Raw genomic sequence first — 55611 nt, forward strand, 5'->3', positions numbered from 1 at the left:
AACCACACTCCTGTGGGCGCCACAGCCACGCACCCAGACTTCCTGCCCCACAGTTGCCGCGTCACAGGAAGACACCCACTCGCGTTGGGAGATCCCCACCGCCCTGCAACAGCCCCTGCCCCGCTGTTGCCACGTCTGTCACACGCAACCACACTCCTGTGGGCGCCACAGCCACGCACCCAGACTTCCTGCCCCACAGTTGCCGCGTCACAGGAAGACACCCACTCGCGTTGGGAGATCCCAAAAGGGCCGCCGCATCAAGAGGCCGGCTCTTCCCCGTCTCAGTTCTCGTCTCATTCACCCCCGTTCAGCTGGGTCCATCGCGGCTCCAGCAAGCACTCCCCATCCCAGGCCGACAGCCACCTAAACTTCACTGAACAGTCAGCCGGAGAATTGGAAAGCGTGTTGGGGGCAACCCCTCACGAGTTCGAATCTCGTATCCTCCGCCTTCGCCCACCAGGGCAGATGAAGGGCCCGGACCGCTCAGCGGTCCGGGCCTTCGTCGTCTCTGGTCTCAGTTGGAGTCTGGGGCGCTGCCACCACTCAGCGACCTCAGGACACTGGGCCGGGAAGGGTCAGGGCTTCACACTGACCAGCCGACCATGGTCAGCGAGCAGGTCCAGCCAAACCAGCCCAAATAGCAGACCACTGCTGGAGCGCCGGAGGGCGCGAGCTTTCCGGTCCTGTCGGTCCGACCGCCTACGCTTGGTGCCCTTGTACATCGCCGCGCTCCGGAGCACGTCGGATGGGGATGCTCTGGCACAATGTTCATTCCACCCACCTGGTCGACCGGTCCGGTGTATCCCGAGCCGCCTACCTGGTGTCCACGCAACTGGGCTGGCTCTTCCGGGCGCAGGAGACGAGCGACATCGGGGTCGACGCGCACCTTGAGGTGGTGGACAACGCAACCTTGAACCCCGGCAACGTCGGCCTTGGGACCGGTCGACTCCTTGCCGTTCAGCTCAAGTCGGGGGCCAGCCAGTTCACTTCTCCTGGGGAGGGCGGCTGGTGGTACTACTGCGACACGCGCCACGTCGTGTACTGGCACAAACACTCGCTCCCAGTCGTCATCATGCTGTTCAATCCCGTCACTGAGCAGATTTTTTGGCAGCACGTCAATGGCGAGACACTCGAACTCGCCGGCCAGAACTATAAGATCTTCGTCCCTAAGACCCAGCAGCTGAACGCATCCTGCGCCGAGGCACTCAGCGAACCCGCACGACGCCACACCGAAGCGAGCGACTCCCCGACGAATCCGGATCGGCCGGAGGGGGCCCGAAGGAAGTCCATCCGGCTCGCGGATTACGAACTGGCGGGCTCCATCGATCTACTCTCGGCAGGCACCGGGGAAGGCGTCGCCGGGGCGAGGCCGCGCGACTTCCGGGCGGCATTCGCGAACCGGCTCCGCTCCCTGCGTCGCCTTGCCGGTTCGCCGAGTGTGGAGTTCCTCTCGGCCAGAACCGGGTACGAGGAGGACAAGATCGCCGGCTACCTGGAAGGGAGCGCTCTTCCCGGGCGCGGCCGAATGGTCGCGATCGTCACTACCCTCATTGAGTACGCCCGCAGCCGGGGCGTCGAAGTGCCCGACCACTTCCAGGACCTCCAGGCCTGGGGACGGATGCAGCGGGTCGCGAGAAAGCCGGGAATGCAGAAGATCGTGAAGAACAAGGCAATCGCAGGATCTATCAAGAACAGCTAGTACTTCCAGAAGCGGTTCGCCACTTGAGGCTGATCAGGGCCACTTTATGCAGCGTCGCATCCTGATAGCACTGCGTACCCAGCGAGAGCCGGATCTTCCGCTGGAAGGTAGTGTCGAGAACGAACGCCACCTCCTCACAGGTACGCAGGTCCGGAAGAGCCACCAACTCATCTGGTCTGCCCCACCACCGATGGGGCAGACCACCAGCAGCACGTATCAGCCCTTGCTCACCGGCCGCAGTGACCACCCACACCGCGGCGATACGTCTGACTTGTGCAATTGCCCAGCGGCCACTGTTTCCCCTACGCCCGCCAGACCGGATCGGCCTTCCTCAACCCGCCCGTCACCGCCGCCCAGGCGATGACACCTCTGGTCTGCCGTTGGCTACCCCGTCCACGCCGACATCGATGGCGATGTGTCGGCGCTACCAGCAAGCGCCGAACTCGTAGTGCTCCACCCCGGCATACACGGTTACCGTGCCGTCGTCGCGTTCTTCGCCCCATGGGCGATTTGGTAGCGCGATGTCGAAAGAGCTCCCACCGCAGCCCTCACAGCAGTCAAAGTGGTCCTGCCAGGCTGTCACATCTACGTCGGTGCGGGGGTTTCGCATCACGTGGATATCGTGACCACTGCACTCATCGTTCGGACATGGTTCGCCATGTCCGCAGTCTGCGGTGCCGCACGGACAAGGACCTTCGCAATCCGCCGGCTCCCAATCCTGGGCGGCCATCGCGCGTTCTCGGAGTGTCTCATGATTTGAGGTCAGGACTGTTAGGGCTGCCACGACGTCACGCCGGGAATGTCCAGTTGCTGCTTGGACGGCATCGGTGAGCGCTACCACATCCGTCAGGTCAGGATTAATGCCCACTAGCCACACGGTCGGCGGGTCCGAGATATTGTCTCCGTTGCGGTAAAGCCGCGCGAAGAATGAACGAGTGCCTGTGTCATATCCCCAATCGCTGCCCTTGTCCCATCCGGGGAGCGGGAGAGGGAGGCTGAAATCGTCGACGATCCGTTGTCCTGGCTGGACATAAAGCGCCGTCATGCGATGCCAATCGCAATGCGCCAGGTCACCGCAGACGACAGTCGCGCACTCGTCATTCAGGGCCGGATTCCCTCGACAACGCCGCCTGGTCCGGTGATCCCGGCAATACGTCTCCGTGGCCGGGATCAGTTGATCGCACTGCCTTTCCCCCATGCCTCCTGGCGCCATGCAGCGCTGCCGATGCGCAGCTACTGGATGACGATTTACTGAAACGCCTTCTACTCTCTGCTGCTCGATCTCGCGGTGAATACGGGCAACAGTCTCGTTGCGAGCCATTCCCTCCTTCCTGTAGACCGTTCCTCTCGTCGTCAGCAGGTCCGTGAAGGCAGTTGGCGTAAGTTGCGGCTCAAGCATCAGCCGCAGATCCTCATCGCCAAGCACATGCTCCGCCGATTCACCCGACCTCTGGACAGTACGAAGACGCTGGCTGGTAACTAGCTCAAGCCAGAGGTCCAGCATCAGCTCGCAATCGTCAGAAACAGGCTGGAAAAACCAGTCCTTCTCCGCGTCATTGACTGTCCGGATACCACGATGAGCCTCAGTTCGGGGCTCTTTCTTCGCCCGATCGCGCAGCCTCTGCGCCCGAGCCAATTCGGTGAGACCAAGATTGGCCGCACGGGGAAATCCGCCGGTAACTACATGCCTAGCGGCGTACAGCGTGTCAACCGTCTTTGCAACCAGCTGGCCGACGTCGACCCGGTCGGAATAGGTGCGCAGGCATCGATAGTCTCCGTCGAAGAGGTTATGCCCGATGATCAGGTCTACTTCATCAGCCGCGGAATTGAGACCTGACAAGTTCCAGTCTCGAAACGTGTAAAACGCAACCTGCCGCCAGATCTCCCGCCCCGGCATGTCAGCAGCTTCCTGCCGCTCCACTACCAAAAATCCTACGACATCGACGTCCCAGCGTTCAGGAAGTTTCTGACCCGCTACCCGCGCATAGTCCACGTCAAGTACGCCAACCTTGCGAGGCCCTCCTGGGGGCAGCTGCTTTACCGGGGGCGTGCTATAGCCGGGCGCGAAACCTCCGTAGCGGTTTACGTCCACGATGCTCGGGTCCGGCGCCACGATGGGAGTCCAAGTCTCAATGACTTCCGCGCTCGCGTACTCGGAGTCCGCCTTTCCGTGCGTGCACACCGAATGTGCCACGCAATAGGCAAATCCTCTTCGACGCAGATCCAAACCCCCCGGATCGCCGGATAGTTGACTCTCAGAGAACACCCAGATGTAGATCGGAACTGCCTGGTCAGATCGCAGGTACCACCCCGCCTGGAGCGGCGCACGGGGAGAATCGACCTGCGGAGAGAAATCAGAGGAATACCCGTCGGGAGCTTGCGCCGTGAACTTCAGAATCGGCTGACCGGCTTCCAACGCAGCGTCGAGCAGCGCTTGGAAGCCCCAACCGCGCGAGGGCACACGCGGGCCCCCGAGCGTGATCGCCGAGGGTCGCTGCTCGTACGGGGGAACCACGCCTGTGCGCCGAGCGCGCGATTGAGGCGTCTTCTTCCGCTTCTTCGGCATACAGCGGACGCTAGCTGACCGCTCTGACAGCCTGGGGCGGCATGGCCGAAGAGTCGCCTGCCCCTGCCTCGTTGGCTCTCTCGCCGAACCCGTTCCGAGCACAGTGAGTTGGGAGCAAGACAGGCAGTCCGGACGGTTCACGCCCGCAGACTGAGGGCAGGCTCTGCCACGGTCCACTCGGAAGGAGAGTGCGTGAACAGGGACCCAGATCTCATCCGTCACGAGGACGGCATTGTCTGGACCGAGAGCATCGGCAACTTCGACTACGTGCGCGAATATCTAGAGGTAGCGGCTGGCACCCGTCGCGGCCCTGTCCGTTGGAACGGGCCTGGCCGACGGGTGGGGTACTCGGTGCTCAAGCCGGACACTCCGGCAGGCGAAGCGCCTTTTCGGTTCGCCCGTCGCGTCTTCTGGATCAAGGAGCATGACCGCTCAGAGCAACCAGATGGCGTGTACAAGGACTGCGCCCCATCCGAAGGCGTAGATCCCCGCACCGTCGCTGCCGGAGTGTGGGGTGAACTCACCGAGCGCGCTTGGGGAGGACCGCTGCCAACCGCCAGCACGCGATCGGCCGCCACCTCCAAGTCCGGACCTCAACAGAACGTGATCAAGGTCGGCGAGTCACTGACGAGCGGTACTGCGTCCATCGGGGTGGCGCCCACCAAGCGAGGTCTCGTCGACATCTACATCGACTGCGCAAGCGGGAGCCAGCTCGGCGACGGCAGCCATGTGATCTCGGAGCTACTCCCGCCCGACCAAGCACGCGAGCTCCTCGTCACGATCATCAAAACGACCCCCTGGCTCCAGGAAGCCCTTGCACTCTCAGTGGTGGACGGATGGCTCGCGGGCGACTTCCCGAAGTAGGCCCCTCGGCCGCCATGGGCTGTCCCAGCCGGTCGTCTGGTCTCAGTTTTGGTCTCATTGAGCCTTTTCAGGGCGGCCACCGATCGGGTGACGGCCGGGTACTCGGGACGGGGGCAGAACGAACGAGGCTCCCGGGCGGTTGAGCGAGATGTCTCACGTCTCAAGCAACCAGCCAGGAAGCCTCGTTGGTCACCTATCCTGCCGCACTGGACCTGCCGCACGCGCTCGTCGAGTGGGTCACCATGCTCATCGTCACCCGCGAGGGTGACCGCCGCTGCAAACTCCCTCCGTCCCAACGGGCCCTGGTCGCGTTGGTGTACCTGCGCAAGCACGACACCCTCGCCCAGATCGCGGCCGGCTTCCGGATCAGCGTCGGCACCGCCCACGCCTACGTCCACCAGGTCACCGACATCCTCGCCCGTCGTGCTCCCGGCCGCACACAGGCACTGCGCGAAGCCGACGTTGAGTACCTCCTGGTCGACGGCACCCTCGCCGAGTGCGACCGCGTCGGCGACGGCCGCGCCGACTACTCCGGCAAGCACCGCCGCCACGGCGTCAACCACCAGGTCATCACCGGCCCGACGGGCAAACTCGTGTGGATCTCCCGCGCCCTGCCCGGCCGCACCCACGACCTCACCGCAGCCCGCACCCACCGCATCGTGAAGACCTGCGTCCGACTCCGCATCCCGGCCCTGGCCGACATGGCGTACACCGGCGCCGGCGGCACCTTCGCCGTGCCGACCAGACGCCCCGCCCGCAAGGAACTCAGCCCCGGGCAGCGGTCGTTGAACCGAGCCCACGCCCGGCTCCGCCACCCCGTCGAACGCGGCGTCGCCACGCTCAAGCGCTGGAGAATCTTCCGCCGCGCCCGCTGCAGCCCGAACTGGCTGACGTCAGCAGCCAAGGCCGTCCTCACCCTTGAGCTTCAACGCTGAAAAGGCTCATTCACCCCCGTCCGGCCAGGTTCGGCCGCCGCCCAGCAGTTCACTCCGCTGCAGCTTCTACTTTCCTGGCCCCAGGGCGTCCGGCCGGGTCAGCCAGGGGCTGACTGGTCAGAAGAGCTTCGACGGAGCCAAGATGACCGAGACCAGGTGCTTCGTGAAGGGTTGCCGCTTCGTGGCGTCCGACTTCGAGATGCGGGAGCCCTGGGTGTACTTGTCCAGCTCTTCCTTGACGGTGGTCGAAGCGTCCTCCAGTTCGTTGTCGCTGAAGGTGCGGTGGGCCTCAGCCATCTTCGCGATATCCCCCCAGTGGGAGGGGTCCTTGTCCAGGACTTTCATTACCAGTGCGAAAGCCACGAAGGGGGCGAGGTGCCTCCGCTCCGAGTACCGGGTCTGCGACCGTGATGACTGGAGATACTCGTCCACCTGCCGCAGGACACTCGCCGCCCAGTAGAAGATGTTCGGGCCGGCCTTCGGGTCGAATGCCTGCCGGTAGCGGGCATCTTCGGCGAGGAGCGAGTTGGGCTTCCCACGGGCGACTTCCGGGCGGCCGTAGGCGATGGCGTACATGGCCTGGCCCAGGTACGGGATGCTGATGATCTTTGCTGGATCCTTCCCCAGGTTCCGGTAGTAGCCCTTGCGCCGGTCGTAGAACAGGCCCTTGGCCCCGAAATAGGCCTCAATCCTGCGCTGGATTTCGTCCGTCGCACGCAGCGACGCATCCGGCACTGGGGTCTGGCGATTGGTGGCACGGATGATCTTGTCCCGGACGGCGTCGTCACTCGCCTTGATCACGCGCACGAGGATCTTGCGGTCGTCAAGCTCCAGGGCGGCCTTGCCGGCTGCCCCGGCCTCCTTAATCCAGTTGTGGAGCGTGTGTGAGGTCTGCAAGCCGTTCACGATCTGAATGTTCTTCAGGGCAAACGTCTTGCCGACGCTGTGGGCCTCGTCGCACACAATCGTCACACCGTTGTTGAGCCACCAGAAGTCCGGACCGGCGGAGTCCCGCAGGGAAGCGAGGATCTCCTTGTTGACGGCGACCTGGCACTGGTAGTCCCGGACGTTGGCGTCGAACAGGTGGCGCCTAAGTCCCAAGCCCTCGTCGGAGATCAGCTTGATGAAACTCGACAGTCGTGCGAGTGCCACGTACGACTCCCCGCTGGTGAGCACCTCATCGCACTCGAGCGTCAGCGTCTCGGCTTCGCGCGTATCGTACATCCGCCAGAGTTCTTCGGCGCCCAGCATCGTCACGTTCACATCTGCCGAGGGCAGCTTGTGGAAGATCTCCTCGCGCAGTCGGTCGGCCCGACTGGAGACGTTGGCATTGATCTCGGTCGACAGGCCTCGGGTGCCGACGATCACATTGACCTGCACCTTCGGTCGCTTGGCCAGGAGATGCTTGTAGGCCGATCTGAAAACAAACAGCTTCTCCCGCACCTGTTCGTTCAGTTCGTCCGACAGTGAATCAAGGTCAGCACCCAGGTCGAGGGCCGAAGGCAGCACCGACTGGAGGGCCGAGATGGTGGTCTGGGCAAAACTCTTCGGAGAAGCAGCCAAGACAGGAAGACCTCCCAGGCGTCACTATCCGCCATGTGGCTGGCGTTTTGCTCCTTCCACTGCTCGTAGACGGTCGTGATCAACGTTTGCGCACCAGACATGAGGCGTCCTTGACTGCAGGGGCTGGTTGCTATCAGCATGAAGATCGTTGCATGGTGTTATGCCCCTGAGCCACTGACTTAGAGGAACTAGCTAAGCCCTGGTCTCAGTTTTGGTCTCATTCACCCCCGTCTAGCTGGGTTCAGCCGCCACCCAGCCAGAGGCTCCGCCGCAGGCCAGCACGCCTGTGAACCCCACCGAACATAGATCGAGAGAATTGGAAAGCGTGTTGGGGGCAACCCCTCACGAGTTCGAATCTCGTATCCTCCGCCTTCGCCCGCCAGGGCAAACGAAGGGCCCGACCGCACTGCGGTCGGGCCCTTCGTCGTCTCGCGGCCGCAGTTTCCATTGGCGCGAGGTCCGGATCGGGCGCCGTCAGTGACCGGCGGCGACGCGTCGTGTTCCTTGCTCGGCGTCCTCTCGCGCGGTGGGCAGCAGGACTCGCGTGGTGAGTCCGCCTGCGGGGTTGGGCGTGATGGTGAGTGTTCCCTGGTGTGTGGCGACGACGGCCCGGATGACGGACAGGCCGAGTCCTGCGCCGGGGGCACTGCCGCGGCCACGGCGGAACGGCTCCAGGAGGGAGGGGATGTCCGCCTCGTCGATCCGGGGCCCGCTGTTGGCGACCTCGATGTGCGAGCGTCCCGAATCCTGTCCGGTCGTGAGACGGACCGTGCCGCCGGGGTGGTTGTGGCGTACGGCGTTGGCGACCAGGTTGTGGACGAGCTGGGTCAGCAGGGACGGGTCGCCCGTGACCGGTGCGGGGCCGAGCCGTGTTTCCACGGTGATGGCGGCGTTCTCGGCTTCCGCGCGGGTGTCGGCGATGGCGGTGCGCGCGAGGTCGGTCAGGTCGGCGGGTCGGGGGGCGAGGATTCCACTTTCGCCGCGGGCGAGCGCGAGCAGGGAACCGATGAGGTTCTCGCTGCGGTGGACGGCGGCCAGGGCGCGGTGGACCGCGGGGCGGAGGTTGTCGGGTACGAGTCCCTGGGCGAGGGGGATCTCCAGGGCGGTGCGTTGCAGGGTGAGCGGTGTGCGCAGTTCGTGGGAGGCCTGCGCGGTGAACCGCCGCTGCTCGGCGAACGACTTCTCCAGCCGGTCGAGCATCGCGTCGAAGGTGTCGGCGAGCTCCCTGACCTCGTCGTCGGGGCCGACGAGTGCGAGCCGGTCGTGGAGGTTGGTGTCGTTGATGCGCCGGGCCGCGGTGGTGACGGCGCCGATCCTGGAGAGCGAGCGCCGCGCAACCCACCAGCCGGCGAGCAGGGCCAGTGCGAGGACGGCGAGCAGGGTGAAGGCGGACCGTGTCAGGAGGTCGTGCAGGACCGCGTCACGGAACTCGTCGAACTGGAGGGCCGGCGAGGCCGGCAATGCTCCGGAGAGGGAGCCGCTCGGCGCCGGGACGGTCGGCGCCGTCGCGACGGGTGCGAGTTCCGCGGTGACGCTCGGGGCGACCACCGTGGCGCTGTGGTCAGCCAGGGCCTCGCGCACCAGGAACCAGTTGATCGCGAGCAGGGCGGCGCCGCCGGTGGCGAGGACGGCGGTGTTGAGGAGCGCGAGGCGGGTGCGGATGGTCGGGCCGCGCCCGTGGCGGAGCGGGCTCACAGGCGGTATCCGAAGCCGGCCGCCGTTTCGATGAGCGGCGGTTCGCCGAGCTTGCGCCGCAGCTGGTGCACGGTGACCTTGACCGCGCTGCCGGATTCGGGCGGCGTCTCCCAGACGGTGTCGCGCAGCTCGGCGGCGGTGAGGAAACCGCCGTCGGCGGCGAGCAGTGATTCCAGGACGCCGAGTTCCTTGGGCGTGAGGCGGAGCAGGCGGCCGTCCCGTTCGGCGAGGCGGCGGACGGTGTCGACCCGTACGCCGCGCCGCTCCAGCACCGTTGGGGTGCCCGCAGGACCGCGTCGGGCCAGTGCGCGCAGCCGGGCGAGGAGCTCGATGTAGGAGAACGGCTTGGACAGGTAGTCGTCGGCGCCCTGAGCGAGGCCGTCGACGAGGTCGGAGAGGGTGCCCGCGGCGGTGAGCATCAGGATCCGCGCCGGGTAGCCGGACCTGTTGAGGGTGCGGCACACCGCGTCACCGCTCATGCCCGGCAGGTCACGGTCCAGGACCAGGACGTCGTACGCGCCGGCGGCGGTCAGCTCCAGGGCGCGCACCCCGTCGTGGGCGGTGTCCGTGGCGATGCCCTCGGCGCGCAGCCCGTCGGCGATCATCTCGGCGAGGGCCACCTCGTCCTCGACTACCAGCACCCGCATTCCCTGCTCCGTTCCGGCCTCCTCGGCCGCGTGGCGACGCGGTCGGGGGCCGATCTGTCCGTGGCGGCGGAGATCCGCGTTCCCAGCCGCGGCTCCGCCGTAGTCCAGTGTCTCCGAGCCGGGTTAGGTGCGGGTTGGCGTCGGCTGACCTGCGCACAACCGCCGTCCGCGTACCTCTTGTAGCTGTGTGCCGGCCCGGCACGCAGATGAGTTGACGCGTGGAGGCAGGGATGACCCGTTCGGCTGTGCGGTTGGCGGCGGTGGCGATGGCCATCGGCGGTGCGGTCGCGATGACCGCGTGCTCGTCGGACAAGGGCGGTGCTCCGAACGCCGCCGGGGCGGGTGGCGGGGGCAGCAGGCCGCAGGACGACGGCGCGATCAGGCAGGCGTGGGTGCAGTGCATGCACGAGGCGGGACAGACCAGCGTGCAGCTCACCAAGGAGGGGCAGGTCTCCGTGCCCGCCGCGGGAGCCGACGGCGGACAGTCCGCGGGCGCCGAGGAGCTCCAGCGGGCGATGACCGCCTGCGACGCCAAGGTCCCCGGCATGCAGCAGCTCAAGAACAAGGCCGTCCAGGGCATGGTCGAGGAGGCCCGCGGGCTGGCGGTCTGCCTGCGCAAGAACGGGCTGACGGCCGCACAGGTCCCCGACCCCGACCCGAAGTACGGCGGCAACCTGGCGATCTCGCCGGACATCGACTCCGCCCTGTTCCAGAAGGCCTTCGCGATCTGCGGCAAGGACCATCCCGGCGTCGGCGTGACCAGCCTCGGCCTGGACGGGAAGTGACCATGGCCGAGCACGAGTCCGCCTCCCCGCCTCCCGCAGACCCCGACACGACCGACCTCCGGCCTTCGGGACGGAGCCGCCGCAAAGGCCGGGCGCCCCGCCGCACGGCCGTCGTTCTCCTGGTGACCGCCGCGCTCGCCGCCGCAGCCGTGGTCGCCGTCCGCCAGCCGTGGCGCACCGACGACGCGGCCGCGGCACCGGCCGGCGGAAAGCCCAGCACCGTCGGCGTACAGCGGACGTCCCTGTCGTCGGGGGTGAACCTGAGCGGCCGGATCGGCTACGGCGCCGCCACCGAGCTGGGCGCCCAAGGCCAGGGCACGTTCACGAAACTCCCCGCGGCCGACGACGAGATCACGGCCGGCGGCACGGTCTACGAACTCGACGGCAAGCCCGTCGTGCTGTTCACCGGGACCCGTCCGTTCTGGCGCGAACTCGCCGGCGGCATGACCGACGGCGCCGACGTCCGGCAGCTCGAACAGAACCTGGTCGACCTCGGCTACGCCAAGGGGCTGGACCTCAGGGTGGACGACAAATTCACCGACGCGACCGCGGTCGCGGTCAAGCGCTGGCAGAAGGCACTGAAGCTGGAGGAGACCGGCAAGGTCGAACTCGGCCGCATCGCTGTCCTGCCGGACAGGACCGTGCGCGTCCAGGAGGTCGTTGCCAAGCTCGGCGGAGCCGCCGGCGGCTCCGGCGGCACGGTCGTCAAGGTCACCAGCACCGAGCTCGTCGCCACGGTCCAGCCCGAGGACGACCAGCTCCCGCAGTTCGCGCCCGGCAGCACCGTCGAGGTCGCGCTCGCAGGCGGCGGCAAGGTCCAGGGCAAGGTCCGCACCATCGCCCGCGCGCACTCCGGCACCGACGGCCCGGGCACCGGCGCCGGCGGTGGCGGTGGCGGCGGTGGGAAGGACAAGGCGACGGTGACGATCGCCCTCGCCGACCAGGCCGCCGCACGCAAGACGCTCGACAGTGCCCAACCGGCGGTGACGGTCACCGTGACCGACCACAGGGCGGACGACGTCCTCGTCGTCCCGGTCACGGCCCTGCTCGCCCTCGCCGAAGGCGGCTACGGCGTCCAGATCGTCCGCGACGGCGCCGCCCCCGTACTCGTCCCGGTCAAGCCGGGACTGATCGCGAACGCCCGCGCCGAAGTGTCCGGAGACCTTCGCGAAGGCGACCAGGTGGTGGTGCCCTCGTGACCGCCGAGCACACCCGGGAACCGGTGCTGCGGCTGGAGAACGTCGTCAAGGAGTACGACGGCACCCCGCCCCTGCGCATCCTCCACGGCATCGACCTGACCATCGAACACGGCGAACTCGTCGCCGTCGTCGGGCCGTCCGGCTCGGGAAAGTCCACCCTGCTCGCCCTGATCGGCACCCTCGACCGGCCCACCTCCGGGACCGTGGCCGTGGACGGGCACGACCTCGCCGCGCTGCGCCCCCGCCAGGTCGCCGCGCTGCGGGCCCGCCGCATCGGCTTCGTCTTCCAGCAGTTCTTCCTCCTCCCGGGCCTGACCTGCGTGGAGAACGTCGCGACCGGACTGCTGTACACCGGCGAGAACGCGAAGGCCCGCAGGGCCCGCGCCGTGGAGGTGCTGCGTCAGGTCGGGCTCGGCCACCGCCTCGACCACCACCCCGACCAGCTGTCCGGAGGCGAGAAGCAGCGGGTGGCGATCGCCCGTGCCCTGGCCGGCCGCCCGGCCCTGCTGCTGGCCGACGAACCCACCGGCGCCCTCGACACCGCATCGGGCGCCGGCGTCGTCGACCTGCTCCGCGAGCTCAACCGCGACGGCACCACCGTCGTGGTCATCACCCACGACCGAGAGCTCGCCGCCTCCTTCCCCCGCCGCATCGGCATCCAGGACGGACACATCGCCTTCGACGAACGGACCACGCCTGTCGAAGCCGCACCCGCGCCCACCACCACGGCGGGAGGCGACCTGTGAACCGCGCCCTCACCGGCCTCCGGCCCGCCCGGCTCCGCCCGCTCGACCTCCTGCGCGTGGGGCTGATCGGCCCCCGGACCCGCAAACTCCGCGCCGCGCTGTCGGCGCTCGGCATCGCCCTCGGCATCGCCGCCGTCGTCGCGGTCACCGGCATCTCCGCCTCGAACCAGCAGCACCTGCTCGACCGCCTCGACCGCCTCGGCAGCAATCTCATCACCGTTGGGCCGGGCACCGACGCCCGCCAGCAACCGGTGCCGCTGCCCAAGGAAGCCCCGACGATGCTCGGCAACATCGCCCCCGTCCAGCACGTCACCACCACCGGCGGCACCAAAGCCGCCGTCTACCGCAACGACCTCGTGCCGCCCGGGCAGACCAACAGCCTCACCGTCCTGTCCGCCCGCCTCGACCTCCTCGACGCACTGCGCGGGCGACTCCGCGCCGGACGCTGGCTCGACCAGGCCGCCGAACGCCTCCCCGTCACCGTCCTCGGCGACGCCGCCGCGAAACGCCTCGGCGTCACCTCCGCCGGCGAACGCGTCTGGATGACCGGCAAGGGCGTCGCCGGACAGTGGTACGAGGTCCTCGGCATCCTCCGGCCCAACGAACTCGTCCCCGAGATCGACGCCGCCGCCCTCGTCGGCGGCCCGCAGGCCGACGCCCACCTCGGCGGCGACGGCACCCCCGCGACCGTCTACCTGCGCGTCCACCCCGACCGCGTCGCCGCCGTACAAGCCGTCGCCGGTGCCACCGCCAACCCCGCCCAGCCCAGCACGGTCGCCGTCTCCCGGCCCTCCGACCTGCTCAAAGCACGCGCCGAGACCCAGGACACGCTCACCGGCCTGGTCCTCGCACTCGCCGGAGTCGCCCTGCTCGTCGGTGGCGTCGGCATCGCCAACACCATGGTCGTCGGAGTCATGGAACGCCGCGGCGAAGTCGGACTGCGCCGCGCCCTCGGCGCCCGCGAAGGCCAGATCGCCGCCCAGTTCCTCATCGAGGCCGTCCTCCTCGGGCTGCTTGGCGGCCTCGCCGGCGTCGCCATCGGAGCCGGCGCCGTCTACGGCTACGCCGCCGCCCAGGGCTGGCCCGCAGTCGTCCCCGTCGTCTGGGCCTCGGCCGGACCGGTCATGGCCGTCGCGGTCGGCACGATCGCGGGCCTCTACCCCGCACTCCGCGCCGCCCGCATGTCCCCGACCACCGCACTGCGGGCCGCCTGACGGCCGTCATCCTGGTTGCAGTTCTGGTTGCATTCACCCCCGTCCAGCGCCGTTCAGAGGTCAGCCGGCAGATCACTCCGCCACAGGTCAGGACGCCTGTGACCGTCCCCGGACGGTCGGACGAACATTTGGAAAGCGTGTTGGGGGCAACCCCTCACGAGTTCGAATCTCGTATCCTCCGCCTCCGCCCGCCAGGGCAAACGAAGGGCCCGACCGCACTGCGGTCGGGCCCTTCGTCGTGTCGTCATCTCAGTCAGGTGCGGGCCCGTTCGACCACAACGGGATGGCGGCGCGGACGGCGAAGGCCTCGGGATGGTCTGCCCGCGTTCCAGCCCAACGGGACTTCCCGAGGTCCTTCAAGGGCCTCGGGGGGTCTGCTGCCCGGGGCGGCAGTTCGACATCGCCTCGCGTGCCGAAACCCCGCACCCCGGACCGGCCGCATAGCGTGGTCCCACTCCAGCCTGGCGCATGGCATGTGCGCACTACGTCCGGAGGGGTACACGTCCCGGGTCAACCGCCACACCATCGTCCGGTCAGTGACGTTCTGGCTCCGACCGGCGTTCGCGCTGCGCGTCTACAACCGGTTCCAGCGTCTCGTCGGTTTCGACCGCTCGATGGCCCTGGCATCCGCCGCGCTGACAGCGCTGATCCCACTGGCCCTGCTGTGCGGCGGCCTGGCAGCCCGTTTCGGGGGCAAGGACATCGCCGAACGCATCGTCGACCGTTACGGCCTCATCGGCGAGGGTGCCGAGGCCGTGCGCCGGCTCCTTCCCGAGTCGAGCGAATGGACCACGCTGGGGTTGTTCGGTGGCGTCTTCCTGCTGATCTCGGTCCTGAGCTTCGCGCGCGCCGCACAGCGACTCTTCGAGCAGGGGTGGGACCTGCCACCACTGAGTGTCCGCAACACCGTCAACGGGCTCAGATGGATCCTGCTGCTCGCCGTGTACGTCGTCCTGATCGGCCTCGCCCACGCGACGTTCAGCCGCCGTCCGCTGGGGCTGGGAGCGGCTCTGGTCGAGACACCCCTGACTTTCGCCTTCCTCCTGTGGGGCGGCCGCCTGCTGTCCGCCGGCCGGATCCCCAGACGCGACTTGATGTCGTTCGCCGTCATCTGTGCCCTCGTGCTGTCCGGCTACTCGGTAGCCATGACCGTCTACCTGCCCCGCCTGTTCGACTCCTACGCGAACCGCTACGGCGCGGTCGGGGCGGTCTTCGCGATGCTCTCCGCCCTCTTCGGGGCCATGCTCGCGGTCGTCGCCTCGGCCGCGATCGGCAACGAAGTGCACACCGAGATCACCCGGATCGGACGTGGCGAACGCCCGCCGGACAACGAGGTGCGCGACCAATGGGCCGCGGTCCTGCACCAGGCCCGGTCACGCTGGCAGACGACCCGGGGAAAGACCGGCTTCCACCGGCGGAACAGAAAATCCTGAGAGGTGACCGCTGGCGGGCGCGCCACCTCGCCGACGAACCGGGGCGGACCGCCCATCTCGTCCACGCCTCGCCCCGGCACCCCAAGACACGGACAGCCGACCAGGCACGAGGGGCCCGGTCCGACTGTCGGGACCAGGCGGCGTGGTCTCAGTTCTGGTCTCGTTCGCTCCGGTCCAGCTGGGTTCTGTCTCTGCCTGACGGTCCACTCGATCGCAGGTCAGGACGGTCGTGAACCCTGCCGGACGGTACCGAAGAGAATTGGAAAGCGTGTTGGGGGCAACCCCTCACGAGTTCGAATCTCGTATCCTCCGCCTCCGCCCGCCAGGGCAAACGAGGGCCCCGACCGCTCAGCGGTCGGGGCCATCGTTCTGTTCGGGACGCGAGCCACAGTGGTGGCCCGAGACGTTCTCCGAGCATCATCCAGTCCTTCGTGCGACACGCGACCCTTTTCGTACGCCATCCTGGAGCCCTGGCCGGTCCCGCGACGGAACGGCGGTACTCCTGCGTGGCGAGGTGTTCCCCATAAGCAAGACGAACGGTTCGGCCATGGCGGCGTGGCTGCGCGGACTCGACGCACCCGAGTTGGAACGGGTCCTGGCGGCGCGCCCGGATGTGGCGGTGGCGCCGGAGCCGCGGTCGGTCGGTGAACTGGCAGACCGTCTTCAGCGCCCGGCGTCAGTGGCACTGGCCCTGCCCCGGCTCGCACTGCCGTGCCTGCAAGTGGCGGAGGCCATCGCCGCGCTGGGGTCCGTGTCCCGGGACGACCTGGCCCCCTTCCTGGACGCGGCGGACGGGGAACGCACCCGCGGGTTGGACGTGGCCCTGGAGGCACTGGCCGATCGTGCTCTGGTGTGGCCGGGCCACGACGGGGTGCTGCACATGGCAGCACCGCTGCGGCACGCATGGGACTCGCCCCTCGGGCTCGACGCACCGCTGGCGCGTCTGCTCGCAGGCACGAACTCCGACGAACTGGGCCGCGTACTGGCCAAACTGGGCGTCAAGCCGGCTGGCAACAACAAGTCACGGCGATTGGCGGCGCTGATCGACCATCACAGCGATCCGGAAAAGGTCGCCGCGCTGGTGGCCAAGGCTCCGGGGGCAACGAGGAAGCTCCTTGAGCAGCGTGCGAGCCGGCCTCCGAAGCAACCGGCGTTCATCATGTTCACAGGCTCGCAGTCCGGCTCCGAGCCAGGCGAACAGTGGGCGCTGGAGCGGGGGTTGCTGATCCGGGACCGCCATCGGTACGGGTCGGCCCGGATGCCGGCAGAGGTGGCACTCGCGGTGCGCGGGCCCGGCTGGTTCGCTCCGTTCACGCCCGTCCCGCCGGTCGTGCGATCGGTGTCCATCACTGCTTCGCAGATCGAACGGGAGGCCGCAGCCGCCTCGATGGCGTTCGCCGCCCATGCCGCGTTGGTTCTCAGGGTGTGCGCCGTCACTCCCCCGACTCGGCTCAAGGCTGGTGGGATCGGCGCACGCGAGTTGTCCCGGATCGGCAAGGCGGCGCAGTGCGACGAGATCGTGGTCCGCATCGCGCTGGAGGCGGCGAACGGGGCTGGGCTGCTCGCCCGGGACGGTGACCGGGTCGCGGCGACCGCCGGCTACGACGTCTGGGCCGAGAAGGAGCCGGCCGACCAACTCGCCGTGCTTCTCCAGGCGTGGTGGACACTCCCGCTGTCCCCCGGCGGCAGCCGCGACGAGGACGGGAAGGCTCTGCCTGCCCTCGCCGGCCCACCGGCCTGCGGGGGCTGCGTACAGGGTCGGCACGGACTGCTCTCGGCCGCGTCACAGCTCCCGGCCGGCGAAGGCGCGTCGAACCCAGCGGAGTTGGGGGCGCTGATCGTGTGGCACCGGCCGCTCGCCGACGAACTTCCCCAGGACGCCACGCCGTTCGCCACCCTGATCCGTGAAACGGAACTGCTCGGCGCACTCGCCCTCGGGGCGCTGTCCCCCATCGGGACCGCGCTGCTCGCCGGTGACACCGCCGCGCTGGCGGACGCCTGCCGGCAGCTACTGCCCGCCGCCAGCGGGACCGCCCGCTTCGGCAGCGATCTCACGGCCATGGTTGCCGGTACGCCGTCAGCAGCCATCGCCACGTTGCTGGACTCCGCCGCAGACCGGGAGACAGCCGGGACGGCGTCCGTGTGGCGGTTCAGCCCGGGAAGCGTCCGCCGTGCCCTCGACGCGGGCCTGACCCCCGACGCGATCACGGCCGACCTGGCCGCCGTCGCCATCGAACCGCTTCCCCAGCCGCTCTCGTACCTGATCCACGACACCGCGCGCAGCCACGGCCGGGTCCGTGTCGTCTCCGCAGCCAGTGTGATCCACGGCGGGGAGCCGGCCCTCCTGGCCGAACTCGCTGCCCACCGCAAGCTCACCCAGCTCGGTCTACGGCAATTGGCACCGACCGTCCTGATCAGCCGGACCCCGCCGGACAAGACACTCGCGGCACTGCGATCGGCGGGCTATGCCCCCGTCGCTGAGAAGCCCGACGGCACCGTCCGCGTCGAGCGGGCCGAGCGCCCCCGCGCAGCGCCCCCGGTCCCGTCCCCGCGCCTGCCCCGCGGCAGGTCCCGGCCGCAGCAACCGGGGAACCGCACCGTCGACTTGAGTGCCCTCGCCGCCCGGCTACTGGCCGGCCCGCAGGACATCCCGGAGCCCGACCCGTGGGACGGCCGCCCCTACGGCAGTGACACCGAGGAGATCATCGCCGGGTACGCGCGCAACCTGTCCTTCACCGACGTGCGCCAGCTGGCCCACGCGGTCAACAAGGGCCTGGCGGTCACCATCGAGTACATCGCCACCTCCGGCAACGAGACCATCCGCACCCTCAGCCGTCTGGATCTCGACCCGCCCTACCTTCAGGCCTGGTGCCATCTGCGAAACGACGAACGCGTGTTCACCATCTCCCGCATCCACGGGGTGATGCCCGGGTAGCCAACGCCGTCGTCGGCCTCCTGTCATCGGACCTCCGGTTGGGCGGCCGAAGTCGCCTACAGGTTGCGGTAGACGTCGCGGCGGTTGCCGACAGTCAGGACCCACACGACCAGTTGGCCGCCCTCAACCGTGTACACGACGCGGTAGTCCCCGACCCGCAGTCGCCAACGCGCACTGTGCCCCTGAAGGGCTTTGACATCGAAGGCCCCGGTGTCCCCGTCGTCCAGCGCCTTCTGGAGATCAGTGAGGCGATGCAGGACACGCACGGCATCAGGCCGGGGAATCCTGAGCATGTCCCGCTGGGCGTGCGGTGTGAACCGCGTGACGTAGCCCATGGCTCAGGCGTGGTGGTCGCGGAGCGTGGCAGCCATCTCTTCGAGCGACACGGATCCGTCGCGCCCCTCGGTCTCCGCCTCGTCGGCCAACCGGTTGAGCCAGGCGTCTTCGGCCTGCTCCGCCAGCCTGCGCAGGTGCCGGTACTCACGGATGTCGATCACTACGGCTTCCTGCTTGCCGCGCCGCGTGATGATCGTGGGGGTTTCGTCCCTGCGCGCGCGATCGAGGACGTCCGCAAGGTGGCTGCGGACCTCGGCCATGGATTCGATCACCGGCTCACTCATGCAACAAATGTAGCAGATGTACATCCATGCCATCTTTGTGGTCGGCACCTCCCGCGTCCACGGCGCCATGCCGACTCAGCCCGGGCCGGGGTGGCGCGGGCTGGGGGCGGGATGGCGCCGGGGGCGGGGTGGGTCAGAGGTTGAACATCCCGCGGTACGGCTCGGCGATGCGCTCCTGCCGTGATCCGAAGTCGACCAGTACTGCGGTGTCGCCCTCGACGCCGATGACCCGGCCGAGGCCGTAGGCGTCGTGGGTGACGCGATCGCCGATGGCGAAGTGCTTGCGCGGCGCTTCGGCCTTGGCCTTGAAGGGGCTGGTGGGCAGGTGGCGGCGGACTGCTTCAGGTTTTCTCATCCAGGTCAGTATGCTCCGCGAAGCGTGGTAGCGGCCCTTTCTGACGACCCGAAATCCTGGATGCCTGAAATGCCGGGTTTGTTGAACGTCACTTTCCGGGGGCGTGCGCCCGGAGTCACACCACAGGTCGGCCGCCGCGCCGGGGCACCGCGCACGGTCGGATCAACTGCCCGCACCAGCAGTGATGTTGGCGTACGCGATGGATCCGGCCCGTCGGTGCCGGGGCAGCGGCCGCCGAAACCTGGGGCAAAATGTCCCCCCGTTCCGGGCTTGGGGCTGCTACAGTCGGAGGAGTTGCAGTAGTGGTTCCCATGAACTTTGTGTGCGCCTGCTGATGTATCGCAGGCGCATTTTTGTTTTCCGGACATTTTCCGGGCGGGCGCTCATCGCGGTGACTCGGTGCCCGTATCGTGCGGGTTCCGGAAGGTCCCTTGAAGGAGATTTTTTACATGGCTAATGGCACCGTGAAGTGGTTCAACGCGGAAAAGGGCTTCGGCTTCATCGAGCAGGAGGGTGGCGGCCCGGACGTCTTCGCCCACTACTCGAACATCAACGCCAGCGGCTTCCGCGAGCTGCTCGAGGGCCAGAAGGTCGAGTTCGACGTCACGCAGGGCCAGAAGGGCCCGCAGGCCGAGAACATTCGCCCGCTGTAGTTCCTACTGCCACGGCAACCGCCTGGCAGCGAGGGGCCCGCGCCGCGCACATGGTGCCCGGTGCGGGCCCCTCGGCTTTTGTGCCGCCCCGAGGAGGGTCTCCCGCATGAACCGTTCCAGCCGCCCTCCGCGCCGACACACCGGTTCCGGTTCCGGCTCCGCATCGGGCGGCGGCGCGGGATCCGCCTCCCTGCGGGAGTTCTCGGTGCCGGTGAGTACCGTGCCGGCTCTGCCGCCCGTCGAGTCCTTCGAGGAACTGGACCTGCCGAGGGAACTGCTGACGATCCTGGCGCGCAGGGGCATCAGCACGCCCTTCCCGATCCAGGCCGCGACGTTGCCGAACTCGCTGGCCGGCCGCGACGTGCTGGGACGGGGCCGTACCGGCTCCGGCAAGACACTCGCGTTCGGTCTCGCCGTACTCGCCCGCACCGTCGGGCAGCAGGCTGAGCCGCGGTGCCCGCTCGCACTGGTCCTGGTCCCCACCCGTGAGCTCGCCCAGCAGGTCACCGAAGCCCTCACCCCGTACGCCCACGCGACGCATCTGCGGATGGCCACCGTGGTCGGCGGGGTGCCGGTCCGCCGCCAGGCGCAGGTGTTGAACCGCGGTGCGGAGATCGTGGTGGCCACGCCCGGCCGGCTGGGGGACCTGATCGAGCGCAGGCTCTGCCGCCTGGACCGGGTCGGTATCACCGTCCTCGACGAAGCCGACCGGATGGCCGACATGGGCTTCCTGCCCGACGTCACCGCGCTCCTCGAACAGGTCGCCGAAGGCGGCCAGACGATGCTGTTCTCCGCCACCCTGGACCGCAACGTCGACGGCCTGGTGCGGCGCTTCCTGAAGGACCCGGTCACGCACTCGGTGGATCCGTCCGCGGGAGCGGTCAGCACGATGGAGCACCACGTGCTGCACGTGCAGAACTCCGACAAGACCGCCACGATCGCCCACATCGCCTCCCGCGACGGCAGGGTGATCATGTTCATCGACACCAAGAGCGGCGCGGACCGCCTGGTCGACACCCTGCTTGCAAAGGGAGTGAAGGCTGCGGCCCTGCACGGGGGCAAGTCCCAACCGCAGCGCACCCGCACGCTGGAACAGTTCCGCACCGGTCAGGTGGCCGCGCTCGTCGCGACCGACGTCGCCGCCCGGGGCATCCACATCGACGGCCTCGACCTGGTCGTCAACCTTGACCCGCCCGCCGACCACACGGACTACCTGCACCGCGGCGGACGCACCGCCCGGGCCGGCGAGTCCGGCACCGTCGTCACTCTGGTCCTCCCCAACCAGCGCCGCGGCACGGCCCGGATGATGTCCACGGCCGGCATCACCCCCGTCACCACCAAGGTCCGGCCCGGCGACGCGGAACTCACCCGGATCACCGGCGCCCGCGTCCCCACCGGCGTGCCCACCACGATCCCCGACCCCGTCGTCGAACGGCCCCGCCACAACCGGTCCACCGGCCGCCCCCGCTACGGCCGCCCGGCCTCCGCCACCCGCACCCGGCCGACCACCGACGGCTCGGGCGGCGCCGCGTCCCGGTCGCGCAGCAGGTAACCGCGAACAATCGCCCCGACGGGGTCCACCGGCGGCGGTGGACGTCGCGTCGGTTGCCCATCGCCATGACCCAGACGGTCAGTCGGCCGTCCTTGAGGAAGGGCCTGAGCCGGCAGGCCGGGCGGGGTTCGGGCTGCACGGGCGTGGCTGACGGGCACCGGTGGCTCTGTGCCGGGCCTTGATCTCCAGTGGGCTTGAAGTTCTAGCCTCAGCGGTACGCGGCCGGGTCGGCCGCGGCAGGCAGCGCGAGCCGGGGAGTCACGGCCATGGGCATCAGCACGGAGGCGTTCGCCGCTCTGGAGCGGCAGGTTCAGGTTCTGGTCGATCGTGCCGAGATCACCGGACTCATCGACGGTTATCTGATCAGCCTCGACACGGTGCCCCAGGGCGGCGGCCGGTTCGACGAAGCGTGGGCGCGGCGGTACTTCACGTCCGATGTTCGGATCAGCAGGCCGGTCGGGGAGCACGAGGGGATCGCCGGGCTGGCCGAGGCGGAGCAGGTGGCGCTCGGAAAGTTCAAGCGCACTCAGCACACGGGGGCCAACTACATGATCGACCTGGCCGGGGACCGGGCCGCGGTCCGCTGGAACGCGATCATGACGCACGTGCACCTCGCCGCGACGCAGCAGGCGCGCGGCGAGGAAGCCGGCGGCCACTTCGATGTCGGCGGCACGTTCACCGGCGAGGCGGTGCGGACCTCGGACGGCTGGCGACTGCGCCGCCTCGAGGTGCAGGCGGTCTGGACGAACGGGAAGGGGCCGCTCGCCCTGACGCCGGAGGCCGAGGCGACGCTGCGCGACCTCGCGGTCGGCGTGTGACGTCCCGTGGGGACGGCCAACCCCCTGGCGGGTGACAAAGCGGCCAGAGTGTTGCGTACATGTCCAACGCGAGCCTAGCGTGAGGGCCTGTTGGACTGTTCGCACGGAGAGGCTCGATGTGATGCTTCGTCAAGTCAGGGCAGCAACAAGCGCGGTGATCGCCGCAGGACTGGCGGTCGCCGGCGGATGGGTAGGGGCCTCGCCGGCCGGAGCCGCGGCGGGCCCGACGGCGCTGAACGGAGCGGACTACACGCTCAGCGCGGACTATCACAAGTACGACGCGCTCGACTCGGCGCTGGTGACGGCACTGGGAACGTCGCCCGTGCACACCGTGATGGAGAACGCGAACCACACCCGGCAGGCGCTGCCCTCGTCGTTCTCGGTGGCGGGGCTGTCCACGGGGTTCCGGTTCGACGACGGTGACAACACGGACTGCAAGAGCGTTCCGCAGGGGATCACCACGAGCCGGGACGCCGTGGGGACGGCGAACAGCGGGAACTACGACGGGCATCAACTGGTGCTGGTCAGCTGGTACACCGCCGACGCCTGCGGCGGGAACCACCAGCGCAGCCGGATCACGCTGGCGGACTGGGACGCCACCTACCCCAACACGTACCGCAAGATCCTGCTGGTGGAGCCGACGGGCACGGCGGCGGCGCCGGACTTCAAGGACATCCCGATCCACGCGGGCGGCGTCTCCTGGTACGGGGACTACCTCTATGTCGCCGACACCGGGCGCGGCATGCGGGTCTTCGACATGCGCAAGATCCTCAACACCGACACCGGCGGCACCGCCGATCAGATCGGCCGCCAGGCCAACGGGGCCTACTACGCCCACAATTACGCCTACGTGCTGCCGCAGGTCGGCACCGTCACCTCGCAGACGGCCACCGGTGTGGCCGGGCTGGCGTGGTCGTCCATCTCGCTGGACCGGGTCAGCCAGTCGATCGTGATGACGGAGTACACCTGCCCGGTGAGCTCGACCTGCACCGACTACCCGAAGCGGGCGCCGCGGGCCGTGCGCTTCCCGTTCGCGCCGGGGGCGACGACGTTCGCCACGACGACGACCGCGAGTCAGGCGCTCATGCTGCCCTGGTACCACCTCAACGGCGTGGCGTCCCACAACGGCCGGTGGTGGTTCAACTCCTCGGGGGAGAAGCAGCTTTACTACTGGACGCCGACGGCCGGGCCGTCCACCTTCGCCTGGGTGGGCGGCGGCGAGAGCCTCTCCTACTGGGAGGACGCCACCAACCCCGACCTGCTGTGGTCGTTGCAGGAGACCACGGGCGGACGCAATGTCTTCGCCGTCACCCAGGCCACCTACGGCGGGGGCTGAGCGGCGGCGCGGTAGCGGCCGGGTGTGGTGCCGAACTCCCGCTGGAACGCGTGGGAGAAGGCGTAGGGCGTGCCGTAGCCGACCCGGCGGGCGATCGCGGCCAGCGGGTCGGGGGTGTCCCGGAGTCTCGCGGCGGCCAAGGCGAGGCGCCACCAGGTCAGGTACGCCATCGGCGGCCGGCCGACCAGTGCGGTGAACCGGCGCGCCAGGGTGGCGCGGGACACCCCGACCTCCGCCGCCAGGAGGTCGGTGGTCCACCGGGCGGCCGGGTCCGCGTGCAGGGCGCGGACCGCGGCCGCCGCCACCTCGTCGTCCAGGACGGCCGGCCAGGCGCCCGTCGAGCCCTCGGTGAGCCAGGCGCGGATCAGGTAGACCAGCAGCAGGTCGAGCAGGCTGGGGACGGCGACGCCGGAGCCGGGGCGGCGGCCGCTCGCCTCGCGCCCCAACAGGTCGATGGCGGCGCGGAGTTCGGGGTGGCGGCCGACCCGGTTCGGGAGGTGCACCAGCTCCGGCAGCTCGGCGAGCAGTGGGTGCGCGCGGCTGTGGTCGAGCCGGTACTTGCCGCACAGCAGCTCCACCTCCCCCTGGCCCGGCCGCCCGAGAATGTCCCTTTCGGCCAACTGCTCGAACGGGACTGCGCGTTGGGCAGCGGCCAGGCCGGCCTCGGCGTCCGCGAGGACGTGGCCGGCGCCGCGCGGCAGCAGCACCGCGTCGCCGGAGGTGAGCGCCAGGGTGGTGCCGTCCGCGCCGATCAGCCGGCAGCTGCCCGCCAGGACGACGTGGAAGCCGGCGCCGTCGTACGGGGCGAGGCGGGTGCTCCAACTTCCGCCGACCCGTACGCGGTTGGAGGAGGGCCGTCCGATCCGGACCGTCGATATCGCGTCGCTGACCACGTCCATGCCGGGGAGTGTATTCACCCGCGCAGGTGAGAGCGTGTTGCGTATCCGGGTGAGCCGATCGAGCATTGAGACTCTCACCAAATGGCCCTTAGCGTCGACGACATGAACAGCGAACACGTGCGGAGCATCACGCTCGGGAGTGTCGAAGTCCTCCGCGTCATCGAGTGGCAGGGCCCGTTCCTGCCGGCCCACCAGCTGGTCCCCGGGTTCGGGGCCGAGCGGTGGGAGGAGAACGCCGGGTGGCTGGCGCCGCAGCACTGGGTGCCGGAGAGTGGGCTGGCGGCGGCCGCGTTGCAGACCTGGGTGCTGCGCAGTAGCGGCCGAACGGTCTTGGTGGACACCAGCGTTGGCAATGGGCGCGAGCGGCCCGAGACGCCGGCGTTCCACCAGTGGCAGGGTGACTTCCTCGGCCGGCTCGCCGCGGCCGGCATCCGCCCGGAGGACGTGGACGTCGTCGTCAACACCCATCTGCACGCCGACCACGTCGGGTGGAACACCACCGAGTCGGACGGGGAGTGGGTGCCCACGTTCCCGAACGCGCAGTACCTGCTGCACGCCGCGGACGACTTCCACCTCGGCCCGGAGAACTCCTACGGCGGCGGGCGGGAGGCGGAACTGATCTACCAGGACAGCATCGAACCGGTGGACCGGAGTGGGCAGTTGGCGCGCTGGGAGGGTGAACACCGGATCGACGAGAACCTGGTGCTGGAGTCCGCGCCCGGCCACACGCCCGGCTCCTCGGTGCTACGGCTGGAGTCCGGGGGCGAACGGGCCGTCTTCGTCGGCGACTTGATGCACAGCCCGGTGCAGATCATCGCCCCGTCCTGCAACAGCTGCTGGTGCGTCGACCCCGCGCAGGCGGCGGCCAGCCGTCACCGGATCCTCGAACGGGCGGCGGTGCGGCGGGAGTTGGTGGTGCCGGCGCACTTCGGCGGAGCCGGGGCACTGGAGGTCCGGCGGGCGCCGGGCGGCGGGTTCGCGATCGAGCGGTGGGCGGCCGCCTTCGCCTGAACTGCGGTGAAAGTAGCGAAAGTTCTGCTTCGCAGACGCCAGGGAATGCCTCAACGCGTAGCCCTGTTCGGGCAGGCGGAGGGAAGCGGTCGGGAGTGTGACAGATATCGACCGCCTGCGGTCGGGAATGGTCCGATTTCATCCGCAGGTGGCGAAATTTCGGCTACTCGCCGGTTTCGCCGATCTTCGATCTGTTCGGGTGCTAAGTTCCGTGCCTGTAACCATAGTTAGCCCCGGCGACGCGGCAACGTCCCGGGGCACGGCAACAGGAACAGAACTTCCCGATGCGTATTCATCGTAGCGCCCAGAGCGGCGAATCCACGGCTATCGCCAACGAAATCCTGCAGAACGGTGACCTTTCGTACGCCGCCCGAGGTGTGCTCACGTACCTCCTCTCGCTGCCGGACGGCTCGTTGGAGAACAGCAAGAACCTGGCCGCCATCGGCATCGAGGGCCGCACCACCATCAAGAAGGCCGTGGCCGAACTGCGGGCCGCCGGGTACTACCAACTGGTGACGAAGCGCCTCCCGGCGGGCCGGGTCATCAGCGAGATCCACGTCTACGACACGCCCCAACTCCCGCAGGACACTGCCGAGCCGGGCACCGACGCACCGGGGGCCGGGATTCCGGGCCCCGGTGCAGCGAGCGTCGGTGCGCCGGGCGGGTACCTACAAAAGAAGGTAAAAGAAACTACTACCCCCCTACCGTCCCCAGCGCCGAGCGACCGGCGCGAGCCGGGCGGGGCGGACGAGGCGGACCGACCGACCGAGCCGGTCGAGCCGGTCGAGCCGGACGCGCTCGACGAGCCGGGCGAGCCGGACCTGCCTGGCCAACCCGACGAGCCGGACCTGCCGTACTGGGCGTACTTGGCGAACTGGCCGACCTGGCCGACCTGGCCGACCTGGCCGAACCGAACGCACCCGCCTGCCGATCCCAGCGAGCCCAGCGGGACGACCGATCCTGGCCAGCCCGACGGACCGGACCAGCCGGACCTGCCGGACCAGCCGCACGCGCCCTGTGAGCCCTACGAGCCGAACGCGCCCGCCGACCAGGCCGGTCAGCCCGAGCCGGACGACCGCAGCAGGCCCGCCGTACCGCCGCAGCAGGCCGCGCCGCCGGCCGGGCCGGACGACCGCAGCAGGCCCGCCGTACCGCCGCAGCAGGCCGCGCCGCTGGCCGGGCCGGACGAGCGCAGCAGGCCCGCCGCACCGCCGGCCGAGCAGGCCGAGCCGCCCCAGCGCGCCGAACGCGCCAAACGCGCCATCCCGGCGCAGCGAGCCGCCCCGGCCGGGCGGGCGCAGCGCGCCGAACGCGCCCCGCGAACCCCGCGTGGCACGGCCCGGGCGGCCCTGACGGCCATGGACGGCCGGACCCGCGAGGCGGTCGCCGCGCTGTTCCGGGCGCTCCGCAACGAGCCGCGCCTGCGTCTCGGCGAGGCCGAGGCGCGGAGGCTCGCGCCGCTGGTCGTGCCGTGGCTGGAGCGCAACGTGCCGGAGGCCGATCTGGTCCGGGCCCTGACGAGCTACCTGCCCCCCGAAGTCACGTCGCCGGCCGGCCTGGTGCGCTTCCGGCTGAAGGACAAGCTCCCGCCCGTCCCGGAGCCCGCGCCTCCCGCCAAGCCCCCGCAGGCCGAGTGCGCCAAGTGCTGCGACCCGATCCCGCAGCCCGGTATCTGCCCCCCGTGTGCCGGTCTGGGCGCCCGTCGGGAGCCCGCTGTAGGTGGCGGTGCGGCGTTCGCCCGGGCGGGTGCCGCCCGGGTCAGGGAGGCGATGCAGTGGGTCGCCCGGCCGGGCAGGTCGGCTGTCGGCAACCCCGTCCCGGCGGGCTGATCGGGACGGCTCGCCGTCACGGGTTGGCGTCGAGCAGCGCGTGCCCGAGCGGCGTGAGGGCGTGCTGCACCTGGCGCCCCTGCCGGGTGGTGGTGATCAGTCCGGCGGCTCGCAGCGCGTTGGTGTGCGGCGAGGCGGACGGTGCGGCGATGCCGAGCGCGGCGGCCAACTCCGTGGTGGTGCACGGGCCTTGGGCGACAGCCTGGAGAGCTCGGGTGCGGGCCGGGCCGAGCAACGCGAGCAGGCCGTCGGGAGCGGCGTCCGGACGGACGGCGGGCGTCACCGGGTGCAGCACGGCGGTGGGCCGGTCGGGCGGGTGCAGGACGGCGCACTTGTCGAGGAACAGGTTCGGGTGCAACTGCAGCCCGCGGCCTGCGAGTCGGTGCCGGACCACAGGGCCGGGGCGTTCGACGGTGAGGGTGCCGGCGTCGTGCCAGCTCAGCCGCGGGTGCAGGCGGGAGAGCATCGCGGCGGGCCCGTCCGTCGCCACCGTCTGCGCGTGGCACCGGACTTGGGCGTCGAGGGTGCGGCGCAGGACCCGCCAGTCGGGTGCCAGGCATTCGCGGTAGAGGGCGGCGGCGGCGTTCATCACGGGGCGCAGCGCGCGGGCGCCTTCGTCGCGGAGGCGTTGGACGACGGGTGGTGCGGTGCGGTCGTAGCAGTGGTCGAGTTCGGCGCGGATGCGGTCGTCGTCGGCGGTGAGCACGCTGTCGAGTTCGTCGGCGAAGCTGCGCAGGTAGGCGGTGCTGTCGGCGAGCAGGAAGTCGGGGACGCCGCGCGGGCTGCTCTGAGCCGTGCTCAGTCCCGCTGCACCCAGTCGGGCACCCAGGTGCCGGGGGCGTCGTGGGTGGCCTTGGTGGCGGCCAGGTGGGTGCGCAGGGCGGCCAGTGCCGGGTGCGGGTTGTCGCGGTGCCACACCAGGGAGTGCGGGTAGACGGGCGTCGGGTCGGTGAGCGGGATCCGGCGCAGGCCGTGGCTCTCCGGCCAGACCAGCCGGGTGCCGTCGCTGAGGAAGGTCGCCAGTGCGGGAGTGTCGGCGATGGTGTCGAGCAGGGCGTCGGAGCCGAAGTTGGGGCCGGTGGCCTCGATGGTGAGGCCGAACTCGGCGACCAGGTCGTCGTAGTAGGCCGCCCACTCGGAGCCGGGGAGGATGCCGGGCATCCAGATCCGGTGGCCGACGAGTTCGCGCGGCGTCACCGAGCGGGCCTCGGCGAGGGCGTGGTCGGGGCCGGTGAGCAGCTGGAGCTGCTCGTCGATCACCCGGGCGGCGGCGAGGTCGTCGGGCAGCGGCCGGCCCGGGGCGGCGACGGCACGGAAGGTGGCGTCGATGGCCCCGGAGCGGACGGCGCGGACGGCCTCGTCGATGTCGAGCAGCTTCACCACGTCGAGTTCGGTCTCGGGGTGGCTGCGGTGGAAGTCGCGCAGCAGGCCCGACGCGGCGCCGCGCAGGTTGATCACGTCCACCCGGAGCGGACGGCGGGCGGCGTGCACGGAAGCGACGGCGCGTTCGGCGACCCGCAGCAGTTCGCGGGCGTGCGGGAGGAACGCCTGACCGTCGATGGTGGCCTCGGCGCCGCGCGGGGTGCGGATGAACAGCCGGACCCCGAGGTCGCGTTCGAGGGCGGCGATGCGCTTGGAGACAGCCTGCTGGGTGATCGCCAGGTCGGTGGCGGCCTTCTGGAACTGGCCCGCCTCGGCGACGGCGAGGTAGGTGCGTACGGCTTCGAGGTCCACGTTGCCCCACCTTAGTGAACAACCACTGGTTGTACAGTCGGCCCTCCTCAGTTGTTTGACCTGCGCTTGTGTGGCCCGGTTGGCTCTCCATGGTCAACGAAGGTTTGTACGGTCGGCGGGGGTGGCGGTGGGCAGGCGGTCCTTGGGACGACGGTTCGGGTGGCTGTGGGCGTCGTACGCGGTGAGCGCGTACGGGTCGGGGCTGGGGTTCGGGGCGCTGCCGCTGATCGCGGTGCTGGTGCTGCACGCCGGGCCCGCCGAGGTGTCGGCGCTGTCGGCCGTGGGCCCGGCGGTGGGGGCGATGCTGGCGGTGCCGCTCGCGCCGTGGGTGGAGTTCCGGCGCAAGCGGCCGGTGATGATCGCGGCCGACCTGGTCCGGTTCGGCGCGATGGCGTCGATCCCGCTCGGGTACGCCTGCGGGGTGCTCGGCATCGGGCAGCTGTTCGCGGTGTCGGCGGTGGTCGCCGCGGCGAAGATCGCGTTCGGCGCGGCCAGCGGCGCCTACCTGAAGGCACTGGTCCGACCGGAGGACCTGCTGGTCGCCAACTCCCGCTTCGAGTCGACGAATTGGAGCTCGATCGCCATCGGGCCGCCACTCGGCGGGGCCGCGATCGGCGCGTTCGGGCCGGTCATCACGGTGCTGGCCGACGCTGGCAGCTACCTGTTGTCGGCGCTCGGCCTGACGGCGATCCGCGACCGCGAGGAAGCACCCCGGCGGCGCGAAACAGGCAAGGCCGGATCGCTGCTGGACGGCTGGCGACACCTGCTGGGCGACCCCGGGCTGCGCGCGCTGTACCTCAACAACCTGCTGGTGTCCGGCCTGATCATGGCCACCGAACCGGTCCTCGCCGTCCTACTGCTGCGCCAACTCCACTTCCCCGCCTGGCAGTACGGCCTGGCCTTCGCCGCCCCCTGCCTCGGCGGACTGATCGGCTCCCGGCTGGCCCCGCGGGTGGTGGCGCGGTACGGCCGGACATGGGTGTTCCGGACGATCGGCACGCTGCGCGCCGTCTGGCTGGTCGGGCTGGCCTTCGTCCGGCCCGGCGTGGTCGGACTGGTCACGGTGATGGCCGTCGAGCTGGCGATCATCGTCAACATGAGCCTGTTCACGCCGGTGCTCGCCACCTACCGGCTGGAACGCACCCCGCAGCACCTGGTCGCCCGCACGCTCTCGGCCTGGTCGATCGGCCAGCAGGCCGCCATCGCCACCCTCACCGCGCTCGGCGGCCTGCTCGCCACCCTGACCGGCCCGCGCACCACGCTGGCCGTCGCGGGCCTGCTCGCCCTGGCCACCCCGCTGCTGCTGCCCCGCCACGAACCGGCAGCGCCGCGCGAGCCCGCGCTGCTCAACAACCGCGCCTGATCACCCCCTTAGGAGTGAGGAGACTCCCGTGAAGAACACCGCGCTGCTCCTGCTGGACTGCCAGCCGGCCGTCCTGTCCGCCGTCCCCGAGGCCGGGCCGCTGCTCGACCGGCTGGAGCGGGCCGTCGCCGAGGTCCGCGCGAAGGGCGGCGCGGTGGCCCACGTGCGGGCCGCGTTCACCGAGGACGACTGGGCGGCCGTCCCCGCCGCCAACACCACGTTCGCCGCCGTGGCCCGGCACCGCGCCCTGCACCACCAGGACCCGGGTGCCGCCTTCCACCCCCGACTCGCCCCGCAGCCAGGCGACTTGGTGGCCCGCAAGACCCGCCTCGGCGCGCTGTCCACCACCGACCTCGACCGGTGGCTGCGGGCCCGCGGCATCGACACCCTGATCGTCGGCGGGCTCAGCACCGGCGGCGCCGTACTGTCCACCGTCCTGGACGCGGCCGACCGCGACTACCGCCTGCACGTGCTGTCGGACGGCATCGCGGACCCGGACCCGGAGGTGCACGCGTTCGTGCTCGACCGGCTGCTCCCGTCCCGCGCCCAACTGGTCACCTGCGCGACTCCGTTCGCGCCGTGATCGCGCGTCAGGCCACCGCCATCCGGGCGAACGCGGCGCGCGCGGTAGCGAGGAACGCCGGTACGGCGGGCCGGAGTTCGGCGCTGCGCAGCCAGCTCATGGTGATCGTGGTCCGGGCGGCGTCGCCGAGCACCGGGACGGCGGCGAGTTCGCCGCGGGCCGCCGCGTCGGCCACCGCGAGCTCGGGCAGCAGGGCGCAGCCGAGCCCGGCCACGGCACACTGGCGGAGGGCGGCGATGCCGGCCAGCTCGGTGTCGATCACGGGGGCATCCGGGCCGAGGCTCCCGATCAGGGCGTCCAGCATCTCCCGGAAGCCGCAGCCGGGCGGGGTGGCCAGGAAGGGTTCGCCGCGCAGTTCCGGCCCGCCGAGCTGCGGGTGCTGGGCCAGCCGGTGGCCGATCGGAGCGACCACCATCAGCCGTTCGCCGGCCAGCGTCTCACTGGCCATCAGCTCGTCCTGGGGTGCCCGGCCGAAGGTCAGTGCCACGTCGATCTCGCCGCGCCGCACCGCGTCGTACAGCTCGCCCCGGTTGCCCTGGCGGACCGCGACCTGCACCTGGGGGAACTCGCGGCGGTACGGGGCGAGGACGGCGGGCAGGCGGTGGGCGCACAGCGTCTCCAGCCCGCCGATCACCAGCCGGCCGCCGGGCCGGCCGTCCTCCTGCTCGACGGCCGTGCGGGCCTGCTGGGCGAGCAGCAGCATCCGGTCCGCGTACTCGAGCAGCCGTTCGCCGGCCGGGGTGAGCGACAGTTGGCGGTGGCTGCGGTCGAACAGCTTGGCGTCGAGTTCCGCCTCGAGGGCCTGCACCTGCGCGGTGACGCTGGACTGGGCGTAGTTCAACTCCGCGGCGGCCCGGGTGAAGTTGAGCGTCCGGGCGACGGTGCGGAAGGTCCGGAGATGGCGCAGTTCCACGGTGTCCGCTCCTCGTCGTCGGCCGAGTCGGCCCGGGCCGGTTTCGTCATCGGCTCCGGCGATGGGTGCCATCGGAAGCTTCCGCTTCCTCAACCGCCGTGCCGCGGCAAGAATTTCAGTGATCGCCCGCCGCTCACAAACCGGCCCGGCGAACCGCGGCGCCGCCGTCGTCCGGCGCGCCCGTCGCATCCACTCTTCTTCGCACCCTCGGGGGGACAGCTGTGCCCGGTGGACGGACCGACGCCCGGCGCGGGAACGGGCTGCTGCTGCTCGGAATCTCGCTCGGCTACTTCATGGTGATGCTGGACACCACGGTGGTGACCGTGGCGCTGCCCACGATCGGCGCGGACCTGTCGGGTTCGCTCGGCGGCCTGCAGTGGGTCTCGAACGGCTACACCCTCACCTTCGCCGCGCTGCTGCTCACCGCCGGTGCGCTGGCCGACCGCCACGGCGGGCGGCAGGTGTTCCTGGCGGGGCTGTGGCTGTTCGGCGCCTGCTCCGGGGTGAGCGCGCTGGCCGGATCGATGGGCGTACTGATCGCGCTGCGGGCGCTGCTCGGCGCGGCGGGCGCGCTGCTGCTGCCGGCCTCGCTGGCGGTGATCGCGCACGCCTGGACCGAACCGGCGGCGCGGGCCCGGGCGATGGGCGTGTGGGCGGCGATCAGCGGCAGCGCGCTGGCCGCCGGGCCGCTGGTGGGCGGGGTGCTCACCGACCGGTTCGGCTGGCAGGCGATCTTCCTGGTCAACGTGCCGGTGGCGCTGCTCGCCATCGCCCTGACGGTGCGCCACGCCCCGGCGGACCGGCCCGGGCCGGCGAAGGGTGTGGACCTGCCGGGTCAGCTCTACGCGGTGCTGGCGCTGACCGGGCTGACCTGGGCGCTGATCGAGAGCGAGCCGGCGGGCTGGGCGTCGCTGCCGGTGCTCGGCGGTTTCGCGGTGTTCGCGCTGGCGGGCGGGTCGTTCGTGGCGGTCGAACGCCGCCGGGAGGCCGCGTGGCTCGCCCCGATGCTCCCGCTGGGGCTGCTGCGCGACCGGACCCTCGCAACCGGGCTGTTCGCCGGGCTGCTGGTGAACTTCGGACTGTCCGGGGTGCTGTTCGTGCTCTCGCTGCACTTCCAGCGGGCGCACGGCCTGAGCGCGCTCGGCGCGGGCGTCGCGTTCCTGCCGCTGATGCTGCCGACAGCGTTCAACCCGGTCTTCACGGGACGGCTGGTGGGCCGGATCGGGGCCCGCCGCCCGGCCGTCGCCGGATTCCTGCTGATGGGCATCGGGGGGCTGGTGGCCGCCGCGGCGACCGCGGACTCGACGGCCGCGCGGGTGGCGATGGCGGCCGGGCTGCTGGTGCTGGGCTTCGGGGTGTCGTTCGCGATCCCGTCGCTGATGACGGCGGTGGTCGGCGCGGTCACCAAGGAGCAGTCCGGGATCGCCTCGGGCGCGCTGAACTCGGCCCGGCAGACCGGCGCGGTGCTCGGCGTGGCCGTGCTGGGCGCGCTGGCCGACACCGCCCCGGGCGGCTCCGGCACCCGGCTCGCCCTGCTGGTCGCCGGTCTCGCGCTGCTGGCCGGCGCGGCCGCGGTCGCCGCGTTCCTGGGCCGCCCGGCCGGACGGTCGAACCAGGCCGGGCGAGAGGCTCCAGCCCGGCGAGAAGCCCCGGCCCGGCGAAAGACCTGACCGGGCGAAAGACCTGACCGGGCAACGCAGTTCAGCGCTTGCCGCCGTCGCCCCCGCCCTCGGGGGTGTCGGCGGCTTCGGCGCTCTCGGGTGCGTCGGCGTTCGGCTCGGGCTTGACGAACAGGATGTCGCGGGCCTGTTCGGCCGTCCGGTAGAGGCTCTCGGTGACGAAGTCGAGGAACCGCGCGATGTTCTCCAGCCGGGCGGCGGCCGGGGTGCTGGGGCCGAGCACGGAGACGCCCTCCCGAGCGATGGCGACCACGGCGGAGTTGGCGCGGGCGCTGGCGAGGGTGGCCTGGTACCAGATGTCCTCGTCCAGCACGTAGCGCTCGCGGCGCCGGTCGTCGCGCTCGCGGCGGATCATGGTCTGCTCGTCCAGGAAGGCCACCGCCTTGGAGACGGACGCCGGGCTGACCTGGAGCCGCTGGGCGAGTTCGGCCGCGGTGAGGGTGCCCTCGTCGGTGAGCAGCAGCGCGGCGAGCACCCGGGCGGGCATTCGGCTCATCCCGGAGTGCATGAAGACCGTGGTGACGGACTCCTCGTAGGCGCGCACGGCCTCCGGGTCGCGCCCGTCGACGGGCCGGTCGGCGTACGGGTCACGGGGCAGCGCCGCGCGGCGCTGGGCGCGGTGTTCGGTGGCGCGGTGGGCGAGGTCGGCCCGGTAGCCGTTGGGGCCGCCGTTGCGCATGACCTCGCGGGTGATGGTCGAGGTCGGCCGGTCCAGGCGGCGGGCGATCTCGGCGTACGCCAGATCGTCGGCCAGTCCCAGCGCGATCTGCTGGCGTTCCTGCTGGGTGAGCCTGCCTCCCGGCATCGCGGTCTCCTCGGGTCGATCGGTGCGTGACGCGGTCCAGCATAGCGTTCACCCTTAGCCCATTGCAACGCGCGCCTTTCCGTCGTTGCGTTATCTCACGAGCCATTGCAACGATTTACTAGCTCTGAGCTGCGCAAACACTGATCGATTGCAACAACCTTCTTGCCGACTTCATGAACGCAACGTAGCGTTTCCACCATCAGAAACGACGCGCAGACGGAGTCCACGATGCAGAAGTTCGACACCCCCACCACGATCACCGCCGTCATCGACATCCCGGCCGGCCAGCTCCGCCTGATCGCCGCCGACCGCACCGACACCGTCGTCGAGGTGCGCCCCGCGAACCCGTCCAAGGACCGCGACGTGCAGACCGCCGAGCAGACCGAGGTGTCCCTCACCGACGGCGTGCTGCGGATCGTCACCGCCGCCTCGAACCACCGCCTGCTCGGCCCGAGCGGCACGCTGGAGGTGACCGTCCAGCTGCCGTCCGGTTCGCGGGTCGAGGCGAAGGCCGCCGACGCCGAACTGCGCGGCGTGGGACGGCTCGGCGAGGTCTCGTACGAGAGCGCCCGCGGCAAGGTCAAGCTCGACGAGACGGCCGGCGGCCGCCTGAGCCTCCAGGACGGCTCCGTCGAAATCGGCCGGCTCACCGGCTCGGCGCAGCTCGACACCCAGCGCGGCGACCTGACCGTCACCGAGGCGGTGCGCGGCGAACTGACGCTCACCACCCAGTCCGGGTCGATCACCGTCGGCGCCGCCCGCGGCATCTCGGCCTCGCTGGACGCCGGCACCGGCTACGGCCGCATCCACAACGCGCTGCGCAACGCCGACGACGTGCCCGCGCTCGCCATCCGCGCCACCACCAAGAACGGCGACATCACCGCCCGCACGGTCTGACCACCACCCCGCACCGCCCCACCAGCTCAGCGACAGAAGAAGGAGTTCTCCCATGACCGGCCTGGCCATCGCGGCGCAGGGGCTGCGCAAGTCCTACGGGGACAAGACCGTCCTCGACGGCGTCGACCTGTCCGTCCCGGAAGGGACCGTCTTCGCCCTGCTCGGCCCGAACGGGGCCGGCAAGACCACCGCCGTCAAGATCCTCTCCACCCTGATCTCCGCCGGCCCGGGCAGCGGGCCGATCCGGATCGGCGGCCACGACCTGGCCGCCGCCCCGCAGGCGGTGCGCGCCGCGATCGGCGTCACCGGCCAGTTCTCCGCCGTCGACGGCCTGATCACCGGCGAGGAGAACATGCTGCTGATGGCCGACCTGCACCACCTGCCCAAGGCCGAGGGCCGCCGGGTCGCCGCCGAGCTGCTGGCCCGCTTCGATCTCACCGAGGCCGCCCAGAAGCCCGCCTCCACCTACTCCGGCGGCATGAAGCGCCGCCTCGACATCGCGATGACCCTGGTCGGCAGCCCGCGGATCATCTTCCTGGACGAGCCGACCACCGGCCTCGACCCGCGCAGCCGGCACGGCATGTGGCAGATCATCCGGGAGCTCGTCACCGGCGGCGTCACGGTCTTCCTCACCACCCAGTACCTGGATGAAGCCGACGAACTCGCCGACCGCATCGCCGTCCTGCACAACGGCGTGATCGCCGCCGAAGGCACCGCCGCGGAGCTCAAGCGCCTCGTTCCGGGCGGCCACGTCAGCCTCCGCTTCACCGACCCGGCCGGGTACCGGTCCGCCGCCGACGCACTCACCGAGGGCGCCCGCGACGACGAGTCGCTGACCCTGCTGGTCCCCAGCGAGGGCAGCCAGCGCGCGCTGCGCTCGGTGCTCGACCGGCTCGACGCGGCGGGCGTCGAGGCCGACGCGCTGACCGTGCACACCCCCGACCTGGACGACGTGTTCTTCGCGCTGACCGGCGCACCCGCCGTCCCCGTCGAGTCCGTCCCCGCCCAGTCCGACGCCACCCAGTCCGACGCCGCATCCACCGCCCCGGCCGCCGCGGCCGCATCCTCGAAGAAGGCTGTCCGATGAGCTCGTTCGCCCTCGCCGTCCGCGACTCGTCCACCATGCTGCGGCGCAACCTGCTGCACGCCCGGCGCTACCCGTCGCTCACCCTGAACCTGCTGCTCACGCCGGTGATGCTGCTCCTGCTGTTCGTCTACATCTTCGGCAACGCGATGAGCGGCGGCGCCGGCCGCGCCGCCTACGTCGCCTACCTGGTGCCCGGCATCCTGATGATGACCATCGGCTCCACCGTGATCGGCACCGCCGTCTCGATGGCGACGGACATGAACGAGGGCATCGTCGCCCGGTTCCGCACCATGGCCATCCACCGCGGCTCGGTGCTGTTCGGCCGGGTGATCGGCAGCGTGCTGCAGTCGATGCTGAGCGTGCTGCTGGTCGGCGCGGTGGGTGTCGCCATCGGCTTCCGCTCGCACGACGCCACCGTGCTGGAATGGCTGGCCGCGATCGGCCTGCTGGCGCTGGTCGCGCTCGCCCTCACCTGGATCGCCGTCGGCATGGGCCTGGGCAGCCCCAACGCGGAGGCCGCCAGCAACAGCGCGCTGCCGCTGATCGTGCTGCCGCTGATCTCCAGCGCGTTCGTCCCGCTGCACTCGATGCCCGGCTGGTTCCAGCCGATCGCCCAGTACCAGCCGTTCACCCCCGCCATCGAGACGCTGCGCGGCCTGCTGCTCGGCACCCACATCGGCAACAACTGGTGGATCGCCCTGCTCTGGTGCGCCGCCCTCACCGTGCTCGGCTACGTCTGGTCCCGCTCGCAGTTCGACCGCGAGCCCAAGTAATCGCCCGACCCCGCCCCGGAGCTGACGCCACGTCAGCTCTGTCGGCGTTTCCGGGGGCTGTCCCCCCTGAGCTTCCGGGTGGCTGCCCCATCCCGCGGCGCCGCGCGATCGGAAAAGGTGGAGCGACCATCGACTACGGGGAGAACGCGCCATGGGTGGCAGACACCGAACGGCACACCGCACCGCACTACTGGGACTGATCACCCTCCTGCTCGGCCTGCTGATCACCACGCCCGCCACGGCGGACACCCAACTCGACCACACCGCAGTCGAGTTCACCAGCGCCGACGGCACCCGGCTGCACGGCGAACTGATCGCCCCGCACGGCGCGAGCGGCGCCCCCGGACTGGCGATGGTCGCCGGGGCCGGGCCGGTCACCATGGACGAACTGCGGCCCTCCGCCGAGGCCTACGCGGCACACGGCGTCCCCGCGCTGATCTGGGACAAGCGAACGGCCGGCTACTCCACCCTCCAACGGGACTACGGCCGGCTCGCGGACGACGCGCTCGCCGCCGTCCAACTCCTGCGCTCCCGGCCCGAGATCGATCCGAACCGGGTCGGCCTGTGGGGCCTGTCCGAGGGCGCCTGGGTGATCACGCTGGCCGCGGGCCGCACCACCGACGTGTCCTTCGTGGTGACCGCGGGCGCGTCCGGCCTCAGCCCGTCCCGCCAGGAGGCCTGGGCGTACGGCGAGTACCTGCGGCACGCCGGGATCACCGGCTCGCTGCTGCCCACCATGCAGCGCACGCTGATCCGCGAGCTGGCCGCCGCCAAGCTCTTCCCGGAGGCGGACTACGACCCGGTACCGGCCTGGGAGCGGCTCCAGGTACCGGTACTGGCCGAATGGGGGACGCTGGACCGCGAGGCCGTGCCCGCCGAGAGCGAGCGGATCGTCCGGGAGGCCTTGGACCGCGGCGGCAACCGCCACTACACGATCCGCACCATCCCGGACGTCCGCCACAATCTCCGGCGCACCTTCGACGACGGCTTCGACCGGCCGAGCCAACTGCCGGGCGACTACGCCGAGTTCGAGTCCCGCTGGATCGCCGGACTGGCCGCCGGCCTGCCGCCGGTCACCGTCGACGCCGCCCCCGCGCAGCAGTACGCCAGCCGGCCGCTCGCCCCGCTCCACTGGTACGAGTCGCCCTGGCTGCAGGCCGCACTGACCGCCGTCTGCCTGCTCGGCTTCGCCGGGCACCTGGCCACCAGCACCGTCCGCCGTCTTCGCCGCCGCCCCGCACCGGCCGGCCTCCCCCGCGCGGCCCGCTGGGCCGCCCTGACCGGCACACTCGCGGTCGCCGGCACGCCGGTCTACCTGCTGTACATGGCGCTCGTGGCAGCCGCCCTGCCCGGACCGGTCCTGCTCGGCTGGCCCGTCCCCTGGCTGGTGCTGCAACTGGCCGCCACGGCAACGGTGGTGGCGGCCGGAGTCACCGTGGCCGCAGCCGTCCGGAACCGCCCGGCGAGCGGCAGCCGGGTCCGGATCGGACTACTGGCGCTCTCGGGCGCGGCGTTCGTCCCGTGGGCGCTGTACTGGGGGCTGCTGCGCCCCTGACCCGCGTCGGGATCAGCCGAACTGGGCCTTCAGCTGGTCGATCACGTTCGACCAGACCGGGTCCAGGACGAGGGTCGTGAGCTGATCGCCGTTGAAAGCCGGCTGCACGATCGGCCCGCCCATCATCGGGGAGTTGTTCGCGCTGGCGGTGACGATGTTGCCGTCGGTGCGGTACAGGGCTGCCGACCACCGGTAGAAATCGCCCGCCGCCGGGGGGAGCTTGACCATCAGCACGCTGCCGTCGGGGCGCTGCGTGACGGTGCAGTTGGACATCCCGTCGCAGGTCGGATTCGGCTGGTACGTCGTCCCGGGCGCCATTCCCGGCATGTGGCTGATCTCGAGGCGGATGTCGGTGCCCTCCACCGGGCTCTTCGCGTCGTTGACGAGAAGCATCGTCGTCGCGACCCGGTACCGCACGCCCGATCCGGGCGCCGGGTCCGGATCGTCGTAGCTGTTGGCGATCCGGTAACCGGCCGGGATCCGCGCCGTGAGCAGCTCCTTCACCCTCGGATCGAGGACCGGGCTGTTGCTGGTCTTGGTCGACGGCGTGCCGGAGGGCTTGTTCACCTCCGACGGCTTGCCGGACGGCTTGGCCGACCCCGAAGGCTTGGTCGACGGCTCCCCCGACGGCTTGGACGACGCCTCCGGCCCGGACGCGGCAGCGGCGGCCGGCCCGATGCCCGTGGTGGTGGCCCCCGGGCCGCCGATGAACAGCGTCCCCATCGCGAGCGCGCCGACGGCGACGGCCGTGCCGGTCACGGTGGCGGCACGCAGCCGCTTGTTGCGGCGGCCCCGGCGCAGCAGGTCCGCCGTGGGTGCGGAGCCGGGCGGGAGCTGGCGGTCCGCCAGCACCTCCAGCGCGTGCGACAGGTCCTCATGGTCGTTGGTGCTCATGGGCTGACAGCCTCCTCGTTCTTCGACCGGTTCTTCGGAAGTGCCGTGCGCAGCCGGGCCAGGGCCCGGGAGTGCTGGCTCTTGACGGTGCCGACGGAGCAGCCGAGAACGCTGGCGGTGTCCTTCTCCGACAGGTCCTCCAGGTGCCGAAGCACCACCACCGCACGCTGCCGGGCGGGCAACGAGCGCAGGGCACGGTGCAGTTCGTCCGTCTCGCCGTACTCGTCGCCGGCCCTGCCGGGCAGGTCCGGCAGCTCGGCGGTGAGGGTCTCCCGGCGTCGCCGACGCCACCAGCTGACGTGGCCGTTGACGAGCATCCGCCGCAGGTAGGCGTGCGGGTCGTCGGTGGCCATCCGGTGCCAGCGGACGTAGAGCTTCACCAGGCAGTCCTGGAGCAACTCCTCGCCGCGGAGCCGGTCCCCGGTGATCAGGGTGGCCGTCCGTAGATGTCGCGGCCAGGCGGCCGCGACGAAAGCGGTGTAGAGGTCGTCCTCGGTTCCTCGCGTCACACCGACCACACGCCCGAGCCCGTCCGAAAGGTTGTCAGCTCTTCCGATCGATTCTCCGGTCAGTCGGCGCGGGTGCGCAGCCGACGGACGGCAAGGGCGGCGGCAAAGGCGGTGAGCAGGGCGAACAGGGCGCTCTCGACGACCTGGAAGGTCCAGTAGCGGTCGGCAGGCTGCTGGGTGATCTCCACGTGGATCCGGTGGTCGGCGAGGCAGCGGGGCAGGTCGGCGAGCGAACTGTGGTCCATGCAGTCCTGGAACCAGTCACTGTGCCCGACGGGTGCGCCGCTCTCGTCGAGGATCGCGCTGGTGTCGATCACCCACGGGCCGCCGGGGACGCGCAGGCCACCGATGTCGCCGTAGGTGCCGATCTTGCTGAGGTTGGCGACGATCGGCGCGGTCAGCTGCACACTGGTCCGCTCGGGCGCCTGGTAGTGCGGCCGGACCAGGGCCGGAACGGCCAGCTGGACGGCGGTGAACACGGCGAGCGTCGTGGCCATCGCCGGCACGGTCCGACGCAGGTGGAGTCCGAGGGTGGCCCCGAGCACGGACGCGAAAGCGGCGTACGCGGCGGGCACCAGCCCGTGCGAAGCAAAAGCCACCGGCTCGAAACGCGCGCCCTCGACGGCGACGACGGGGCCGGTGGCCCAGCCCAGCAGCAGCGAGACGAGCGCGACGGCAAGCGTGCAACTGCCGCCCACCACCGCCAACTTGACCGCCAGCCAGCGGCGGCGGGTGATGCTCTGGTTCCACACCAGCCGGTGCGTACCGGCCTCGAACTCGCGGGCGACCAGCGGCGCACCGCAGAACACGCCGAGGACGACGGGCAGCACCAGCAGCAGATAGCCGAGCAGGTCGGTGCGCAGCCGGTAGCGGTCCGCGAAAGCCCCGAGCGGGCCGGCACAGTCCCGGCCACCGCAGTGCTCGAGGACGTCCTGGTGCGCGTGCTGGATGCCGAGGCCGAGCACCAGCAGGTAGCCGCCCAGCAGGAGCAGCGCGGCCAGGCCGATCACGGCCTGGGTGCGGAACTGGCGCCAAGTCAGCCAGATCATCGACGGGCCTCCGGTCGGGCGGCGGCCGGCTGCCCGGGGCGGGCGGCGCGGGCCAGGTGGGCGAGGACGAGTTCTTCCAGGTCGGGCGCAGTGACGGTGAACGGCCCGTCGGACAGCGGCCGTTCGAAACGAACCAGCGCGGTCGCCGGGTCGGTGCGGGTGAGCACCGTGACGTCCGCCGGGAGCGCGTCGAGGTCGGCGGGCCGGCCGGTCAGCCGGGCGTGCTGAGCGATCAACGGCTCTATGTCGCCGTGCAGTTGGACCCAACCGCGGGCCAGCACCACCAGGTGGTCGCAGACCCGGGCGACGTCGGGCAGGGCGTGCGAGGAGAGCAGGGCGGTGGCGCCGAGTTCGGTGACGGACTCCATCAGGTGGTCCAGGAAGGCGTGCCGGGCCAGCGGGTCCAGGGCGGCGGCGGGCTCGTCCAGGATCAGCAGGTCGGGGCGCTTCGCGGCGGCCACGGTCAGCGCGAGCTGGGCGCGCTGACCGCCGGACAGCCGTCCGGCCTTCTGCCGGGGGTCCAACTCGGAGCGGGCAAGCCTGCGTTCGGCGAGCGCGGCGTCCCAGCGCGGGTTGAGGCGGGCGCCGAGCCGCAGGTGCTCGGCGACGGTGAGGTCCGGGTAGACCGGGGTGTCCTGGGCGACGTACCCGACCCGGGCCAGGTGGTCGGGGCGGGTACCGGGCTCGGTGCCGTGCACCAGGATCCGCCCCGAGCTCGGGCCGATCAGCCCGCAGGCCAGCTGCATCAGCGTGGACTTGCCGGCGCCGTTCGGCCCGACCAGGCCGACCACCCGACCCGCCGGAATGCTCAACTCGACGTCGGCGAGCGCGAGTCGGCGCCCGTACCGCTTGCCGAGACCGACGGTCTCCAGCACCGGCGTCACCACTGCCCGTCCTCCGCTTCCTGCTCGGCGCGCCGCGCCCGACAGGCCCGCACCAGGCGGTACCCGCCCCAGCCGAGCGCGATCAGCACGCCCAGTTGGAGCGCCCACCAGGCGTAGAGCAGCGGGCTGCGTTCGGTCTTCTCGGCCACCGCGAGCAGCGCGGCACCGGCCAGTGATGTGGTCATGGCCCCACGCTGCCGTTCGGCGGCAGGCGCCCACAGCGGCCGAAGGTACGGTCCGGACGGGAACGGGGTCGTACTTTCGGCCGGTTCGCGGCGGCCGCGGATTCCCCTACCGTGGCGGCCGTGAGGCGAACGGCGATGGTGGGGAACGCGGTGCTGGGCGCGGGATTCGCGCTGGTACTGCTGGTGATGGCCGCGCAGTACGCGGCGCAGGGCCGGGTGTGGGCGCTGGACGCGGCGACCGGCGCCGTGGTGTGCGCGCTGGCGCTGGGCCGGGAGCGGCACCGGGGCGCGGCGGCGGCCCTCGGCCTGGCCGTGGCCGGTGCGGCGGCGCTGATCGCGCGGGAGGCGGGACTGCCCGGGGAGCCCGGCGCGGCAGCCGTGTTGGGCCTGCTGGTACTCGGCGGATCGGCAGTGCGGACGCTGCCGTGGCGTCCGGCAGCGGCCCTCGGCGCGGCAGGACTGGCCCTGATGACGGCGGGCCTGCTGGCGGCCCCCGCCCCGGCCACCTCGTTCCGGATCGGCATCGAGGTGTGGGCGCTGGCCCTCGCCGCCGGCCTCGGCCTACGGCTCCTCGACCACCGCCGCAGGGCCGCCGCCGAGTCCGTCCGCCGGGACGAACGACTGGCGCTGGCCCGCGAGTTGCACGACCTGGTGGCCCACCACATCACCGGCGTCGTGGTCCAGACCCAGGCCGCCCGGATCGTCGCCCGCAAACGCCCCGAGCAACTGGACGAGACCCTCGCCGGCATCGAGACGGCAGGCGCCGACGCCCTGTTCGCGATGCGCCGCGTGGTCGGCCTGCTACGGGCCGCCGACGACACCCCGGGAACCGCGCCCACCACCCCCGGCACCGCCGAACTCGCCGCCCTGGTACGGCGGTTCGACGACCACGGACCCACCGTCCAACTGCACCTCCCGGACCAGAACGCCACACCCTGGCCACCGGAGGTCGCCACCACCGTGCACCGCATCGTCCAGGAGTCACTCACCAACGTCGCCCGGCACGCCGCCCACGCCCGCACCGCCCAGGTCACCGTCGCCCACCCGCCCGGCACCCTCACCGTCACCGTCACCGACGACGCCCCGCCCGGCCACACCCGCCACCTCCGCCCGGTCGGCTTCGGCCTCCTCGGCATGCGCGAACGCGTCGAAGCCCTCGGCGGCACCTTCACCGCAGGCCCCGCCCTCACCGGCGGCTGGACCGTCCACGCCGAACTCCCCGTCCCCACCGGCGCCGCCCGATGACCACCCGCGACCTGCCCGCCGCCGCCCGAGACCGGCAGCCCACCCAACTCGGCCCCCTCCAACGCAACTTCACCGCCACCCCCGGCCAGAACGGCGCCACCCGATAACCATCCGCGTCCTGCTCGCCGACGACCAGGCAATGATCCGCGGCGGCCTGCGCCTGATCCTGGAGGACCAGGACGACATCACCGTGGTCGGCGAGGCCACCGACGGCCCCGAGGCGGTCGAACTCGCCCGCCGGCTGCGCCCCGACGTCTGCCTGGTCGACATCCGGATGCCCGGCCTGGACGGCATCGACGTCACCCGCGCACTGGCCGGCCCCGGCGTCCAGGACCCGCTGCGGGTGGTCGTCGTGACCACCTTCGACCTCGACGAGTACGTCCACGGCGCGCTGCACGCCGGCGCGGTCGGGTTCGTGCTCAAGGGCGCCGCACCGGCCCTGCTGATCGAGGCGGTTCGCGCCGCGCACGCCGGCGACGCCCTGATCTCGCCCTCCCTCACCCTCCGTCTGCTGCGCGGCCTCACCACCCCCACCGCCCCGGCCGCCGCCCCGCCCGGCCGGCCGCTCTCCGCCCGCGAGACCGAGGTGGTCCGCGCCATCGCCCGGGGCCGCACCAACCAGGAGATCGCCGCCGACCTGTTCATCACCCTCAGCACCGTCAAGAGCCACCTGACGGCCGTCCAGCAGAAGCTCGGTGCCCGCAACCGGGTCGAGATCGCCGCCTGGGCCTGGCAGCACAAGCTGATGGACCACCCCTGACGCCTCCCTGGGCCCACACTCCGGGTCCGATCGGGGTCCGCCCCGGATGACCCGACGGCAGCCGAGCGAAAAACTTCTCCACGTCAACAGGCAGCACGGGAACGGACGTTGGGGGACACGGGGATGCACGCGAACACCACGGGACGCAAGCTGGCAGGCACGGCCGCGATCGGCGCGATGGTCGTCGCCCTCACCGCCGGAACCGCCTCCGCCGCACCCGCCACGCCCCCGAACGCGGCCGCGCTCCGCGCCTCCATCGCGGGCTATCCGAACGACCAACTCACCAGCGCCGTCGTGCTGGTGGGCGGCGACACCGGCCGCTGGTCCGGCACCTCCGGCACCGGCGACCCGGCCACCGGCCGCCCGGTGAAGGCCGACGGCGAGTTCCGGATCGGCAGCATCACCAAGGTGTTCACCGCCACCGTGCTGCTCCAGCTGGCCGCCGAGCACCGCGTCGACCTGGACGGCACCGTCCAGCAGTACCTGCCCGACGCCCTGCCGGACGGCTACCCGGCCGTCACCGTACGGCAGTTGCTCAACCACACCTCCGGCCTGCCGACCGGCGGCGACCTGGGCGAGGACGACGGCAGCGAGGCCTGGTTCGCCGCCCACCCGGGCGCGCGTTGGAGCCCCGAGCAGGTGGTCGCCGAGGCGATGACGCACCCGAAGGAGTTCATGCCCGGTGCCGCCCAGGAGTACAACGGCACCAACTACTTCGTGGCGGGCCTGGTGATCGAGAAGGTCACCGGCCGCAGCTTCGCGCAGGAGGTCAACGACCGGATCCTGCGCCCGCTCGGCCTCCACCACACCTCGGCACCCGCCGCCGACGACACCTCGCTGCCCGACCCGACGGCCCACGCCGTGCTCGCCGTCCCCCGCCCCGACGGCGGCACCACCCTCGCGGACGTCACCCGGCAGAGCCCGTGGCCGTGGGCCGAGGGCGGCATGATCTCCACCGCGCCCGACCTGGAGCGTTTCATGTCCGCGCTGCTGCACGGCGAGCTGCTGCCGCCCGCCCAGCAGGCCGAACTGTTCGCCGTCCCGGACGTCCCGAACTTCCGCAACCACAACTGCGACATCGGCCCCACCGCCGGAAGGGCCTGCTTCAGCACCGCCCTGATGCGCTTCTCCCCCGCCCCGGGCGTCGAGTTCTGGGGCAAGACCGGGACCAGGCCGGGCTACTCCAGCGGCGTCTTCGCCACCCGTGACGGCTCCCGCGACCTGGTCTACTCCTTCACTCCCACCAGCCGCTTCGGCGCCCCGTTCGCCGCCCAGTACCGGGTCTTCTCCGCCGCGTTCGACCTGCCGGCGAACTGACCCCCTGCGACACCGGGCTGCCGCCCCTGACCCGCACCGGGGCCAGACCTCGGGGGCGGCTCAGGGTCCGTCCCGGATGACCGGGCCGCGACCCCCACGAAACACTGATCAACGTCAACAGGCACAGCAGAAACAAAAGTTGGGGGACACGGGGATGCGCGCGAAGACCACGGGACGCAAGCTGGCGGGAACGGCCGCGATCGGCGCGATGGTGGTCGCACTCGCCGCCGGAACCGCCTCCGCCGCACCCGCCACCACCGCCACGCCCCCGAACGCGGCCGCGCTCCGCGCCTCCATCGCGGGCCTGCCGAACGACCAACTCACCAGCGCCGTCGTACTGGTGAACGGCGACGGCGGCCGCTGGTCCGGCACCTCCGGCACCGGCGACCCGGCCACCGGCCGCCCGGTGAAGGCCGACGGCGAGTTCCGGATCGGCAGCATCACCAAGGTGTTCACCGCCACCGTGCTCCTCCAGCTCGCCGCCGAGCACCGCGTCGACCTGGACGGCACCGTCCAGCAGTACCTGCCCGACGCCCTGCCGGACGGCTACCCGGCCGTCACCGTACGGCAGTTGCTCAACCACACCAGCGGTCTGCCGACCGGCCTGGGGCAGTTCCCCGACGACGGAACCCCGGAGTGGTTCGTCGCCCACGCGAGCGACAGCTTCACCCCGCAGGAAGTGGTCAGGCGGATCATGGCCAACCCGAAGCAGTTCGAGCCGGGCACCGCGCAGCAGTACAACGGCGTCAACTACTACCTGGCCGGCATGGTGATCGAGCAGGTCACCGGCCACAGCTACGGCCACGAGGTCAACGCCCGGATCCTGCGGCCGCTCGGCCTGCACCACACCCGGGTGCCCGACGTCGCCGACACTTCGCTGTCCAACCCGAGCGCGCACGCCGTCCTCGCCGTCACCCGCCCGGACGGCAGCACCGGCCTGGCGGACGTCACCCGGCAGAGCCCGTGGCCGTGGGCCGAGGGCGGCATGATCTCCACCGCGCCCGACCTGGACCGCTTCATGTCCGCACTGCTGCACGGCAAGCTGCTGCCGCCCGCCCAGCAGGCCGAACTCTTCGCCGTCCCCCATGTCCCGAACAACCAGAACGACCACTGCGACATCGGCCCCACCTCCGGCTGGGCCTGCTTCAGCACCGGCCTGATGCGCTTCTCCCCCGCCCCCGGCATCGAGTTCTGGGGCAAGACCGGCAGCCGCCCCGGGTACACCAGCGCCGTCTTCGGCACCCGCAACGGCTCCCGCGACCTCGTCTACTCCTTCACCCCGACCTCCCGCCGCGGCGCCTCCTCCGAGTCGCAACTCCGCGTCGCCGCCGCCGCGTTCGACCTGCCGACCGGCTGACCCCGGCACGCGAAAGGGCCCGCACCGTCCAAGCGGTGCGGGCCCTTGCCGTGGCGTCAGCTCGCGGCGAGCAGCTCCAGGCTGTCGATGACCCGGTGCGAGAAGCCCCACTCGTTGTCGTACCAGGCGACCACCTTGACGTGGCGGCCGTCGACCCGGGTGAGCTCGGAGTCGAAGATCGAGGACGCCGGGTTGCCGACGATGTCGGACGAGACCAGCGGGTCCTCCGAGTACTCCAGCACGCCCGCGAGCTTGCCGCCGGCGGCCTCCCGGTAGGCGGCGAGCACCTCCTCGCGGGTGACGTCGCGGGAGACGGTGGTGTTCAGCTCGACGATCGAGCCGACCGGGATCGGCACCCGGATCGAGTCGCCGGACAGCTTGCCGTCCAGCTGCGGCAGCACCAGACCGATCGCCTTCGCGGCACCGGTGGTGGTCGGCACGATGTTGACGCCGGCGGCGCGGGCCCGGCGCGGGTCGCGGTGCGGACCGTCCTGGAGGTTCTGCTCCTGCGTGTAGGCGTGCACGGTGGTCATGAACCCGTGCTCGATCCCGGCCAGTTCGTCGAGGACGGCGGCCAGCGGCGCCAGCGCGTTGGTGGTGCAGGACGCGTTGGAGACGATGGTGTGCACGGCCGGGTCGTACGCCTCGGTGTTGACGCCGTAGGCGAGCGTGACGTCGGCACCGTCGGACGGCGCGGACACCAGGACCTTCTTCGCGCCGGCGGTCAGGTGCGCCCGGGCCGCCTCCGCGGAGGTGAACCGGCCGGTGGCCTCCAGCACGATGTCCACACCGAGCTCGGCCCACGGCAGGTCGGCCGGGTTGCGCTCGGCGAGCACCTTGATCCGGCGGCCGTCCACCACCAGGACATCACCCTCGACGGTCACCGGGCGCCCGAGCCGGCCCGAGGAGCTGTCGTACGCCAGCAGCCGGCCCAGCGCGGTCGGCTCGGTCAGGTCGTTGACGGCAACGACCTCCAGCTTGCTGTCGCGCTCCAGCAGGGCGCGCAGCACGTTGCGTCCGATGCGGCCGAATCCGTTGATGGCGATGCGGGTCATGGCAGGTGCCCTTCTGTCCTTCTGAGCGGGGTGGACTCCTCCACTTTCGCTCGCGGACCGGGCCGGTGGCAGTGGCGTCCGTGCCACGGTTCGAAAGGATCGTGCCAACCACCGAACCCAACGGGAAAACGCTTTCCCTCCGCGCCCAGAAACCGCTTCCCCTCCGCCTCCCCCGCCGCCGCCAAGCGCTTCCCCTCCGCCCCCGCCTCCCCCGCCGCCGCCAAGCGCTTCCCCTCCGCCCCCGTCTCCCCCGCCGCCGCCAAGCGCTTCCCCTCCGCCCCGTCTTCCCCGCCGCCGGAAAGCCCCTTCCCTCCGGGAACGGAAAGCGCTTTCACTCCCCCTTGGTGAACGTCCGCCGGTACTCGCTCGGCGTGGTCCCGAGGATCTGCTGGAAGTGCGTACGCAGATTCGCGCCGGTACCGAGTCCGGTCTCGGCGGCGATCCGCTCGACGCTCCGCTCGGAACGTTCCAGCAGCTCCCGGGCCAGGTCCACCCGCGCCCGCAGCACCCACTGCATCGGTGTGTACCCGGTGTCCTCGACGAACCGCCGGGAGAACGTGCGTGGCGAGACCGCGGCGTGCCGGGCCAGCGTCCGCACCGTCAGCGGCTCGTCCAGCCGGTGCAGCGCCCACTCCCGGGTGGCGGCGAACCGCTCCCCGATCGGCTCCGGCACGCTGCGCGGCACGTACTGCGCCTGCCCGCCGCTGCGGTACGGCGCGGCCACCAATCGCCGCGCGGTGTGGTTGGACGCGGCCACCCCGAGGTCGCGGCGCAGCATGTGCAGACACAGGTCGATGCCGGACGCCGCGCCCGCCGAGGTGAGCACGCTGCCCTCGTCCACGAACAGCACGTTCTCGTCCACCCGCACCCGCGGATACTTCGCTGCCAGCGCCCGGGTGTAGTGCCAGTGCGTGGTGGCCCGGCGGCCGTCCAGCAACCCGGTGGCGGCCAGCGCGAACGCCCCGGTGGAGATCGCCGCCAGCCGGGCCCCGCGGGCGTGCGCCGCGCACAGCGCCTCGACCACGGCGGCCGGCGGGTCGTCCCGGTCGGGGTGCCGGTAGCCGGGGACGAACACCGACTCCGCCCACTCCAGCGCCTCCAGCCCGTGCGCCACGTGGTACGACAGCCCGTCCCCGCCCGCCACCAGCCCGGGCGCCGCCCCACACACCCGCACCTCGTACGGCATGCTCGCGCGGGTCGAGAACACCTGCGCCGGGATCCCGACGTCGAGCGGCTTCGCACCGTCCAGGACCAGCACGGCCACGCGGCGCAGACGAGGAGCAGACATCCCTTCAGCCTAGGCGCCCACCCGACCGGCCCCGTCCGACCGGCCCCGTCCGACCTGCGCCCGGCTCAGTCCGCGATGCCGAGAATCTGCCCGACCGTCTCCGGATCCCCCAGGCTGCGCAGCATGCAGTGCGCGACATCGGCCCGGGACACGGCGGAGCCACCGCGCACGTTCCGGCCGTACGCGGTCCGGTAGTCGCGGGTGAGCGCCTTGTCGGTGAGCCGTGGCGGCCGCACCACCGTCCAGTCGAGGCCGCTGGCGAGCACCGCGTCCTCCATCCGGGCCAGGTCCGCGTAGTGCGCGCGCAGCACCCGCTTCACCAGCGGCGTCAGCAGGTACCGCATCACCGGCCCCTCCCCGGGGTCGTGCCGCGGCGGGTGCGGCCGGTCCGGGGACGGCACGGTGCCGATCGGCGCGGCGCTGACCACCACCAGCCGCCGCACGCCGGTCTGCCGCATCGCCTCGATGACCGTCCGGGTGCCGTGTTCGGCCACCCCGATCCCGGCTTTGCCCACCGCGCCAAGCCCGGACAGCACCGCGTCCGCGCCCTCCACCGCCGCCCGCAGCTCAGCCGCACCGGCGGTCGCCAGGTCGGCCTTCACCACCCGCGCCCAGGGCTGTTCCCCCAGCTTGGCGGGGTTGCGCACCACCGCCGTGACGTCGTGCCCACTCGCCAGCGCCTGTTCCAGCAGCTGCCGGCCGATGCCCCCGGTGGCGGCCAGTACGGTCAGTCTCATCCATCGCCCCTTCTCTCCCACACAGCCCAACGGCCTCGATCGCCTTGACGCCGCCGCCCGGCACGTTGTGACACGCCACCCGCCCAACCCGCCCCGCCGAACGCAAAACACCGAACGCAAAACACCGAACGCAGAACGCCGAGGGGCCCGCACACCTGACACTCTGTCAGCTGCGCGGGCCCCTCGACGTGCTCCAGGCCTCAGCCCATGCTCTTCGCCCCGTCGATCGCTTCCCGGATGATGTCGGCGTGCCCGGCGTGGTGGACGGTCTCGGCGACGATGTGCATCACGGTGCGGCGGGCGGACCAGCTCTCCTTCTGGTTGAACCAGGGGGCGGCGGGCAGCGGGTGGGACGCGCCCAGGTCGTCGAGGCCGGCCACCAGCTCGTCGGTGGCGGCGGCCACGGCCTCGTACGCGGCGAGCACGCCGGCCAGGGTCTCGCCGGGGAGCATCCGGTACTCCTGGGCGCGGCGCTCGTAGTCGGCCTCGGTGAAGTTCATGAAGTCGGGCATCGCGGACGTACCGAACTCGATGAACCCGGCCCAGGTCCGCTCCCCCGAGGTGACGTGCTTGATCAGGCCGCCGATGCACAGCTCGCTGACGGTGCTGCGGTGCCCGGCCTGCTCGTCGGTCAGGCCGCGGGCGGTCAGCCGCAGGAAGTGCCGAGCCGCGCGAAGCCCCGCCACCAGGTCGGCCTTCTCGCCGGTCAGCCGCTCGTCCGTGACGGTGGCCGCGGGGTACTCGTTGACGGTGGTCTCGACGGTCTCGGTCATCGGCTCGCCTCTCGATAGCAACTGCGCTTCTCCGCACCGGAGTTCAACACCGTTTTCGGCGGTGTCTCGCTCTCTCGTGTTCCACACTAGAAGCCATTCCGGTCAGTTTCCGGCCGCAATTCGAGCAGGATGAACCGCATGGCCGACACCAGTGCCCGCACCCTGCGGCTGCTCACCCTGCTCCAGTCCCACCGCTTCTGGCCGGGCGAGGATCTCTCCGCCCGGCTCGGCATCTCCGCCCGCACCCTGCGCCGCGACGTCGACCGGCTGCGCGAGCTCGGCTACCCGGTGGAGGCCCGCCGCGGCGTGGACGGCGGCTACCAGCTGGCCGCGGGCGCCGCGCTGCCGCCGCTGGTGATCGACGACGAGGAGGCGGTTGCCCTGGCCGTCGGCCTGCAGGCGGCGGCCGACGGCGCGGTGGAGGGCCTGGCCGAGGCCTCGGTGCGGGCGCTGGCGAAGGTGGTGCAGGTGATGCCGGCCCGGCTGCGCCGCCGGATGGAGGCGCTGCGCACTGTAACGGTCCCGGCCGGCTGGCGCGGCGACGGCGGCAACGACGCCGCCCGGATCGACCCGGACGCCCTCACCGCCGTCGCGCTGGCCTGCCGCGACACCGAGCGGCTGCGCTTCCAGTACGGCACCGCGGACGGCCGCGCCGGCGAACGCCACACCGAGCCGCACCACCTGGTCCGGCTGGGACGGCGCTGGTACCTCGTCGCCTACGACCTCACCCGGCACGACTGGCGGACCTTCCGCCTGGACCGGCTCACCGCCCCCGCACCGACCGGCGCCCACTTCCTCCCCCGCACCCTCCCGGCCACCGACGCCGCCGAGTTCGTCCGGGCCGGCCTGTCCGGCCAGTCCCGCCCGCACCGCGTCGAAGTGCTGCTCGACGCCCCCGCGGAGACGGTCCGGCAGCGGATCGGGACCTGGGCCGAGATCGAGGAGCTGGACGAGGACCGCTGCCGGATCCTGATGAACTCCGAGTCGCTCGACTGGCCCGCGATGGCCATCGGCTCGCTGGACATCGACTTCCGGGTCGTCTCCCCACCCGAACTCACCGCGCTGCTCGCCACCTGGGGCGAACGCTTCACCCGCTGCACCCGCCCCGACCAGCAGGCAGAATCGGCCCCGTGACGACTCAGCAGCTCCTCACCCCCGCCGAGGCCGCCGAACTCTCCGGCTTCAGCCTGGACACCCTGCGCTACTACGAACGCATCGGCCTGCTCACCGCCATCACCCGCGCCACCAGCGGCCACCGCCGCTTCACCCCCGACGACCTGGCCTGGCTGGGCATCCTGCGCTGCCTGCGCGACACCGGCATGCCCATCGCCGACATGCGCCGCTACGCCGAACTCGCCCGCACCGAAGGCCCGGCGAGCCTCCTCGACCGCATCGCCCTGCTGGAACAGCACGACACCGCCGTCAACGACCACATCGCCCTGCTGGAACGCCAACGCACCCACCTGCGCGAGAAGATCGACTGGTACCGCAGCCTCCTCCCCGCCGGCTGAGACCCGTCAGCCCATCGTTCGCTGCCCGTCCAGGGCCTCGCGGAGAATGTCGGCGTGCCCGGCGTGCTGCGCGGTCTCCGCGACGATGTGCAGCAGGACCCGGCGGACGCTCCACTCCGCACCGGGTTCGAACCAGGGCGCGGACGGCAGTTGGTGTTCGCTGTCGAGGTCGAGGGTGGCGATCAGGCCGTCGGTGTGTTCGGCGACGGCCCGGTAGCGTTCGAGCAGGACGTCCAGGGTCTCGCCGGGCAGCATCCGGAACTGGTCGGCCCAGGCTTCGGCGTCCTGCGGCGCGCCCTCGGAACGCATCGCCTCGGCGCCGCCGACGGCGAACCGCATCCAGCGTTCCTCGACCCCGGCGACGTGCTTGATCAGCCCGCCGAGGGTGAGTTCGCTGACGGTGGTGCGCTGCTGGGCCTGCTCGTCCGTCAGGCCGCGGACGGTGTAGCGCAGGAAGCCGCGGTGCTTGTCGAGCGTGCTGAGCAAGTCGGCGCGTTCGCCGGTGAGTTCGGGCCGTGGGGTGACCATCGGTTCAGGACACCTCCACCGTGGCCGGCATCTCGCCCTCGGCGGCGGCCGGGTCGATCAGCGAGAACGCCGCGCCCTGCGGGTCCACGAAGGACGCGAACCGCCCGAACGGGGTGCTCATCGGCCCGAACACCTTCTGCCCGCCGGCCTTGGCGACCCGCTCGACCGCCGCGTCGCAGCCGTCCACCACGAAGTACACGCTGATGAACGACGGTACCTGCGCGGGCACTTCGGGCGTCATGCCCATCGAGCCGAGCACCGGCACGTCGCCGAGGCTGAAGACCCGGTAGTCGACCTGCTCGTCGGCGAGCTTCCGGACGCCGTAGGAGAACACCTTCGGGAAGAAGGCGTTGGCGGCGGCCGGATCCCGGGTGAACACCTCCGCCCAGCCGTAGCTGCCTGGCACGTCGCGCAGTTCGAAGCCGGCGTGCTCACCGGCCTGCCAGATGCCGAACACCACGCCGGCCGGGTCCTTCGCGAGCGCCATCGAGCCGAAGGTGCCGACCTTCATCGGCTCCAGCAGCAGGGAGCCGCCGGCCGCCCGGATCCGCTCCGCGGTGGCCCCGACGTCCGGCGAGGCCAGGTAGAGCACCCAGGCGGACTGTCCGGGGCCCTGCCCGGGCATCGGCGGGACGATCGCGGCGACCGCCTTGCCGTCCCGGTACGCCTGCGTGTAGTTGCCGTACTCGGTGGAGGATTCGCCGAACGTCCAGCCCAGCACGTCACCGTAGAACTTCTTGGCGCCCTCCAGGTCGGTGAACATCGCGTCCGCCCAGACCGGGGTGCCTTCGGGTTGCGCAGCCATGGTGCATCTCGCTCCGCTGTCGGGAATCGGGGATCCGCGGCGCGCCGAAGAGCCGGCCCGCGGACAGAAGCACATGCAGTGCCACGCTAACCAGCTACCCGCCCCGCCACCACACGACGGGCTTTCACCACCCGCGAACCGCAGACGACCGTTGCACGGCAGTGACGATGCCCGCACGGATCGAGGTCATCCGGCTGCGAATCTTTGGTCATCACCCGAACGGCGACCTGGTGTCCGTCCGCTCGATCGGCGGGCACAACCACATCTTCGGGCGGAGCAACGACACCCGCCAGGAGCGCGACCTCACCCCGGACGCCCCCGTCAGCTTCACCGAGCCGGTCGTCTCGCACGACGGCACCACCGTCGCCTCCCGTGGCCCGGACGGCGTCCACACGCTGCCCACCAGGGGCGGGACGCCGCAGAAGGTCACCGACCGGGTGGGCCTGCCGACGTTCCGGGGCTGATGCCCCACCTGTCCCGATTCGCCTATTCGGTTTCCACAAACCTAAATTGACGCACTGATAGCCCGAACGGCCCCGGCTTCCGGACTGTTGTCGCTTACTGACAGGATGTGTACGAGGCACATGCCTGTTGGCGGCGGCCCGGTCTTCGGCCGGGCCGCCGCCATACGTAGATCCGTTCCATGGGGGAGTCTTTGATGAGCGAACGCACCCGTCTGCGCCGGTCCGCCGCCGCCCTGCTGGTGGCCGCGGTCACCACCGGGTCGGCCCTGCTGCTGACCGCCTGCGACCCGGAGGGCGGCGACACCGGGGGGACCGCCGCTCCCAGCAGCACTGCCAACAGCCCGTCCTCCGACGCCCCGGGCGGCTCGACGGCCGGTTCGTCCGCGCCCGCCGCCGCGGGCGGCAAGCTGAACAAGACCGCCGGCACCAAGGTGACCGTCAGCACCGGCACCAACACTGTGCTGATGGACGGCAAGGCCGTCGACTTCGGCACCGTGGTCCGCGACCTGGCCTGGTCCCCGGACGGCAAGCACGCCGCGTTCATCGACGGCAGCGGCAACCTGGAGACCTCCGACCCGGACGGCAGCCACAAGACCGTCATCGCCAAGGCCCCGTCCGGCGAGACCTGGTCCCACCCGACCTGGCAGGTGTACGGCCCGGACGAGCCGCACGGCGCCGGCACCTTCCTGCTGTTCACCGCGGACGACAAGAAGACGCTGAAGCTGCTGTCCGTCGAGGCGAAGGCCAACGCCAAGCCGGCACCGCTGTCGGTCGGCGACTCCGAGGCCGAGAAGCCGCTGCCGGAGGCCGGGAACCAGTGGCCGAACTCGGCCGGCAAGTTCGGCATGACGGTGTACGCCAACAAGACCGACGGCCAGGTCTACTTCCACGACGTGGTCTCCCGCACCAACGGCGGTGTGGTCACCAAGGGTTCGCAGCCCGCGCTCGCCGACGACGGCGAGGTGGTGTTCGTCCGCTCGGTGAACGGCCACGCGCACATCTTCGCCAAGGCGCAGGAGCAGGGCTCCAAGGAGATCGACCTGACGCCGGACGCCACGGTGGACTACACCGAGCCGGCGATCTCGCACGACGGCAAGTCCGTCGCGTTCCGCGGCCCGGACGGCATCTACACCATGCCGACCAAGGGCGGAAAGCCGGACAAGATCACCGACACGGTCGGCCTGCCCGCCTACCGTTCCTGAGCCATCCGGGCCAACTCGGCCTGGAGATTCGGGAGTTGCTGCTCGGCCAGGTCGTGCGGCAGGCACTCCACCGGGTCGATGAAGCGGAACAGCACCCGGGTCGGAGTGATCGCGAACTCGTAGTCCTCGAAGCCCACCACGGCACCCAGCTCGCCCCGGGCGGCCCCGCGCACCACGTGCGCGGTCAGGTCGTCCGGGGCCATTTCCTGATCGGCGGTCACCTGGCGGCGGGCGTTCGGGCGGCCCAGGTACGGGCAGACCATCGACGCGTACAGCATGCACGCCCGGTGGCCGGGGGCCTCCAT

Annotated in this window: 54 protein-coding genes (1 of these 54 running past the window's edge); 30 read left to right on the forward strand and 24 right to left on the reverse strand. The window is 71.1% G+C overall.

Features of this window, described 5'->3' with window-relative positions; all coding sequences use genetic code 11:
- The first annotated feature begins 745 nt into the window (after positions 1-745).
- Complete coding sequence (locus ACFYS8_RS11825; RefSeq protein WP_387639275.1) at positions 746-1699, forward strand: DUF4365 domain-containing protein; 954 nt, start codon at positions 746-748, stop codon at positions 1697-1699.
- 424 nt (positions 1700-2123) lie between these two features.
- On the opposite strand, the gene ACFYS8_RS11830 is transcribed toward ACFYS8_RS11825, so the two are convergent.
- Positions 2124-4265 carry a hypothetical protein gene (locus ACFYS8_RS11830; RefSeq protein ID WP_387639278.1) on the reverse strand — a complete coding sequence of 714 codons (2142 nt, stop codon included), beginning with the start codon at positions 4263-4265 and terminating at the stop codon, positions 2124-2126.
- A 192-nt stretch (positions 4266-4457) separates the two neighbouring features.
- Here ACFYS8_RS11830 and ACFYS8_RS11835 point away from each other — a divergent pair, with 192 nt between their 5' ends.
- Together ACFYS8_RS11835 and ACFYS8_RS11840 are read left to right on the forward strand one after the other, a co-directional pair.
- Entirely contained in the window at positions 4458-5129 is a 672-nt protein-coding gene (locus ACFYS8_RS11835) for a DUF6009 family protein (protein ID WP_387639280.1), read from the forward strand.
- A gap of 185 nt (positions 5130-5314) precedes the next feature.
- Complete coding sequence (locus ACFYS8_RS11840) at positions 5315-6064, forward strand: transposase family protein (protein ID WP_387639283.1); 750 nt, start codon at positions 5315-5317, stop codon at positions 6062-6064.
- A 117-nt stretch (positions 6065-6181) separates the two neighbouring features.
- On the opposite strand, the gene ACFYS8_RS11845 is transcribed toward ACFYS8_RS11840, so the two are convergent.
- From ACFYS8_RS11845 to ACFYS8_RS11855, 3 genes are all read right to left on the reverse strand, one after another.
- A complete protein-coding gene (locus ACFYS8_RS11845) occupies positions 6182-7627 on the reverse strand; it encodes an AIPR family protein (RefSeq protein ID WP_387639285.1) in 1446 nt (481 codons plus the stop codon).
- 474 nt (positions 7628-8101) lie between these two features.
- Entirely contained in the window at positions 8102-9322 is a 1221-nt protein-coding gene (locus tag ACFYS8_RS11850) for a sensor histidine kinase (RefSeq protein WP_387639288.1), read from the reverse strand.
- Positions 9319-9969, reverse strand: a complete 651-nt coding sequence (locus ACFYS8_RS11855) for a response regulator transcription factor (protein WP_387639291.1) — start codon at positions 9967-9969, stop codon at positions 9319-9321. The genes ACFYS8_RS11850 and ACFYS8_RS11855 overlap by 4 nt, the downstream gene beginning before the upstream one ends.
- 230 nt (positions 9970-10199) lie before the next feature.
- Between ACFYS8_RS11855 and ACFYS8_RS11860 the strand changes: the two genes are divergently transcribed.
- The 6 genes from ACFYS8_RS11860 (at position 10200) to ACFYS8_RS11885 (ending at position 18281) form a co-directional block, all read left to right on the forward strand.
- The gene (locus tag ACFYS8_RS11860) at positions 10200-10754 is read left to right on the forward strand and encodes a hypothetical protein (protein ID WP_387639294.1); all 555 of its coding nucleotides are present in this window, start codon (positions 10200-10202) and stop codon (positions 10752-10754) included.
- 122 nt (positions 10755-10876) lie between these two features.
- Positions 10877-11953: a peptidoglycan-binding protein gene (locus ACFYS8_RS11865; protein WP_387639297.1), complete on the forward strand. Its 1077-nt coding sequence runs from the start codon at positions 10877-10879 to the stop codon at positions 11951-11953.
- A complete protein-coding gene (locus ACFYS8_RS11870) occupies positions 11950-12699 on the forward strand; it encodes an ABC transporter ATP-binding protein (protein ID WP_387639300.1) in 750 nt (249 codons plus the stop codon). Before ACFYS8_RS11865 ends, ACFYS8_RS11870 begins: the two co-directional genes overlap by 4 nt.
- Positions 12696-13913: an ABC transporter permease gene (locus ACFYS8_RS11875; protein ID WP_387639303.1), complete on the forward strand. Its 1218-nt coding sequence runs from the start codon at positions 12696-12698 to the stop codon at positions 13911-13913. The genes ACFYS8_RS11870 and ACFYS8_RS11875 overlap by 4 nt, the downstream gene beginning before the upstream one ends.
- A gap of 536 nt (positions 13914-14449) precedes the next feature.
- The gene (locus ACFYS8_RS11880; RefSeq protein WP_387639306.1) at positions 14450-15346 is read left to right on the forward strand and encodes a YhjD/YihY/BrkB family envelope integrity protein; all 897 of its coding nucleotides are present in this window, start codon (positions 14450-14452) and stop codon (positions 15344-15346) included.
- 547 nt (positions 15347-15893) lie between these two features.
- On the forward strand, positions 15894-18281 hold the full coding sequence (locus tag ACFYS8_RS11885; protein ID WP_387639308.1) for a helicase C-terminal domain-containing protein: 2388 nt from the start codon (positions 15894-15896) through the stop codon (positions 18279-18281).
- Positions 18282-18337: 56 nt separating this feature from the next.
- Here ACFYS8_RS11885 and ACFYS8_RS11890 read toward each other — a convergent pair whose 3' ends face one another.
- The 3 genes from ACFYS8_RS11890 to ACFYS8_RS11900 form a co-directional block, all read right to left on the reverse strand.
- Complete coding sequence (locus tag ACFYS8_RS11890) at positions 18338-18616, reverse strand: type II toxin-antitoxin system RelE/ParE family toxin (protein ID WP_387639311.1); 279 nt, start codon at positions 18614-18616, stop codon at positions 18338-18340.
- Between the two features lie 3 nt (positions 18617-18619).
- Positions 18620-18901 carry a type II toxin-antitoxin system Phd/YefM family antitoxin gene (locus tag ACFYS8_RS11895; protein ID WP_387639314.1) on the reverse strand — a complete coding sequence of 94 codons (282 nt, stop codon included), beginning with the start codon at positions 18899-18901 and terminating at the stop codon, positions 18620-18622.
- A 133-nt stretch (positions 18902-19034) separates the two neighbouring features.
- Entirely contained in the window at positions 19035-19256 is a 222-nt protein-coding gene (locus tag ACFYS8_RS11900) for a hypothetical protein (RefSeq protein WP_387639316.1), read from the reverse strand.
- A 449-nt stretch (positions 19257-19705) separates the two neighbouring features.
- Here ACFYS8_RS11900 and ACFYS8_RS11905 point away from each other — a divergent pair, with 449 nt between their 5' ends.
- The 4 genes from ACFYS8_RS11905 to ACFYS8_RS11920 all read left to right on the forward strand — a co-directional run bounded on the left by ACFYS8_RS11905 (position 19706) and on the right by ACFYS8_RS11920 (position 23615).
- Positions 19706-19909 carry a cold-shock protein gene (locus tag ACFYS8_RS11905; RefSeq protein ID WP_030916923.1) on the forward strand — a complete coding sequence of 68 codons (204 nt, stop codon included), beginning with the start codon at positions 19706-19708 and terminating at the stop codon, positions 19907-19909.
- A 106-nt stretch (positions 19910-20015) separates the two neighbouring features.
- Positions 20016-21461 carry a DEAD/DEAH box helicase gene (locus ACFYS8_RS11910; protein WP_387639319.1) on the forward strand — a complete coding sequence of 482 codons (1446 nt, stop codon included), beginning with the start codon at positions 20016-20018 and terminating at the stop codon, positions 21459-21461.
- 266 nt (positions 21462-21727) lie between these two features.
- Positions 21728-22279: a nuclear transport factor 2 family protein gene (locus ACFYS8_RS11915; RefSeq protein ID WP_387639322.1), complete on the forward strand. Its 552-nt coding sequence runs from the start codon at positions 21728-21730 to the stop codon at positions 22277-22279.
- 121 nt (positions 22280-22400) lie between these two features.
- Positions 22401-23615 (forward strand): hypothetical protein, encoded by a 1215-nt coding sequence (locus ACFYS8_RS11920; protein ID WP_387639324.1) that lies wholly within the window; start codon positions 22401-22403, stop codon positions 23613-23615.
- Here ACFYS8_RS11920 and ACFYS8_RS11925 read toward each other — a convergent pair.
- Positions 23600-24514, reverse strand: a complete 915-nt coding sequence (locus ACFYS8_RS11925; RefSeq protein WP_387639327.1) for an AraC family transcriptional regulator — start codon at positions 24512-24514, stop codon at positions 23600-23602. The two genes, ACFYS8_RS11920 and ACFYS8_RS11925, sit on opposite strands and share 16 nt — an antisense overlap.
- Before the next feature lie 102 nt (positions 24515-24616).
- Between ACFYS8_RS11925 and ACFYS8_RS11930 the strand changes: the two genes are divergently transcribed.
- Together ACFYS8_RS11930 and ACFYS8_RS11935 are read left to right on the forward strand one after the other, a co-directional pair.
- Complete coding sequence (locus ACFYS8_RS11930; protein WP_387639330.1) at positions 24617-25525, forward strand: MBL fold metallo-hydrolase; 909 nt, start codon at positions 24617-24619, stop codon at positions 25523-25525.
- A gap of 284 nt (positions 25526-25809) precedes the next feature.
- On the forward strand, positions 25810-27354 hold the full coding sequence (locus ACFYS8_RS11935; RefSeq protein ID WP_387639333.1) for a hypothetical protein: 1545 nt from the start codon (positions 25810-25812) through the stop codon (positions 27352-27354).
- A gap of 16 nt (positions 27355-27370) precedes the next feature.
- Here the strand turns inward: ACFYS8_RS11935 and ACFYS8_RS11940 are convergent, their stop codons facing one another.
- Positions 27371-28060 carry an ArsR/SmtB family transcription factor gene (locus ACFYS8_RS11940; RefSeq protein ID WP_387639335.1) on the reverse strand — a complete coding sequence of 230 codons (690 nt, stop codon included), beginning with the start codon at positions 28058-28060 and terminating at the stop codon, positions 27371-27373.
- Positions 28061-28152: 92 nt separating this feature from the next.
- Positions 28153-29088, reverse strand: a complete 936-nt coding sequence (locus ACFYS8_RS11945) for a LysR family transcriptional regulator (protein ID WP_387639338.1) — start codon at positions 29086-29088, stop codon at positions 28153-28155.
- A 142-nt stretch (positions 29089-29230) separates the two neighbouring features.
- On the opposite strand from ACFYS8_RS11945, the gene ACFYS8_RS11950 reads away from it, so the two are divergent.
- Both ACFYS8_RS11950 and ACFYS8_RS11955 read left to right on the forward strand, forming a co-directional pair.
- Positions 29231-30451, forward strand: a complete 1221-nt coding sequence (locus ACFYS8_RS11950) for an MFS transporter (RefSeq protein ID WP_387639341.1) — start codon at positions 29231-29233, stop codon at positions 30449-30451.
- 28 nt (positions 30452-30479) lie between these two features.
- Positions 30480-31034, forward strand: a complete 555-nt coding sequence (locus ACFYS8_RS11955; RefSeq protein ID WP_387639344.1) for a cysteine hydrolase family protein — start codon at positions 30480-30482, stop codon at positions 31032-31034.
- Between the two features lie 7 nt (positions 31035-31041).
- Here the strand turns inward: ACFYS8_RS11955 and ACFYS8_RS11960 are convergent, their stop codons facing one another.
- Positions 31042-31947 carry a LysR family transcriptional regulator gene (locus ACFYS8_RS11960; protein WP_387639347.1) on the reverse strand — a complete coding sequence of 302 codons (906 nt, stop codon included), beginning with the start codon at positions 31945-31947 and terminating at the stop codon, positions 31042-31044.
- A 221-nt stretch (positions 31948-32168) separates the two neighbouring features.
- Here ACFYS8_RS11960 and ACFYS8_RS11965 point away from each other — a divergent pair, with 221 nt between their 5' ends.
- The gene (locus ACFYS8_RS11965) at positions 32169-33617 is read left to right on the forward strand and encodes an MFS transporter (RefSeq protein WP_387639350.1); all 1449 of its coding nucleotides are present in this window, start codon (positions 32169-32171) and stop codon (positions 33615-33617) included.
- A gap of 31 nt (positions 33618-33648) precedes the next feature.
- On the opposite strand, the gene ACFYS8_RS11970 is transcribed toward ACFYS8_RS11965, so the two are convergent.
- The gene (locus ACFYS8_RS11970) at positions 33649-34431 is read right to left on the reverse strand and encodes a helix-turn-helix domain-containing protein (RefSeq protein WP_387639353.1); all 783 of its coding nucleotides are present in this window, start codon (positions 34429-34431) and stop codon (positions 33649-33651) included.
- Positions 34432-34659: 228 nt separating this feature from the next.
- On the opposite strand from ACFYS8_RS11970, the gene ACFYS8_RS11975 reads away from it, so the two are divergent.
- The 4 genes from ACFYS8_RS11975 (at position 34660) to ACFYS8_RS11990 (ending at position 38743) form a co-directional block, all read left to right on the forward strand.
- On the forward strand, positions 34660-35328 hold the full coding sequence (locus ACFYS8_RS11975; RefSeq protein WP_387639355.1) for a DUF4097 family beta strand repeat-containing protein: 669 nt from the start codon (positions 34660-34662) through the stop codon (positions 35326-35328).
- A gap of 52 nt (positions 35329-35380) precedes the next feature.
- Complete coding sequence (locus tag ACFYS8_RS11980) at positions 35381-36415, forward strand: ATP-binding cassette domain-containing protein (RefSeq protein WP_387639357.1); 1035 nt, start codon at positions 35381-35383, stop codon at positions 36413-36415.
- Complete coding sequence (locus tag ACFYS8_RS11985; protein ID WP_387639360.1) at positions 36412-37188, forward strand: ABC transporter permease; 777 nt, start codon at positions 36412-36414, stop codon at positions 37186-37188. The genes ACFYS8_RS11980 and ACFYS8_RS11985 overlap by 4 nt, the downstream gene beginning before the upstream one ends.
- Positions 37189-37339: 151 nt before the next feature.
- Entirely contained in the window at positions 37340-38743 is a 1404-nt protein-coding gene (locus tag ACFYS8_RS11990; protein WP_387639362.1) for an alpha/beta hydrolase family protein, read from the forward strand.
- Positions 38744-38755: 12 nt separating this feature from the next.
- Here ACFYS8_RS11990 and ACFYS8_RS11995 read toward each other — a convergent pair whose 3' ends face one another.
- From ACFYS8_RS11995 to ACFYS8_RS12015, 5 genes are read right to left on the reverse strand one after another with little or no spacing between them, the layout of a single operon-like run.
- Positions 38756-39637: a hypothetical protein gene (locus ACFYS8_RS11995; RefSeq protein WP_387639365.1), complete on the reverse strand. Its 882-nt coding sequence runs from the start codon at positions 39635-39637 to the stop codon at positions 38756-38758.
- A complete protein-coding gene (locus ACFYS8_RS12000) occupies positions 39634-40146 on the reverse strand; it encodes a SigE family RNA polymerase sigma factor (protein ID WP_387639367.1) in 513 nt (170 codons plus the stop codon). Before ACFYS8_RS12000 ends, ACFYS8_RS11995 begins: the two co-directional genes overlap by 4 nt.
- 59 nt (positions 40147-40205) lie before the next feature.
- Entirely contained in the window at positions 40206-41195 is a 990-nt protein-coding gene (locus tag ACFYS8_RS12005) for a transporter (protein WP_387639370.1), read from the reverse strand.
- Positions 41192-42082 carry an ABC transporter ATP-binding protein gene (locus tag ACFYS8_RS12010; RefSeq protein ID WP_387639372.1) on the reverse strand — a complete coding sequence of 297 codons (891 nt, stop codon included), beginning with the start codon at positions 42080-42082 and terminating at the stop codon, positions 41192-41194. The genes ACFYS8_RS12005 and ACFYS8_RS12010 overlap by 4 nt, the downstream gene beginning before the upstream one ends.
- Entirely contained in the window at positions 42076-42264 is a 189-nt protein-coding gene (locus ACFYS8_RS12015) for a hypothetical protein (protein ID WP_387639374.1), read from the reverse strand. Before ACFYS8_RS12015 ends, ACFYS8_RS12010 begins: the two co-directional genes overlap by 7 nt.
- Before the next feature lie 120 nt (positions 42265-42384).
- On the opposite strand from ACFYS8_RS12015, the gene ACFYS8_RS12020 reads away from it, so the two are divergent.
- From ACFYS8_RS12020 to ACFYS8_RS12035, 4 genes are all read left to right on the forward strand, one after another.
- Positions 42385-43509: a sensor histidine kinase gene (locus ACFYS8_RS12020; RefSeq protein ID WP_387639376.1), complete on the forward strand. Its 1125-nt coding sequence runs from the start codon at positions 42385-42387 to the stop codon at positions 43507-43509.
- Positions 43510-43612: 103 nt separating this feature from the next.
- On the forward strand, positions 43613-44269 hold the full coding sequence (locus ACFYS8_RS12025; protein ID WP_387640692.1) for a response regulator: 657 nt from the start codon (positions 43613-43615) through the stop codon (positions 44267-44269).
- A 123-nt stretch (positions 44270-44392) separates the two neighbouring features.
- Positions 44393-45586 carry a serine hydrolase domain-containing protein gene (locus ACFYS8_RS12030; RefSeq protein WP_387639379.1) on the forward strand — a complete coding sequence of 398 codons (1194 nt, stop codon included), beginning with the start codon at positions 44393-44395 and terminating at the stop codon, positions 45584-45586.
- Positions 45587-45740: 154 nt separating this feature from the next.
- Entirely contained in the window at positions 45741-46943 is a 1203-nt protein-coding gene (locus ACFYS8_RS12035) for a serine hydrolase domain-containing protein (protein WP_387639382.1), read from the forward strand.
- 56 nt (positions 46944-46999) lie between these two features.
- On the opposite strand, the gene gap is transcribed toward ACFYS8_RS12035, so the two are convergent.
- The 4 genes from gap to ACFYS8_RS12055 form a co-directional block, all read right to left on the reverse strand.
- Entirely contained in the window at positions 47000-47998 is a 999-nt protein-coding gene (gap, locus tag ACFYS8_RS12040; RefSeq protein ID WP_387639385.1) for a type I glyceraldehyde-3-phosphate dehydrogenase, read from the reverse strand.
- A 331-nt stretch (positions 47999-48329) separates the two neighbouring features.
- Entirely contained in the window at positions 48330-49286 is a 957-nt protein-coding gene (locus ACFYS8_RS12045; protein ID WP_387639388.1) for a GlxA family transcriptional regulator, read from the reverse strand.
- A gap of 65 nt (positions 49287-49351) precedes the next feature.
- A complete protein-coding gene (locus ACFYS8_RS12050; RefSeq protein ID WP_387639390.1) occupies positions 49352-50023 on the reverse strand; it encodes an NAD(P)-dependent oxidoreductase in 672 nt (223 codons plus the stop codon).
- 200 nt (positions 50024-50223) lie between these two features.
- Positions 50224-50796 (reverse strand): DinB family protein, encoded by a 573-nt coding sequence (locus tag ACFYS8_RS12055; RefSeq protein WP_387639393.1) that lies wholly within the window; start codon positions 50794-50796, stop codon positions 50224-50226.
- A gap of 138 nt (positions 50797-50934) precedes the next feature.
- Between ACFYS8_RS12055 and ACFYS8_RS12060 the strand changes: the two genes are divergently transcribed.
- Positions 50935-51930 (forward strand): helix-turn-helix transcriptional regulator, encoded by a 996-nt coding sequence (locus ACFYS8_RS12060; protein ID WP_387639396.1) that lies wholly within the window; start codon positions 50935-50937, stop codon positions 51928-51930.
- Complete coding sequence (locus ACFYS8_RS12065) at positions 51927-52307, forward strand: MerR family transcriptional regulator (RefSeq protein WP_387639399.1); 381 nt, start codon at positions 51927-51929, stop codon at positions 52305-52307. Before ACFYS8_RS12060 ends, ACFYS8_RS12065 begins: the two co-directional genes overlap by 4 nt.
- A 6-nt stretch (positions 52308-52313) precedes the next feature.
- Here the strand turns inward: ACFYS8_RS12065 and ACFYS8_RS12070 are convergent, their stop codons facing one another.
- Together ACFYS8_RS12070 and ACFYS8_RS12075 are read right to left on the reverse strand one after the other, a co-directional pair.
- Positions 52314-52835: a DinB family protein gene (locus tag ACFYS8_RS12070; RefSeq protein WP_387639401.1), complete on the reverse strand. Its 522-nt coding sequence runs from the start codon at positions 52833-52835 to the stop codon at positions 52314-52316.
- Positions 52836-52839: 4 nt separating this feature from the next.
- The gene (locus tag ACFYS8_RS12075) at positions 52840-53640 is read right to left on the reverse strand and encodes a VOC family protein (protein WP_387639404.1); all 801 of its coding nucleotides are present in this window, start codon (positions 53638-53640) and stop codon (positions 52840-52842) included.
- A 167-nt stretch (positions 53641-53807) separates the two neighbouring features.
- Between ACFYS8_RS12075 and ACFYS8_RS12080 the strand changes: the two genes are divergently transcribed.
- Both ACFYS8_RS12080 and ACFYS8_RS12085 read left to right on the forward strand, forming a co-directional pair.
- Positions 53808-54104: a hypothetical protein gene (locus tag ACFYS8_RS12080; RefSeq protein ID WP_387639406.1), complete on the forward strand. Its 297-nt coding sequence runs from the start codon at positions 53808-53810 to the stop codon at positions 54102-54104.
- A 194-nt stretch (positions 54105-54298) separates the two neighbouring features.
- Complete coding sequence (locus ACFYS8_RS12085; RefSeq protein WP_387639408.1) at positions 54299-55306, forward strand: hypothetical protein; 1008 nt, start codon at positions 54299-54301, stop codon at positions 55304-55306.
- Here the strand turns inward: ACFYS8_RS12085 and ACFYS8_RS12090 are convergent.
- Positions 55294-55611 carry the 3' portion of a hypothetical protein gene (locus ACFYS8_RS12090; protein WP_387639410.1) on the reverse strand. Its footprint extends 282 nt past the window's final position, so 318 of the gene's 600 nt are visible here — the last part of the coding sequence; its start codon lies off the right edge, out of view; it ends in the stop codon at positions 55294-55296. The two genes, ACFYS8_RS12085 and ACFYS8_RS12090, sit on opposite strands and share 13 nt — an antisense overlap.

The sequence above is a fragment of the Kitasatospora sp. NPDC004615 genome (assembly GCF_042873545.1).
Taxonomy (GTDB): Bacteria; Actinomycetota; Actinomycetes; order Streptomycetales; family Streptomycetaceae; genus Kitasatospora.

Excerpts from the sequence above, each read along its gene's own strand:
- ACFYS8_RS11825 (WP_387639275.1), top strand. The coding sequence starts at position 746 with ATGGGGATGCTCTGGCACAATGTTCATTCCACCCACCTGGTCGACCGG.
- ACFYS8_RS11885 (WP_387639308.1), top strand. The coding sequence starts at position 15,894 with ATGGCGGCGTGGCTGCGCGGACTCGACGCACCCGAGTTGGAACGGGTC.
- ACFYS8_RS11975 (WP_387639355.1), top strand. The coding sequence starts at position 34,660 with ATGCAGAAGTTCGACACCCCCACCACGATCACCGCCGTCATCGACATC.
- ACFYS8_RS11905 (WP_030916923.1), top strand. The coding sequence starts at position 19,706 with ATGGCTAATGGCACCGTGAAGTGGTTCAACGCGGAAAAGGGCTTCGGC.
- ACFYS8_RS11895 (WP_387639314.1), bottom strand. The coding sequence starts at position 18,901 with ATGAGTGAGCCGGTGATCGAATCCATGGCCGAGGTCCGCAGCCACCTT.
- ACFYS8_RS12005 (WP_387639370.1), bottom strand. The coding sequence starts at position 41,195 with ATGATCTGGCTGACTTGGCGCCAGTTCCGCACCCAGGCCGTGATCGGC.
- ACFYS8_RS11970 (WP_387639353.1), bottom strand. The coding sequence starts at position 34,431 with ATGCCGGGAGGCAGGCTCACCCAGCAGGAACGCCAGCAGATCGCGCTG.
- ACFYS8_RS12075 (WP_387639404.1), bottom strand. The coding sequence starts at position 53,640 with ATGGCTGCGCAACCCGAAGGCACCCCGGTCTGGGCGGACGCGATGTTC.
- gap (WP_387639385.1), bottom strand. The coding sequence starts at position 47,998 with ATGACCCGCATCGCCATCAACGGATTCGGCCGCATCGGACGCAACGTG.
- ACFYS8_RS12055 (WP_387639393.1), bottom strand. The coding sequence starts at position 50,796 with ATGACCGAGACCGTCGAGACCACCGTCAACGAGTACCCCGCGGCCACC.
- ACFYS8_RS11990 (WP_387639362.1), top strand. The coding sequence starts at position 37,340 with ATGGGTGGCAGACACCGAACGGCACACCGCACCGCACTACTGGGACTG.
- ACFYS8_RS12035 (WP_387639382.1), top strand. The coding sequence starts at position 45,741 with ATGCGCGCGAAGACCACGGGACGCAAGCTGGCGGGAACGGCCGCGATC.
- ACFYS8_RS12030 (WP_387639379.1), top strand. The coding sequence starts at position 44,393 with ATGCACGCGAACACCACGGGACGCAAGCTGGCAGGCACGGCCGCGATC.
- ACFYS8_RS12080 (WP_387639406.1), top strand. The coding sequence starts at position 53,808 with ATGCCCGCACGGATCGAGGTCATCCGGCTGCGAATCTTTGGTCATCAC.
- ACFYS8_RS11920 (WP_387639324.1), top strand. The coding sequence starts at position 22,401 with ATGCTTCGTCAAGTCAGGGCAGCAACAAGCGCGGTGATCGCCGCAGGA.
- ACFYS8_RS11915 (WP_387639322.1), top strand. The coding sequence starts at position 21,728 with ATGGGCATCAGCACGGAGGCGTTCGCCGCTCTGGAGCGGCAGGTTCAG.
- ACFYS8_RS11860 (WP_387639294.1), top strand. The coding sequence starts at position 10,200 with ATGACCCGTTCGGCTGTGCGGTTGGCGGCGGTGGCGATGGCCATCGGC.
- ACFYS8_RS11980 (WP_387639357.1), top strand. The coding sequence starts at position 35,381 with ATGACCGGCCTGGCCATCGCGGCGCAGGGGCTGCGCAAGTCCTACGGG.
- ACFYS8_RS11985 (WP_387639360.1), top strand. The coding sequence starts at position 36,412 with ATGAGCTCGTTCGCCCTCGCCGTCCGCGACTCGTCCACCATGCTGCGG.
- ACFYS8_RS11925 (WP_387639327.1), bottom strand. The coding sequence starts at position 24,514 with ATGGACGTGGTCAGCGACGCGATATCGACGGTCCGGATCGGACGGCCC.
- ACFYS8_RS11890 (WP_387639311.1), bottom strand. The coding sequence starts at position 18,616 with ATGGGCTACGTCACGCGGTTCACACCGCACGCCCAGCGGGACATGCTC.
- ACFYS8_RS11900 (WP_387639316.1), bottom strand. The coding sequence starts at position 19,256 with ATGAGAAAACCTGAAGCAGTCCGCCGCCACCTGCCCACCAGCCCCTTC.
- ACFYS8_RS12085 (WP_387639408.1), top strand. The coding sequence starts at position 54,299 with ATGAGCGAACGCACCCGTCTGCGCCGGTCCGCCGCCGCCCTGCTGGTG.
- ACFYS8_RS11995 (WP_387639365.1), bottom strand. The coding sequence starts at position 39,637 with ATGAGCACCAACGACCATGAGGACCTGTCGCACGCGCTGGAGGTGCTG.
- ACFYS8_RS12070 (WP_387639401.1), bottom strand. The coding sequence starts at position 52,835 with ATGGTCACCCCACGGCCCGAACTCACCGGCGAACGCGCCGACTTGCTC.
- ACFYS8_RS12050 (WP_387639390.1), bottom strand. The coding sequence starts at position 50,023 with ATGAGACTGACCGTACTGGCCGCCACCGGGGGCATCGGCCGGCAGCTG.
- ACFYS8_RS11830 (WP_387639278.1), bottom strand. The coding sequence starts at position 4,265 with ATGCCGAAGAAGCGGAAGAAGACGCCTCAATCGCGCGCTCGGCGCACA.
- ACFYS8_RS11930 (WP_387639330.1), top strand. The coding sequence starts at position 24,617 with ATGAACAGCGAACACGTGCGGAGCATCACGCTCGGGAGTGTCGAAGTC.
- ACFYS8_RS11935 (WP_387639333.1), top strand. The coding sequence starts at position 25,810 with ATGCGTATTCATCGTAGCGCCCAGAGCGGCGAATCCACGGCTATCGCC.
- ACFYS8_RS12015 (WP_387639374.1), bottom strand. The coding sequence starts at position 42,264 with ATGACCACATCACTGGCCGGTGCCGCGCTGCTCGCGGTGGCCGAGAAG.
- ACFYS8_RS11910 (WP_387639319.1), top strand. The coding sequence starts at position 20,016 with ATGAACCGTTCCAGCCGCCCTCCGCGCCGACACACCGGTTCCGGTTCC.
- ACFYS8_RS12045 (WP_387639388.1), bottom strand. The coding sequence starts at position 49,286 with ATGTCTGCTCCTCGTCTGCGCCGCGTGGCCGTGCTGGTCCTGGACGGT.
- ACFYS8_RS12060 (WP_387639396.1), top strand. The coding sequence starts at position 50,935 with ATGGCCGACACCAGTGCCCGCACCCTGCGGCTGCTCACCCTGCTCCAG.
- ACFYS8_RS11855 (WP_387639291.1), bottom strand. The coding sequence starts at position 9,969 with ATGCGGGTGCTGGTAGTCGAGGACGAGGTGGCCCTCGCCGAGATGATC.